Source organism: Nonomuraea sp. NPDC050643 (genome assembly GCF_040654715.1).
Classification (GTDB): Bacteria; Actinomycetota; Actinomycetes; order Streptosporangiales; family Streptosporangiaceae; genus Nonomuraea.
Map to the genome: position 1 here is coordinate 169,666 of NZ_JBFAIM010000007.1, position 56,798 is coordinate 226,463.

Genomic DNA, 56,798 nt, shown 5'->3' on the forward strand with positions numbered 1-56,798 from the left:
GGATGCCCGCAGCCGCCGCACCACTCGGTCTTGCCCGTGGTGATCGTGCGGTGGTTGCCCATGGCGTTGCGGGTGTTGCCGAAGCCGATGACCGGCGAGTGGCCGGCGGCGGCGAGGGTGGCCGTGACCGTGAAGGCCCGGATGTCGTTGGAGTGGGGTTTGTCCAGCCGCTGCGCGAACAGGGCGGCCAGCGGGCTGAGCGCGAACGCCAGCGCCGCCGCCACGACCGCGCCGCAGAGCGCCACCCGGGTGCGCCCGCCCACCCGCACGATCAGGTAGAGCACGCCCAGGCCGAGCCCGATCCACAGGCCCCGGTTGAGCGAGTAGACGATGGGGATGGCGGCCAGGGCGACCACCACGGCCACGAAGACCCGGTGCCGCGTCGCGCCGTACACCCACCAGCCGACCACGAACCAGACCAGCAGCACCGACGCGTTGCTGCCCCAGGCGTTCGCCCACTCGTACGGCGCCTCGGGCCTGGGCATGGCGAAGCCGAGCACCTTCTGCGTCTGGGCGGCGGTGGGGTGGATGAGGTTCTGCACGAACGAGTTCCCGCTGATCCACTCGGGCAGCAGCAGCTCGACCGGCGAGGTGAAGGCGAAGTCGGGGAACAGGACGCCCAGCAGCCCGCCCGCGACCGTGGTGACGAACAGCACGCCGAGCATCCGGACCAGGCGCAGTTGCGGCAGCTCGCGCTCGGTCAGGTTGCCCAGGTAGAGGACCATGACGAGGATGGCGGTGTAGAGGGCCAGGCGCATGACGTAGCCGATCACCCGGCCGGGGCCGAACCCGCCGTACGTGCCGGGCGGCGATTCCGCCAGCATCAGCGCGCTCACCAGATAGCCGGCCAGCAGCAGCAGCCAGAGCCCGAACCCGCGGGGCACCTTGATCGGCCGGCGCCGCCACAGCAGCACGGCCATGGGCACGGCCAGCACGATCACCGACAGCCCGCCGAAGCCCAGCGCCCACCAGACCGGATAGCCGACCAGCAGCGCCCCGATGGGCCACGCGGGCCCCCTCACGTCGGCGTGCCCGGCCGCCGCGGCTGGTGGAGCGCCTGCATGGGCGTGGTCTCGGCGGACACGCTCACCTCCAGCTCGCCGGTCGCGACGAGCTTGCCGAGCGAGGTGTGGGGGGCGCGCGGCTCCAGCAGGGGCACGAACGAGGGCACCGCGTCGGTCGCCGTCACCACGCCCACGATCGGCACGTCGTGCCGGCCGAGCTGCTGGACGGCGGCCACGACCTGGATGGAGGTGACCCGGCCCAGCCCCACGAGCAGCAGGGCGGCGTCGGCCCTGGCCAGGTCGCGTACGTCGGAGCCGTCGAGCACGATCAGCGGCGCGCTGACGGCGAGCGGTTCGGCCAGCGTGGAGGCGTAGAGGTCGGCGGGCAGCGCCTTGACCAGCAGGCGCTTGCCCGGGCAGGCCGCGACCACGGCGCAGGCCAGGTCGTGCAGCACGCCGTGCTCGCGCGTGCCGGACAGGTCGCTGAGCACGGGCAGCCCGGTCAGCCGCTCGACGTCGGCGGCCGTGCGGAGCCGGGTGTCGAACCGGTCGCGGGCGTAGGCGGCGGCCGAGCCCGCCAGCAGCCCGGCCATCAGCCCGGTGCCGAGGTAGAGCCGCAGGCTGGGGGAGCTGGGCCCATCGGGGGGCGCGGCCTGGCTGATGACCGAGCCGGGGGTCACCGCGACGGTGCGGAGGGCGTCGTACTTGAGCGCGAGACTGGCCGCCTGCCGGTTGAGCACGCTCTGCCGCTGGGTCGCGATCGCGTGCTCGGGTGTGCCTCTGCGCAGGCGGTCGAGCTCCTTGATCACCACATCGATCCCGGCGTTGACCTGCTTGAGCTTGCTGAGCACGGCCTGCTGCTGCTCGGCCATCGCGGTCAGCGCGCTCTCACGGCGGTTGGCGAGGTAGGCCTCCGCGTAGGCCCGCGACCGGATGGCCGCGGCGTCGGGGTCGGCGGTCGTCACGGAGATCCACAGCACCGACGAGTTGGGCGGCACGGAGACCTCGGCCGGCTCCAGCGCCTCGCCCCCGAGGGCCCTGGCCGCCCGCGCCGCGACCACGGCCGACTGCGCGACCTGGGCTTCGGTGTCGAGGTTGAGCGGCTCACGCTGGCGGCTGGTCACCTGGTTGCCCGGCTCCTGCGGACCGGCCGGCATGACCAGCACCTGCGTGGTCGCCGTGTAGGAGGGCGGGGTGAGCCGCATCAGCGCGAGCCCCGCGGTGCCGCCGAACACGAGGCAGCCCACCAGGAGCAGCCACCGCCTGCGTAGCAGCGAGAGGTGCTCGTCCAGGTCGGTGCCGGAGCTCATGGGGGAGGATCTCCTGGAGTGTGTGCGTCCCGTGTCAGGTCGACGACGCTGCGTCACTGGTCGAGGTGTGCGCCCACTATAGGACGGACGGTCACCACCCAGGTTGAATACCCAAGATTTTCTCCGCAAAGGCCACGAAGAAAAAACTCTATAAAGCGAAATATCGGAAAATTCCGACGGTATCTTCACCGCCACGAACTGGGGAGACTCCCACACTGGCTGAAGTTCCAGGAATGACATGGCAAGGTTCAGGGGTGACAGGCGGGGGTCGTTCGACGAGGGGGTTGAAAGGCTTTGCAGCGACGGGGCATTTCTCATAAAACAACGCACACCGCATTCACCGGAGCCATCCTTGCCCTGGTCGCGGTGCTGTCCGCCTGCTCCGGCGCGGAGGGCTCCCCCCGGCCACCGGCCGCCGCGGGCCCGCCGGTGAAGGAGATGGCGGCCTCACCCGCCTGTACGGCCACCGCCAGGCTCATCCCGTCCTGCGGCGCCTGGTGGGGCATGGCGCCCGAGGTCTTCACCGGCGCCCCGGTGGAGCAGGCGCTGCACGGCGCGGAGTCCCGCATGGGCGCCGCCGCCGACGTGCTGCACGTCTACCACCGGGGCAGCGAGCTGTTCCCCACCGACGCGGAGGTCCGGCTGGCCCGCGACCCGGCCAGGCCGCGGCTGCTCATGATCAATTGGAAGCCGTCGTTCGACCACACGTGGGAGGAGATCGCCGACGGGGCCCTCGACAAGAGGATCGACCGCCTGGCCGGCTACCTCAGGCGCACCTTCCCCGAGCGGTTCTTCCTCACCCTGCACCACGAGCCCGAGAACGACGTGGACGCCGACTCGGGGTCGGGCATGCGGGCCACGGACTACGCGGCCATGTTCCGGCACGTGGTGCTGCGGCTGCGGGCCGAGGGGGTGAAGAACGCGGTCATGGTGATGACGTACATGGGGGCGCCGAACTGGGCGGCCATGCCGTGGTTCGAGGATCTCTACCCGGGTGACGACGTGGTGGACTGGGTGGCCATGGACCCGTACGCGGACGACCGGGTGCACGACTTCGACGGGCTGGTGAACAAGGTCCGCAAGGAATATCCCGACTGGCCGGGGTTCTACCGGTGGATGCAGGCGCGCTTCCCCGGCAAACCGGTCATGGTGGCCGAGTGGGGGGTGTTCGAGAGACCGCGCGACCGGGCGTTCAAACGGAAGTTCTTCGAGTCGGTGCTGAGACAGATCAAGCGGTATCCGCAGATCAAGGCCCTGCTCTACTTCGACTCGCCGCAGGCGCCGCGCGGTGACACCAGCTTCGACTCCGACTCCGGGTCCGGCAGGGCGTTCAGCGCGCTGGCTCGAGATCCGTATTTTCGCGCGACTCCCGTGCCGCGGCCCTGACCTTGATCCTCCAGCCGGCCACGGTGACGACGACGGCCGCCGCGAGCGCCCAGAGGGTGAGCGTGTTGCTCGCGTCGAGGAGCTTGAGCGCGGAGGCGAGCAGGACGATGGCCAGCATGGCCCTGATCAGGCCGCCGGGGGCCCGCGAGGAGATCCTGGCGCCCAGGTAGACGCCCGGGATCGAGCCGATGAGCAGCGACAGCGTGAGGTCCATCTGGAAGTCGCCGAACATCAGGTGGCCGAGCGCGGCGGAGGCGACCAGCGGCACGGCCTGGACGAGGTCCGTGCCGACGAGCTGGTTGGCCTTGAGCGCCGGATAGAGGGCCAGCAGGGCCACGATGATCAGCGAGCCCGACCCCACCGACGAGACGCCGACGATCAAGCCACCTACCATACCGACCAGTAGGGTCGGAATAGGGCGCACGACGATCTCATGGGTGCTCGACGACCCGCCCCGCCCGCCGAGCCAGCTCTTGAACGCCATGCCGGCGACGGCCAGCAGCAGCGCGACCCCGAGGGCGTATTTCACCGCGTCGGTCACCGCGAACGCCCGCGCCAGGAACACCCCGCAGAACGCGGTCGGCACCGAGCCCGCGCACAGCCAGCCGACCAGACGCAGGTTGACGGTGCCGCGGCGCAGGTGCACGACGCTGCCGACCGGCTTCATCACGGCCGAGGCCACCAGATCGCTGGAGACCGCGGCCAGCGGCGGCACGTTGAAGAACAGCATCATCATCGGCGTCATGAGGGCCCCGCCGCCCATGCCGGTCAGCCCGACCACGATGGCGACGAGGAAGGAACCGCCGACCAGCCCCGCGTCGATCAACGGACCCATCCGGCGCTCTTCAGGGTGTCGAGCACCCGGGAGACGGCCGCCTCGATCGAGAGGTGCGTGGTGTCGATCACCAGGTCGGCGTCGTCGGGCTCCTCGTAGGGGTCGGAGATGCCGGTGAACTCGGGAATGAGGCCGGCGCGGGCCTTGGCGTACAGGCCCTTGCGGTCGCGACGCTCGCACTCTTCCAGCGGCGTGGCGACGTGCACGAGCAGGAAGTCGGCCCCGACGGACTCGACCATCTCGCGCACCTCCTCGCGGGTGGCCGCGTAGGGGGCGATGGGCGCGCAGATGGCCAGGCCGCCGTGGCGGGCGGACTCGGCGGCGACGAAGCCGATGCGGCGGATGTTGAGGTCGCGGTCGGCCTTGGAGAAGGTCAGGCCCTTGGAGAGCAGGTGGCGTACGACGTCGCCGTCGAGGTAGGTCACCGTGCGGGTGCCCACCTCCAGCAGGGCGTCGCGCAGGCCGCGGGCGATCGTGGACTTGCCCGAGCCGGACAGGCCGGTGAAGAAGACCACCAGGCCGCGCCGGTGCGGCGGGCCGGGGATGCGCACGGGCTCGGGGCCGGCCAGGTGCTCGGTGGCGCCGTAGGCGGTGGCCACGTGCTCGCGCAGCTCCAGGTCGATCTCGGGCTCGTCGCGCGGGGCCAGGGGCACCGGGACGACCAGCGTTCCCTCGGGGAGCTTCTCCTTGGCGCGCAGCGCGGCGCGGACCACGGCGGGGCCGGCTTCGCCGTAGGCGAGGGGGAGCAGCAGGATCACCGCGTCGAGCTCCTTGGCGGTGGCGACGATCTCGGAGAGGTCGTCGAGGGGGCCGCGCATGGTGACGGCGAGCGCCGCGCGCCCGTCGAGCTCGGCCTCCACCTGGGCCGGGGTGCGCCGCAGCCGCGCGAACGGCCCGTGCTCCGGCGTGCCGAGCCCCTTGACCGGCCCCGCGGTCAGGCCGTCGGGCTCGTGGGCGGTCACGGTGAGGGTGGCCAGCGGCAGGCCCTCCGGGTCGAGCAGCGTGACCTCGTCGCCCGGGGAGACGTCGGCGGGCAGGCGCAGGGTGACGGGAGCCGGCCACGGAGCGCCGTCGGCGAGCGTGCCGCGCTCGTGCACCGCGTGCAGGTCGTCGTGCCCGAGGAACCCGGTCAGCGGCTGGAACGCGCCGGAGAGCAGCAGCTCGAGATCGGCCAGTTCGTGCTGCTCAGGGGTCCACTCCACGTTTCCTACATCCCAACTATTCCGATTGAATTGGTAGGAAAGGATTTTAGCGACTGGAATCAGTGTGCCGCTACAGGAGCCGGGCGAAGTGGTGCTGGGGCTTCCTGATGACCATCGTGATCTCATCGTGAGAGGCGGGGTAGCGGCCGTGGGTCAGCTTCGACATCATCGCGATCGCGGCGGAGCCGATCGCGCGCTCGCGGGCCGGGCCGCTGAGGTTGCGCTCGTCGTCGGTGATCATGAGGCCGCGGCTGAGGCAGAACGCGTGCAGGCCGTCGCTCGAGGCCAGCGGCTCGTACACGGTGGGCAGGGGTCCTGGCGTGCCGGGGGCGACGAGGACGCGCCAGAGCAGGCGGCGCAGCCACGACGGCGTGATCCGGTCGAGCAGGCCGTAGGCCGACCTGCGGTCGCGCATGCGCAGCAGCACCAGGCCGCCGGGGCGCAGCGACTGCAGCAGCCGGTCGAAGATCAGCTCGGCGTGCTTGACGCGCTCGAGCAGGAACGAGAGCTGGATGACGTCGAAGGCCCTGGGCGGCAGTGGCACCGACCGCAGGTCGCCGAGCGACCAGGTGGCCAGGTCGGGCCGCTCCGCCAGCACGCGCCTGATGGCGGGATGGTCTTCGTCGGCCCCGGTGGCCCGGATCTCGATGTGTTCGAGGCCCAGGGGCTCGTCGTGCGCACACCCCGCGACCAGCACGTCAAGCCTCCTGATCGGCTGCCCCGCGCAGTGCTCGCGGATCCGTTGACCGAAGAGGTCGCCTCTCTGGGCGACCGACCGCACCTCAGACATGTGACCTACAGTAATCAATCAATCGGTCTTAGTAATGCATTTCCCTGCTAGCGTCCTGGGCCGTGAGCGATCAGGTCAGCGATCAGGTCTACGTGGGGAACGCCGGGGCCGACGCGGCACTCGACCGGGGCTGGCTGCTCGGCCACTTCAAACCTCCCGGCGACCCGAGACACAGCGAGGACGTCGAGATCAAGTGGGGCGTGCACCCGCCGGGCGACGAGCGGGCGGAGTGGGTCAGAGGCGAGGGGCGCACGGCCCTGCTCGTCCTGATCGGCGGCCGGTTCCGGGTCGAGCTGCCCGGCCGGAGCGTGCTGCTGGCCGAGCCCGGCGACTACGTGGTGTGGGGAAAAGGAGTGGACCATTCGTGGCGGGCGGAGGAGCATTCGACCGTCCTGACCGTGCGCTGGCCCTCCGTACCTGGTTACAGAGTCGGGTGAGTTCTGGCGGCGAGTAGGCTTGGAAAAGACCCCCGCGACCTGACACGGCCGGGGGTAATCGTGTTGCCGTCGTGGGGCTGTGGGCGTTTCTGATGAGTCTTTCCGGACTACTTGACCTTGTTCGCGCCGACCCGAAGTTGACCGCCGCTCTCGAAGAGGGCGGCGATGTCGCGCTGGTCGCGCCGTCCGCGCTGCGCCCGTTCGGCGTTGCGGCGCTGACCGCGCACGACCAGCGGACCGTGCTCGCCATCACCGCCACCGGCCGGGAGGCGGAAGACCTGGCCGCCGCGTTGACCAGTTTGATCGAGCCCGGCTCGGTGGCCGTGTTCCCGGCGTGGGAGACGCTGCCCCACGAGCGGCTCTCGCCACGCAGCGACACCGTGGGGCAGCGGCTGGCGGTGCTGCGCAGGCTGGCGCACCCCGTGAAGGACGACCTGGCCGCCGGGCCGCTCAGCGTGGTCGTGGCGCCGATCAGGGCACTACTGCAGCCGATCATGAAGGGGCTCGGCGACCTGGAGCCCATCAGGCTGCGGGCCGGTGACGACGCCGACCTCGACGAGGTCGTCGGCAATTTGGTCACCAACGGTTACCACCGTGTGGACATGGTGGAGAAGCGCGGCGAGGTGGCCGTGCGCGGCGGACTGCTCGACGTGTTCCCCCCGACGGAGGAGCATCCGCTGCGGCTGGAGTTCTGGGGCGACACGGTCGAGGAGATCCGCTGGTTCAAGGTGGCCGACCAGCGCTCGCTCGAGGCGGCCGAGGACGGCCTGTTCGCGCCGCCGTGCCGCGAGCTGCTGCTGACGCCCGAGGTCCGGGCCCGGGCGCGCGAACTGGCCGAGGAGCACCCGGCGCTGGCCGAGGTGCTCGACCAGCTCGCCGAGGGCACGCCGGTCGAGGGCATGGAGGCGTTCTCGCCCGTGCTGGCCGGGGAGATGGACCTGCTGCTCGACCACCTGCCGATCAGGTCCGGGGTGTTCGTGTGCGACCCCGAGCGGATCAGGGGACGGGCCGAGGAGCTCGTACGCACCTCGCAGGAGTTCCTCGAAGCCTCGTGGATCAACGCGGCGGCCGGCGGCGAGGCGCCCATCGACCTGGGCGCGGCGGCGTTCCGCTCGCTGGAGGAGATCCGCGGGCACGCCGACGCGCTGGGCCAGCCCTGGTGGACGATGGCGCCGTTCGGCGGCGGGGTGGAGCTGGACGCGCAGGACTCCGAGGCCTACCGGGGCGACACCGCCAAGGCGCTGGCCGACATCAAGGGCTGGCTGGCCGACGACAAGGCGGTCGTGCTGCTCAGCGAGGGCCACGGGCCCGCCGAGCGCATGGTGGAGCTGCTCAAGGGCGTCGACGTGCCCGCCCGGCTGAAGCAATATCTGGACAAGGCGCCCGAGGCGAGGGTCGTCCACGTCTCGACCGGCCTGATCGAGCACGGCTTCATCACCCCCAACCTCGCGGTGCTCACCCACCTCGACCTGGTCGGGCAGAAGGCCTCCACTAAAGACATGCGGCGGCTGCCGTCGCGCCGCCGCAACATGGTGGACCCGCTCCAGCTCAAGGTCGGCGACCACGTGGTGCACGAGCAGCACGGCGTGGGCCGCTACATCGAGATGGTCCAGCGCACGGTGCAGGGCGCCACCCGCGAATACCTGGTCATCGAATACGCCAAGGGCGACCGCCTCTACGTGCCCACCGACCAGCTCGACGAGGTCACCCGCTACGTCGGCGGCGAGGCGCCCACGCTCAACCGCATGGGCGGCGCCGACTGGGCCAAGGCCAAGTCCCGGGCGAAGAAGGCGGTCAAGGAGATCGCCGGCGAGCTGATCAGGCTCTACTCCGCGCGCATGGCCTCGCCCGGGCACCCGTTCGGGGCCGACACGCCCTGGCAGCGGGAGATGGAGGACGCCTTCCCCTACGCCGAGACCGGCGACCAGCTCGAGGCCATCGACGAGGTCAAGCGCGACATGGAGCGCGGCATCCCGATGGACCGGCTGATCTGCGGCGACGTCGGCTACGGCAAGACCGAGATCGCGGTGCGGGCGGCGTTCAAGGCGGTGCAGGACGGCAAGCAGGTCGCGGTGCTGGTGCCGACGACGCTGCTGGTGCAGCAGCACATGTCGACGTTCACCGAGCGGTTCTCCAGCTTCCCCGTCTCGCTCAAGCCGGTCTCCCGCTTCCAGAGCGACGGCGAGGTCAAGGGCACGCTCGAAGGGCTGCGCTCGGGCGCGGTCGACGTGGTGATCGGCACGCACCGGCTGCTCAGCCCCGAGGTCAGGTTCAAGGACCTGGGCCTGATCATCATCGACGAGGAGCAGCGGTTCGGCGTCGAGCACAAAGAGGCCATGAAGCACCTGCGCACCCAGGTCGACGTGCTGGCCATGTCGGCCACGCCGATCCCGCGCACGCTGGAGATGGGGCTGACGGGCATCCGGGAGATGTCCACGATCCTCACGCCGCCGGAGGAGCGGCATCCGATCCTGACGTTCGTGGGGCCGTACGAGGAGAAGCAGATCGGGGCCGCGATCCGGCGCGAGCTGATGCGCGACGGCCAGGTCTTCTTCGTGCACAACCGGGTGGCCTCGATCAACCGGGTCGCCGCGCGGCTGCGCGAGCTGGTGCCCGAGGCGCGCGTCGCGGTGGCGCACGGGCAGATGAACGAGCACCAGCTCGAGAAGATCATGGTGGGCTTCTGGGAGCGGGAATACGACCTGCTCGTCTCCACCACGATCGTCGAGTCCGGGCTCGACGTGCCCAACGCCAACACGCTCATCGTGGACCGGGCCGACAACTACGGCCTGTCCCAGCTCCACCAGTTGCGCGGGCGGGTCGGGCGAGGCAGGGAGCGGGGCTACGCGTACTTCCTCTACCCGCCGGAGAAGCCGCTGACCGAGACCGCGCACGAGCGGCTGGCCACGATCTCGCAGCACACCGAGATGGGCGCGGGCATGTACGTCGCGATGAAGGACCTGGAGATCCGCGGCGCGGGCAACGTGCTCGGGGCCGAGCAGTCCGGGTTCATCGCGGGCGTCGGCTTCGACCTGTACGTCCGGCTCATGGCCGAGGCCGTGCAGGAGCAGAAGGCCAAGCTGTCGGGCGCCGAGGTGCAGGAGGAGCAGCCCGACGTCAAGGTCGAGCTGCCGATCAACGCCCACATCCCGCACGACTACGTGACCTCGGAGCGGCTGCGGCTGGAGGCGTACAAGCGGATCGCGGCCATCACCGCGCCCATCCACATCGACGAGGTGCGCGAGGAGCTGACCGACCGCTACGGCAAGCCTCCGGCGGAGGTGGACAACCTTTTCGCGGTGGCCAGGTTCCGGATCAGGGCGCGGGCGGCCGGGCTCACCGACGTCACGCTCCAGGGCCAGAACATCAAGTTCGGGCCCGCCAGGCTGAGGGAGTCGCAGCAGGTGCGGCTCGACCGGCTGTACAAGAAGGCGATATACAAGCAGGCAGCCGAGACGCTGCTGGTGCCGATACCCAAGACCAAGCCGCTGGGAGGGCAGCCGTTGCGCGACCTCGAGTTGCTCAAATGGTGTGGTGACTTGGTCGAGGCGATGTTCCTCGAGCCCACACGGGTAAGCTGACGGCGGTTTTCGGGTCGGAAAGGGACGTACGTGAAGTCGATACGAGTGGCTGCGGCCGCCGCGGTGGTGGCCGTCGCACTGACCGCCTGCTCTTCCCCCATGCAGGCCGGGGCCGCGGCCGTGGTCGGGAAAGAGCGCATCTCGACGAGCAAGCTCAACGCGGACACGCAGGCCTATGTGGCCGCGCTGAAGAGGGCGAAGCTGGACGAGTCCGCGCTCGGCGTGCCCGCCAGCCAGGTCGTGCTGCAGCGCCTGGTCAACGTGAGCGTCTCCGGGCAGCTCATCGACCGCTACAAGGTGCCGGTGAGCGAGACGGAGATCGACGCCGCGCTCAAGGATCCGGGCCAGTTCGAGTCGCCCGAGATCAACCTGCTGGCCAACGGCGTCGCGCCGGCCGACGCCCGCGACTACGGCCGGGTGATGGTGGGCCTGTCGAAGCTGCAGCAGCAGTTCGGCGGCGAGGCCGGGCAGCAGCGGCTGACCCAGGAGTTCGCCTCGATCAGGCCGGTCTTCAACCCGCGTTACGGGCAGCTCAACCCGCAGCGCACGCAGGAGAACCCGGCTCTGTTCATCGACACCGGCCGGTTCGGCAAGGCCACCACCCAGCAGGCGCCGCAGCAGCCCCAGCAACAGCAGCAGGGCTGACGGTGCCGCTGATCGTCGTCACCACCTCGCCCCGGGTCGCGCCGGGCCTGCTGAGCCACCAGGCCTGGCAGGCGCTGCGCTCCGGGCCGGTGCTGACCGCCTCCGCCGGGCATCCGCACCTGCCCTACCTGGCCGAGGCCGGCATCGAGGTCGAGGTCGTCGAGCCCGATCCCGGGGCGCTGGCCCGGCGGGCGGTCACCGAGACCGTCGTGTGGCTGTCGGCGCAGGACGGCGCGGACTTCATGCGGGCCGTGGGGCACGCGGCGGTCGCGCTCGACGAGCCGCCGCTGATCGAGGTGGTCCCCGGGTCCTACGACCTGCCGGGCGCCCGGGTGCTGGATCTGGTGGCGGTCATGGACCGGCTCCGCACCGAGTGCCCGTGGGATCGCAAGCAGACGCACGAGACGCTGGTGCCGTACCTGCTGGAAGAGGCATACGAGGTGCTCGAGACCATCGAGCAGGGCGACTACCCGGCGCTGCGTGAGGAGCTGGGCGACCTGCTGCTGCAGGTGGCCTTCCACGCGCGGGTGGCCGAGGACTTCGACATGGACGACGTGGCCGCCGGGATCGTCGAGAAGCTCGTACGCCGCCACCCCCACGTGTTCGGCTCGGTGCGGGCCGAGAGCGCCGACGAGGTCAACGACAACTGGGAGGCCATCAAGGCGGCCGAGCGGGCGTCCAAGGGCAGTGAGTCGGCGCTCGACGGGGTGCCTCTGGGGCAGCCGGCCCTGTCGCTGGCGGCGCAGTTGCTGCGCCGGGCCGAGCGGGCCGGTGCGCCGGAGTCGCTGTCGGCCGCGGTGGGCCAAGGGGTGGCCCGGGAGCTGTTCGACCTGGTCCGGCGGGCGGCCGAGGCCGGCCTGGACGCCGAGGGCGAGCTGCGGGCGGCTGCGCGGACGTACCGTGACCGGGTACGGGCTTGGGAGTCGTCCGGCTGAGTTTGGCGCGTTAAGTCGGGAAATGTCAGGATCCTCTGGGGGCTTAGAGACCAGGGGGACTGGTGGTAGAGCTGAGACGGCTGCATTCGGGGGAGCCGCGCGACGTGGCGGGCTACCGCCTGCTCGGCGGGCTCGGAGACGGCGGGCAGGGCTCGGTGTTCCTGGGGCGGGACGCCTCGGGCGGGCACGTGGCCGTCAAGCTGCTGCACGCCCGGCTGCTGGACGACGAGCGGGCGCGGCGCAGATTCCTCCAGGAGAGCGCGACGGCGGCCAAGGTGGCCGGGTTCTGCACGGCCAAGGTGCTCGACAGCGGGCTGGTCGAGGGGCGCCCGTACATCGTCAGCGAGTTCATCGACGGGCCCTCGCTGCACGACCAGGTCCTGTCGTCGGGGCCGTTGTCGGGCGGTGAGCTGGAACGGCTGGCCGTGGGCACGATCACGGCGCTGACCGCCATCCACGGGGCCGGCATCGTGCACCGGGACTTCAAGCCCAGCAACATCCTGATGGGGCCGGACGGGCCGCGCGTCATCGACTTCGGCATCGCCAAGGCCATGGACGCCTCGACGACGGCCGGCAGCGTGGTGGGGACGCCCGGGTACATGGCTCCGGAGCAGATCTCGGGGGAGAGCGCGACCGCGGCCACGGACGTCTTCAGCTGGGCCTCCACGATGGGTTTCGCGGCGACGGGCGAGCCGATCTTCGGCCGCGACTCGATCCCCGCCGTCATGCACCGCATCCTGCACGCCGAGCCGGACCTCACGCGGCTCCCCGGCCCGCTTCGCACGGTGCTGGCGTCCTGCCTGACGAAGGACCCCGCGAACCGGCCCTCGGCCGACGACGTCCTCATGCGCCTCCTCGGCCGCCCGGGCGACGACGCAGGCCCCGCCTCCGTCGCCGTTGCCCGCAGCCACGGCGACGACTCGACATCGGTCCTTGACCCGATCCACGATGCCGACCCCGCTTCGGCCCTTGACGGGCAGGAGCGGAGACGGCGGCTGACCATGATCGGGGTGGGGGCGCTGGTCGCCACCGGGATGATCGCCGGGATCATGTGGCGCGGGTCCGGGCTGACCGGCTCGGGGTCGGGCCCGGCCACGGGCGCGGCCGCGAGCGCCGACGGGTCGTTCGGCGCGGTGCTCGGGCCCGCGTTCGGGCCGCAGGCGGGCGCCCACGTCTCCGCGATGGCCGTCGGCCACGACAGGGGCTCGCCCAGGGTCGCCTACGCGGACGCGACCAAGAGGTCGATCACCGTCTGGGACCCGCGTACGGGCAGGCTCCTCGACACCCTGCCCGACCCCGGCGGCGCGCCGGTGCGCTGGATGGGGCTGGCCACGCTGGGCGGCAGGCAGACCGTGCTCTGGACGGGCGGCGACGGCCTGCTGCGCCGCTGGCGGGTCGGCGACCCCAAGGAGGGCGCGTGGCTGCTGGTGTGCCGCGACGACGCCCGCATGGCGCTGGGCAGGTGGCGCGACCAGCCCGCCGCCGTGATCGCCTGCCCCGACGGCCAGGTGAAGACGTACGATCTGGTCTCGAAGGAGATCGTCGGCAAGCCGCAGCAGGTCCGCGGCCCGATCACCGCGCTGGCCTGGGACGAACGCTCCGGCCGGCCGCTGATCGGCACCGGCGCCGGCCTGCTGACGGGCTCTCCGGAGGCGATCGGCGAGGGGAAGGTCCGCTCGGTGTCCGCCCTGGGCGACGGCCTGGCCGCCATCACGGTCGGCGCCTCCACCGGCGTGTACGACCTGACCACCCACGAACGCGTCCGCGGCTTCACCACGGGCACGGCGGCCGTGGGCGTCACCGCGGCCGGCGGGCAGCGGATGATCGCGACCGGCGCCGACGGAGTCACCGTCTGGAACGCCGACCGCGGCGACCGCTTAGGCCGCCTGATGGACGCGGGCGTCAAGGTGTCCGCCCTGGCCATGGGCGACGGCCTGCTGGCGGCGGGGATCGGCGGCAAACTCCGCGTGTGGAGCCTGGTGTCCAGGCGCTGACCCGTACGAGGGGGCGTGGGCGCGCAGTCCTGAGGCGTGGGCGTACCGATAGGCTCTGATGGCATATTGCCTTTCCGATTTAGGAGCGCATCCCGTGGCAACCATCGAGGTCGTATACGCTCGCGAGATCCTCGACTCCCGGGGCAACCCCACGGTCGAGGTCGAGGTGGTGCTCGACGACGGCAGCACCGGTCGTGCCGCCGTGCCGAGCGGGGCGTCCACCGGCCAGTTCGAGGCGGTCGAACTGCGTGACGGCGGCAAGCGTTACGGCGGCAAGGGCGTGGAGCGGGCCGTCCTCGCCGTGACCGACGAGATCTTCGAGGAGATCAACGGGGTCGAGGCCGAGGACCAGCGCATCATCGACCAGATCATGATCGACCTGGATGGCACGCCCAACAAGGCCAAGCTCGGCGCCAACGCCATCCTGGGCGTCTCGCTGGCCGTCGCCAAGGCCGCCGCCGACAGCGCCGACCTGCCCCTCTTCCGCTACGTGGGCGGCCCCAACGCGCACGTGCTGCCCGTCCCGATGATGAACATCCTCAACGGCGGCGCCCACGCCGACACCAACGTGGACATCCAGGAGTTCATGATCGCGCCGATCGGGGCGGAGACGTTCCGCGAGGCCGTGCGGATGGGCACCGAGGTCTACCACGCGCTCAAGAGCGTGCTCAAGGAGAAGGGCTACGCGACGGGCCTGGGCGACGAGGGCGGCTTCGCGCCCAACCTGCCCTCCAACCGCGACGCGCTCGACCTCATCCTGGTCGCCATCGAGCGGGCCGGCTACGTGCCGGGCGAGGACATCGCGCTGGCGCTCGACGTGGCCGCCTCCGAGTTCCACAAGGACGGCGTCTACACGATCGACGGCAAGGGCGTGCCGGCGCGCGAGCTCATCGCGTTCTACGAGGACCTGGTCGCCAACTACCCGCTCGTCTCCATCGAGGACCCGCTCGACGAGGAGGACTGGGAGGGCTGGAAGGCCATCACCGAGGCGCTCGGCGACAAGGTGCAGCTCGTCGGCGACGACCTGTTCGTGACCAACCCCGAGCGGCTCGAGCGCGGCATCAAGGCGGGCACCGCCAACGCCCTGCTGGTCAAGGTCAACCAGATCGGCACGCTGTCGGAGACCCTCGACGCCGTGGACCTGGCCCACCGCAGCGGCTACCGCTGCATGATGAGCCACCGCTCCGGCGAGACCGAGGACACGACGATCGCCGACCTGGCCGTGGCCGTCAACTGCGGTCAGATCAAGACCGGGGCGCCCGCGCGTTCCGACCGGGTCGCGAAGTACAACCAGCTACTGCGCATCGAGGAACTCCTCGATGACGCCGCCCGCTACGCGGGTCGCGCGGCTTTCCCGCGTTTCCAGCGCTAGTTTGCGAGTACGGCTCGCGACACCCCGAACCGGTCGCGAGCCGTACTCGAGGGGGTGTGCAGCAATTGGCGAAGAGGCCGCAGCTCACCGGGCGGGCCGCCATCCTGGCCGTCGTGGTCTGCGCGATCGCGATGAGCCTGGCCTACCCTGTGCGCGAATACATCAGCTTCCGCCGCAGCATCTCCGAGCTGCGGGCGGAGAAGGCCAGGGTCGAGGCGGAGAAGCAGGCGTTGCTGGCCCGTGACCGGCAGAGCAACGACCCCAACTGGATCAAGAAGACGGCCAAGGAACGACTGCATTTCTGCGGGCCCGGCGAGAAGTGCTACGTGGTGATGCAGCCGGAAAAGGGCAAGGAACAGACGGCCGTGAAGCAGCCGGCGGCGATCCCGCCGTGGTACCAGACGCTCTGGGAGTCGGTGCAGGCGGCCGACAAGGGCACCGGGCAGCCGGCGGTCACCGGGAAGGAAAGTGTTGGACGGTAAGGACGTCGAGGTCGTGGAGAAGCAGCTCGGGCGGCCGCCCAGAGGGTTGCGCGAGGTGGCGCACCGCTGCCCGTGCGGCAACCCCGACGTGGTGGAGACCGCGCCGCGGCTGCCGGACGGCTCGCCCTTTCCGACGCTCTACTACCTGACCTGTCCCAAGGCGGCCTCGGCCATCGGCACGCTGGAGGGCTCCGGCCTGATGCGGGAGATGCAGGCCAGGCTGGCCACCGAGCCCGACCTGGCGGCCTCCTACCGCGCGGCCCACGACGACTACGTCGCCCGGCGCGACAAGGCCGCCGACGAGGAGGGCATGGAGCCGCTCCCGCGTGACATGCAGAGCACGGGGGGCATGCCGCTGCGGGTCAAATGCCTGCACGCGCTCGTGGCGCACGAGCTGGCGGCGCCCGGTGCCAACCCGTTCGGCCGGGAGGCGCTCGATGCCCTCCCCGATTGGTGGAGTGACGGACCATGCGTGTAGCCGCCGTCGATTGCGGCACCAACTCCGTACGCCTGCTCGTCGCCGACGTCGGTGACGAGCGACTGCGCGAGGTCGAGCGGCGGATGGAGATCGTCCGCCTCGGCCAGGGCGTGGACGAGACCGGCCGGCTGGCGCCCGACGCGCTGGAACGCACGTTCAAGGCGATGCGGGCCTACCGCGAGCTGATCGACCGGCACGGCGCCACCGCGACCCGCGTGGTGGCCACGAGCGCGACCAGAGACGCGGCCAACCGGCAGGAGTTCGTCGACGGCGTACGCGAGATCTTCGGGGTCGAGCCCGAGGTCATCTCGGGGGCCGAGGAGGCCGAGCTGTCGTTCACGGGCGCGACCAAGGGCCTGCTGTGCCTGTCGCCCGAGACCGAGGTGCCGCAGGGCCCGCTGCCCCCCTACCTGGTGGTGGACATCGGCGGTGGTTCCACGGAGTTCGTGGTCGGCTCCGAGCACGCGGAGGCGGCGCTGTCGGTGGACATCGGCTGCGTGCGCCTGACCGAGCGGCACCTGCGCGGCGCCGGCGACCCGCCGTCCGCGCCGGCCCTGGAGGCCGTGGTGGCCGACATCGAGGCGGCGCTCGACCGGGTCGAGGCCGAGGTGCCCGTACGCCGGGCCCACACGCTGGTCGGCCTGGCCGGCTCGGTGACGACGGTCGCGGGCATCGCACTCGACCTGCCCGCCTACGATCCGGAGCGGATCCATCACTCCCGGCTGTCGGCGGAGCAGGTGCACCAGGTGACGCGGCGGCTGCTCGCGATGACCCATGGTGAACGCGCCAACGTTCCCGTGATGCATCCTGGGAGGGTTGACGTGATTGGCGTGGGTGCGCTAATTCTTGACCGCATCGTCCGTCGTTTCGCATTTTCGCAGGTCGTTGTCAGCGAGCACGACATCCTCGACGGTATTGCCTGGTCCCTGGACGCCGCTTAGCTGAAGAAATCAGGACATTTCCGATCTGCAGGTCGTGTTGAGCGTGCAAACAGTATTGTGATTAGGTAAAGGGGCATTACGGGGGCTTTGCCATATCGCTGTGCGCAAAAGGCGCCGGCTTGGCGACCGTTCCCGAGCGCGTCTCTTCCCTCACGGAATGGAGCACTCTCACATGATGTCTGTTGGGTTAGCACGTAAGGCCGCCGCGTTCGGCGCGTCGGCCGCGGTGCTGTCCGCCCTGGCCGCGGGTCTGGTAGCCGGCCCCGCGCAGGCGGCGACCTCGGCCGCCGCCGGCAAGGCCACGTCGGGGCCCAAGGCCTCGGTCTCCGCGCCGAAGGCCTCCCCGGGCGACTTCGATGGGTCGTGCCCGGCCAAGGTCAACTTCTCGGCCAAGATCAAGGTGCCCGTCAAGGGCAAGACGGAGCTGGCCTACCGCTGGCTTCACGGTGACGGGTCCAAGAGCAAGGTCAACGTGATCAAGCTCAAGGGCAAGGGCACCAAGTCGGTGACGGTCAAGCAGTCCATCACCTTCAAGGAAGACGTCAAGGGTTGGGAGGCCGTTCAGGTCCTCGGCCCGGTGAAGGTCACCTCGAAGAAGGGCTACTTCTCCGTCAACTGCGAGAAGCCGCAGCAGGACAACGTCCGCACGCACCTGGACGTGTCGGTCTCGGCGAGCGCCTGGGCCAGCCCGAGCAGGTACGTCGGCCCGTGCACCCCTGGCGACAAGATCGACTTTGTCGGCCTCATCAAGACCGACCGCCCGTCGTGGGTGCGTTACCGCTGGGTCCTCAACGGTGACGTCGTCGACTACGGCAAGGTCAGGGTGCGCGACGCCCGCAAGGTCGGTTTCGGCATCTCCCCGCGTCACAGCCAGCGCGGCTGGGCGCAGCTGCAGGTCCTCAGTCCTGACGGCGCCTACTCCAACAGGGCCTACTACAAGGTCTCCTGCCGGGACGAGGCTCCCGACACCCGGGTGAGCGCTTCCACCTCGGTGTCGACCACCAGCGACTGCAAGGTCACCGCGAGCGGCGCCGTCCACTCGACCGGCCCCGGCCGTGTTCGCTGGACCTGGTCCGTGAACGGCAAGACCGTGTCCACCGGCGACACCTACTTCGGCTACAACGGTGGCTCGAAGAGTGTCGAGTCGATCTCCAGCGTGCTGACGGGTGACGCCACCAAGGGTGGCACCGTGACGCTGTCGGTCAGCGGTCCGGACGACAGCGCCTCGGTCAGCAAGGCGTACTCCGCCTGCCAGGCGACGACTCCGGCTCCTGGCACCACCGAGCAGCCTCCGGCCTCGCAGCCCACGCCCTCCCGTCCGGCCGCCTGAAACGGCCTAGGGTGAGCGGTTGAACCGGGTGGCACCTTCGGGTGCCGCCCGGTTCTTCTTGTTGGCACTACTGCGCTTTGCACAGTAGTGTGCTTTGCGTGGATAGCAGCCAGCTCCTCAAGGGCGTGCTCGACCTGGCCGTGCTCGCCGTGCTCAACGAACGCGACGGCTATGGCTACGACGTCGTTCGCAGGCTCAGGGAAGCGGGGCTGGAAGAGGTGGGCGACGCCTCCGTCTACGGCACGTTGCGCCGCCTGTTCAAGGCCGGCGCGCTGACCTCGTACGTGGTGGCCTCCGACGAGGGGCCGCACCGCAAGTACTACGGGCTCAACGACGTCGGCAGAGGAATGTACGCCACTTCCGCCAAGACCTGGGCCGCCTTCTCGGCCACCATGGCTTCCCTGCTCAAGGAGGGACAAGCATGACCCCCGATCAGTACGCGCATGCCGTACGGGAGGCGCTGGCCGACCATCCCGACAGGGACGAGCTGCTCGAGGACCTCGACGACCACCTGGCGGAGATCGCGGCGGACGCCGACGTGCCGCTCGAGATCCGGCTCGGCCCCCCGGAGATCTACGCCGAGGAGCTGGCCGCCGCCTACGGAGAGCGCCCCCGGAGCCGCCCCAGGCGCCGTGTGGACCCGCGCGCGTGGGCGCGGACCGCGCATGCCGGGCTGATGGGCCAGGGCCCCTACCGGAGCCTCGTGGCCTTCCTGCCGGAGCTGCGGCCCGGCTGGTGGGTGCTGCGCGGCTACCTGCTCGCCATGTTCCTGCTGTCGGCGACGGGGCCGGAGAGAGTGGTCCCGACGGACCTCGCCGACGTGGTGGCCGTCGCCGTGGGCATCGGGGTCTCGGTGTGGTTCGGCCGCCTCCGCGGCGGCCGGGTGTTCGCGCTGACGGCCCTGGCCGCCAACGTGGTGGCCACGCTGGTGCTGCTCGCGGGGATGGCCGCGGCCGCGCCCGAGCTCGACCGGTCCGACGCGGTCTACATGGCGCAGCCGGAGCCCGTGTGGGTGGACAACACCTCGGCCGGCGGCGTCTACAACATCAAGCCGTACGCCAAGGACGGCACCCCGCTGACCGACGTCTACCTCTACGACCAGGACGGCAATCCGCTCACCACGAACCCCGAACACCACGGCTACCGGGTCGACAGGTCGTGCGGCGAGCCGATCCTCAACCGCTACCCGCTGCCGCTGGTCGACGAGCAGGCCGCCATGGCGGCGGAGGAGTCGGCTTCGGGCACGGCCTCGGCCTGTCCCACGGAGAGGCCCGTCGTCCCCACCCCGGCGCCGGAGCCCGACGCCACCCGCAGTGCCCGTCCTGCGCCCACCCGCTGATCGGGCACCATCGGTGTCATGAGCTTCGTACCTCCTGGCACCGGCTGGCCCGGCGACCCGGCGACCGCTGACACCCCGGTCGCCACGGACCCCGCGGACGTGCGCCGCCTCGCCGCCACCAGCAGCACCCTCGCGGAGCTCACGGCCAGGCAGTCCGTCTGCCGCGCCTGCCCGCGCCTGGTGGCATGGCGCGAGGAGGTCGCCGTGACGAAGCGGCGCGCGTTCGCGGACGAGACGTACTGGGGCCGTCCCGTCCCCGGCTGGGGCGCCGAGCGGCCGCGGATCCTGCTGGTGGGCCTGGCTCCGGCCGCCCACGGGGGCAACAGGACCGGCCGCATCTTCACCGGCGACCGCAGCGGCGACTGGCTGTTCGCGTCGCTGCACCGCACGGGTCTGGCCGCACAGGAGACCAGCACGCACGCGGGGGACGGGCAGGAACTGCTCGGCGTGCGGGTGGTGGCGTCGGTGCGGTGCGCGCCGCCCGCGAACAAGCCGGAGCCCTCGGAGAAGGCCGCGTGCCTCCCGTGGATGGAGCGGGAGATCGAGCTGGTCGCGCCCAGCGTGCGGGTGGTCGTGGCGCTCGGCGGCTACGCCTGGCAGGCCATGTGGCCCGCCCTCAAGGATGCCGGCTACGAGTTGCCGCGCGCCCGCCCGCCGTTCGGCCACGGCGCCGAGGCCGAGATCCGGTACGCGGGCGCCCCCGTGACGCTCGTCGGCTGCTACCACCCCAGCCAGCAGAACACGTTCACCGGCCGCGTCACCGCCCAAATGCTGGACGACATCTTCTCCAGGGCCAGGTCACTGGCGGTGTGACGCGTCGCACCACCCCTGGATTGGCCTCATCGGGAGCCCATGACATAGGCTTGTGAATGCTTTCACAAGCACTCCACGAGGGATGGGGCCTCAGGATGAACAAGCACATCTTGATCGTCGGCGGCGGATACGTCGGCCTGTACACAGCGCTCCGGCTGCAGCGCACACTCCACCGGCAGCTCCGGTCCGGCGAAGCACGCATCACGATCATCGACCCCCAGTCCTACATGACCTACCAGCCCTTCTTGCCGGAGGCCGCCGCGGGTAACCTCTCGCCGCGGCACGTGGTGGCGCCGCTGCGCCGGATCCTGCCGAAGGTGCGCATCCTCAACGGCACGGTGACCAAGGTCGACCACGCGGCGCGCCTCGTGACCTTCCAGCCGGCCGAGGGCGACCCGCGCCAGGTGGCCTACGACGTCATCGTGATGGCCGCCGGGTCGATCTCCCGCACGCTGCCCATTCCCGGGCTCACCGACATCGGCATCGGGTTCAAGACCGTGGGCGAGGCCATCGCGCTGCGCAACCGCGTGCTGCACCTGCTCGACGTGGCCGAGTCGACCGACGACCCGGAGGTGCGGCGCAGGGCGCTGACGTTCGTCGTGGTCGGGGCCGGCTTCGCGGGCGTGGAGGCGCTGGCCGAGCTCGAGGACATGGCGAAGGACTCGACGCGCTACTACCGCAACATCGAGCCGTCGGACATCCGCTGGGTGCTCGTGGAGGCCACGAACCGGGTGCTGCCCGAGGTCGGCCCCGAGATGGGCAAGTGGACCCTGGAGCAGTTGCGCGAGCGCGGCATCGACGTCAAGCTCGACACCCGCCTGGAGTCCTGCGAGGGCGGCCACGTGGTGCTGTCGGACGGCTCGGAGTTCGACGCCGAGACGCTCGTGTGGACCGCCGGCGTCAAGCCCAGCCCCGTGGTCAACGACAGCGACCTGCCGCTCGACGAGCGCGGCCGGATCAAGGCCACCGCCCTGCTCACCGTGGCGGGCACGCAGGACGCCTTCACGGCGGGCGACGCCTCCGGGGTGCCCGACGTGACCAACCCCGGGCAGTACTGCGCCCCGAACGCCCAGCACGCCGTACGTCAGGCCAAGGTACTGGCCGACAACATCGTCCGTCACCTGCGCGGACAGGAACTGGTCGAATACCGCCACAAGTATGTCGGATCGGTGGCCGGACTGGGTCTGCATCAGGGTGTCGCCAATGTCTATGGCGTCAAGCTTCGCGGATTCCCTGCGTGGTTCATGCACCGCACTTACCATCTGTCGCGGGTGCCGACGCTGAACCGCAAGGTCCGTGTCGTCGTCGATTGGACCCTGGCCCTGTTCTTCAAGCGAGAGACGATCTCTCTGGGTGAGATGGAGCACCCTCGCGAAGGCTTCAGGGCCGCGGTGGCGACGACTCGCCGCTAGCCCAGGTACGGCAGCGCCCCGGCGATCACCGCCGGGGCGTTTTCGGCACCCCTGGTCGCAAGCGGAAGGGGTACCACGGGTGGGGCTCTCAGCGGTGACCGTGCTCGGCGTCGACCGGCCCGGCGTGATCGCCGCAGTCACCGGTTCGCTCGCCGACTGCGGAGCGAACATCCAGGACTCGACCATGACGTTGCTCGGCGGCCACGTGGCGATGATGCTGCTCGTGTCCGGCGAGCTCGACTCCGCCGAGCTGATGAAGCGCCTGGGCGCGCCCGACCTGGTGGTGACCGCCTCGGCCATTGAGGCCCGCCGCCACTTCTGCGACGAGGGGGACGGCCTCGGCTACGTGCTGACCGTCCACGGCCCCGACCGCCCCGGCATCATCTCGGCCATCAGCGCCGTGCTCGCCGCGGACGGGGGCAACATCACCGGCATGAGCACGAGGCTCACCGGCCGCCTGTACGTCCTCATCGCCGACGTCGAGCTGCCGAAGGAGGTGGACGTGGCGGCGCTCATGCGCAGGCTGGCGGCCGTCGGCGCCGGCCTCGACTCCGACATCACCTTCCGCCCCGTAGAACCGGACCTGTTGTGACCGGCCCCGCAGGCCCCGCGAGAGGGCCCGCCGGCGGCCCGGCGCAGGGCTCGACGAGCGGTCCGGGGAATGGCCCGACGAGCGGTTCGGGGAGTGGCTCCGGGAGCGGCCCGTCGAGTGGGCTCGCGGGCGGGACGGCGCGTGAGGTGATCGGTGCCCCGCACCCTCTCCTGTCCACCGTGGCCGAGCCGGTGGATCCCACCGACCCCGACGTCGTGGCCGCGGCGGCGGATCTGCTGGCGACCCTGCGCGGGGAGACCTCCACGACGGGCCTGGCGGCCCCTCAGATCGGGCTGAGCTGGCGGCTGATCGCCTTTGACGCCGGGGCCCACCCCAGAAGTCGATCGTGGGCCGGAGAGCTCGTGGTGGCCAATCCACGGCTCGCCACGGCCTCCCACTGGGATCACGGGCGCGAGGGGTGCGCGTCCATCCAGGGGCTCACGGCCGACGTGCTCCGTGCGACGCGTATCACCGTACATGGGCATTTGCCAGGCAGCGGCGAGACCGTCACCATCGAAGCGGACGCGTTCGAAGCTCGTTGCATTCAGCACCAACTGGACCATCTGGACGGTCTACTCTTCTTGGACAGAGTGCCGGGAGCGCTATCACTTCACCGCAGACTTCACAGTTGTGACGCCTGATGCGAAGTTGTGCTCCTCGGAAGCATGGTCCGTTTCGTATGATTGCGGCGCCCCCGTAGCCCAATGGCAGAGGCAAACCCCTTAAAAGGGTTGACGTGCGGGTTCGAATCCCGCCGGGGGCACTGCCATCTTCGCCGCCTTTAGGTCTCTGACCTGGAGGTTTACCGCAGTCATCGGACGGGCCCTGCTGTCGATATCGAGTTGTTACGCCAGCGGCCCCTTCGGAGGCCGATCACTGCTGGTGGAGGGCCGGTCACGTACGGGTTTCAAGCAGCAGGGTAAACTTCCGGAGCGGAGCGCTCCTTGTTGGCCGAGTCCGAAAGTTTCATGCTCCTGGCGATATTGACAAGCCGTCGCGTTTCTGCACTCAGTTTCTTTCCGTGAATGGTTGACTACGCTTTACAACCGGCCTTTTCCGCTTCCGGAAAACTTCCGGGCCCGCCGTCGGCCCCCTCCGGCCGGCCGGCCGGCCCCCAGGGCAAGATTTTTCCGCCTCCGTTGACCATGGGAACTCTGGAGCGGGCATGTTCGTTGTGAACCCCGCCGAGTCCCGAATGACATCGATCTGAGCGTCAGTTGACCAAGGTGCCGCCGGGCCCCATAGGCTCGGCGTCACAGGAGGCAGCGATGGAGAGCAAGAACCCCGTATTCAGCAGGTCGCGGAAGCAGGCCGCGTCGGGCTGGGCCGGCCCGGCCCCGTCCCCCGACCAGCTGCAGAACATGTACGACGCCCCGTCGTACGCCCCGCCGTCCAGGCCGGCTTACCGCACCATGACGCTCGACGACGTGGTGGTCCGAGGGTTCATGACCCTCGGCGCGCTCGTCGTGGCGGCGGCCGCGGCCTGGATACTCAACGTTCCGCCCATGGTGGCCATCGGCGCCGCGATCGTGGCACTGATCCTGGGGCTGATCGCCTCGTTCACCATGAGCACCAACCCGGCCCTCATCCTGGGCTACGCGGTGTTCGAGGGCATCTTCCTCGGGAAGATCAGCTCCGTCTTCGAGGGCATGATCAGCGGCATCGTGCTGCAGGCGGTGCTAGGCACGGCATTCGCGTTCGGCGCGGTGCTGACCGTCTACTCGTTGCGCATCATCCGCGTCACGCCCAAACTCGTGAAGTTCGGCATCGCCGCCGCGATCGCGGCCCTCGGGCTGCTGCTCGTCAACATGCTCGTCGGGATCTTCAACGACGGTGGCCTCGGTCTGCGCACCGACAGCCCCATCGGCTGGGCGTTCAGCATCGTCATGATCCTGATCGGCTGCTTCTTCCTCCTGCTCGACTTCGACTCGATCGAGGAGGGCGTCAAGCAGGGCGCACCGGAGAAGTTCGCCTGGCAGTGCGCGTTCGGCCTGACGCTGAGCCTCGTGTGGATCTACCTCGAGGTGCTCCGCTTCATCAGCTACTTCAGCAACAGCGACTGATCGTTCAGCACCGCTTCACCCTAGAGGGCCTCGCCGATCCGGCGGGGCCCTCTCGCTGTGCGACCGAAAATCTACCCGCCGTCACAAAATGATGCCTGGCTCAGGGGTTGCCATTCTCACGTCCGTGTTGCAGTGTCAAGCAAAGGACCTTAATCCGCGGAGGTGCCCATGTCCTTGAACCACTCACCGGAGACGCAGACGAAGCTCATCGCAAGGGTCCCGACCATAACGGGACGCGAACTCCCAGAGTGGTTCCAAGCCATCGACAACGGCCCGGCTTTCCTGAGGTGCGACGAGCGGGCCAACTGGCTTGCCGACGAGCACGGGCTGACCCACGGCTACGCCGCCGCGATCGTGCACGAACACGAGCGGCACCGCCGTAACCGCATGGGCTTCATTTAAGCCCAACCCGCCCCACGCGCCCGTGCACCCATGCGCGGGCGCGTCATCATGGGGGCATGGATCTCGACAAGGCACTCGCCTTCCTCCGCGACAATCACCACGCAGTCCTGATGACCCGGCATCGCGATGGGCGCCCGCAGATGTCACCGATCACCGCAGGAGTGCAGGACGGCCGTGTGGTCATCAGCACCAGGGAGACCGCGGTCAAGGTGCGCAACGTCCGCCGCGACCCGCACGTGTCGCTGTGCGTCTTCACGGACCGCTTCTACGGCGACTGGATCCAGGTCGACGGCACGGCCGACATCGTCTCGCTGCCGGAGGCCATGGAGCCGCTGGTCACCTACTACCGGGACATCTCGGGTGAGCATCCCGACTGGGCGGACTACCGCGCGGCCATGGAGCGGGAGCAGCGGGTGATCATGCGGATCACGCCGACGCACGCGGGCCCCGACCGCCACGGGTAGGCAGCCGGGGAAGACGGCCTGGGCGGGCGGCCAGGGAAGACGGCCTGGGCGGGGCGGCTCGGGGGAGACGGCCCGGGGGAGACGGCTCGGGCGGGCGGCAGGGGAGGCCGCGGAAGCCGGGCAACGGGGGCTCGCGTAACGGCGGGTCGCGTCGTCCGGTCAGCGGCCGTTTCCCTGGACCGCCCCGGCCACGTGCGGCGGGTGGCGGGCCGTGGCCCGCCGTAAGAGATGTCCCCCGCCGCGACGCAAGAGCTACGAGAGGCGCTCCACGACCATCGCCATACCCTGGCCGCCGCCCACGCACATCGTCTCGAGCCCGATGCTCTTGTCGTGGTGCTGCAGGCTGTTGATCAGCGTGGACGTGATCCGCGCCCCCGTCATCCCGAACGGGTGCCCGACCGCGATCGCCCCGCCGTTGACGTTGAGCCGGTCGAGGTCGATCCCCAGCTCCCGGTACGACGGGATCACCTGGGCCGCGAACGCCTCGTTGATCTCCACCAGGTCGATGTCCTCGATCGCCATCCCCGCCCTGGACAGCGCCTGCCGCGAGGCCGCCACCGGCCCGAGGCCCATGATCTCGGGCGACAGCCCCGACACCCCGGTGGACACGATCCTGGCCAGCGGCGTGATGCCGAGCTCGGCCGCCTTGACGTCGCTCATCACGACCACCGCCGCGGCCCCGTCGTTGAGCGGGCAGCAGTTGCCGGCCGTGACGGTCCCGTCGGGCCGGAAGACGGGGGCCAGCCCGGCGACCTTCTCGTACGTCGTCCCGGCGCGCGGCCCGTCGTCCTTGGCGACCACCGTCCCGTCGGGCAGCGTCACGGGCGTGATGTCCTTCTGCCAGAACCCGTCGGCCAGCGCCTTCTCCGCCAGGTTCTGCGAGCGCACGCCGAACTCGTCCTGCTCCTGGCGGGAGACGCCCTTGAGCTGGGCCAGGTTCTCGGCGGTCTGGCCCATGGCGATGTAGACGTCGGGGAGCTCGCCGTCCTCGCGCGGGTCGTGCCAGACGCGCCCGCCCTCCTCGTACGTCTTGGTGCGCGCCCGCGCGTCGAGGAAGAGCGGGTTGTGCGTGTCGGGCAGGGAGTCGGAGTTGCCCTTGGTGAAGCGGGACACGGTCTCCACCCCCGCCGACACGAACACGTCGCCCTCGCCCGCCTTGATGGCGTGGAAGGCCATCCTGGTGGTCTGCAGCGACGAGGAGCAGTAGCGGGTCACCGTGGTGCCGGGCACGTTGTCCAGCCCGAGCCGCACGGCCACCACCCGGGCCATGTTGAAGCCCTGCTCACCGCCGGGCAGCCCGCACCCGAGCATGAGGTCCTCGATGGAGGCCGGGTCGAGCTGGGGCACCTTGGCCAGCGCCGCCTGGATCATCTGCACGGTCAGGTCGTCGGGACGGATCTCCTTGAGCGACCCCTTGAAGGCTCGTCCGATCGGGGAACGCGCGGTTGCGACGATGACTGCCTCGGGCATGGCCCCTCCTTTGTCGGCGCTAATAGTAGAACTATATTCCAGTTCTCCGCGCAAGCCCCGCCCGGCCCCTCATCCGTACATGCCCGGCGCCGTCGCCGTGTGGTCGTTCACCGCGTGCACGGCCCCCTTCTCGTCGCGCCACAGCCGCCACCCCTCCTGGCTGCCCGTGAACCAGGGCGGCGGCGCCATGCCCGGGGAGGCCCGCTTGCCGGTGCCGAGGTCGTATTCGCACAGCGCGGCCGTGGAGTAGAAGCCCGGAGCCTGCCCGCGCAGCGGCAGGGGCTTGGGGTCGGTGACGCAGAAGGACCAGCCGCGCTCCTCCTCCACCGGCACCGGCCTGCCCGAGACGATGTCGAAGGCCGTGCCCTTGGCGTTGTGCTTGAGGAAGCCCAGCTTGTCCATGCGGTCGGGGAAGGCCAGCCACCAGCCCGACCCGGGGACGTCGGCGGCGGTGACCTGGCCGAGCACGCGCCCGGTCGCCGAGTCGAGCCGGGCGAAGCCGCCGTAGGAGCCCTGGCGGTCGACCGGGCGTACGACGGGGGCGAAGCCGGGGCTGCCGCTCGGATAGACGCGTACGACCGAGGGCCGCATCCAGTTGATCGTCCCGTCGGCGATCTTGACGGAGAACAGCCCGAAGGTGGAGACCTTCTTCGTCTGCGGGTTGGTGTAGGGGGCGACGTAGCCGACCATGTCGTCGCCGCTCGCGCCGAACGCCCACCCGCCCGACATGTCGATCCCGGGGCCGAGCGCCTGCTCGATGGGCTGCTGCCACTGGAGCTTGCCGGTCTTGAGCTCGTACGACTCGATCATGGGGTTGGCGGCCAGCCTGAGCAGCAGGACCCGGCCCTGGTCGGACCACTCGACCTCGGAGATCCCCGGCAGCTTCCACAGTTGCCTGCCGGTCGCCGGGTCGAGCACCACCATGCGCGCCTTGGCCAGCGCGGTGTGCTCCGACAGGCAGATGTACGGCCCGCAGCGCTGCGGGCCGAACGTCGAGTGCACCGGCCTGGTCCACTTCTGCACCCCGGAGTGCGCGTCGCGGGCGATCAGGGTGGCGTTCCAGCGGGCCTTCTTGCCCGGGTCGAGCGCGACGATCACGCCCTGGTCCTTGCCGGTCTCCACGACCGCGGGGGCCGAGACGCCCATGCCGGGCAGGCGGCCCGCGATCGTGGCGGGGTAGGCCCACAGGCGCTTGCCGTCGTTCAGGGAGACGGCGACGGTCTCGAGCGATCCGTCGGGCTTCATGGAGGTGGTGGCGACGACCCCGCCGGCCACCGCCATCCGGCTGACGGCGTTGACCTGGGTGTTGTGCCAGGTCAGGAACTTCGAGGTGGCCGCGTCGCTGCCGGAGCAGGCGGTGGCGGCCAGGGCCCCGGCGAGGGCGAGGGAGGTTTTCCAGAGGGGTCGGAGCACGGGCAGAACACTCCAAAGAGGACGAGGAGTGACGGCTCCGGCTCGGAGGGTAACCGGCTCGGGGCGCGATCTCGCCGAGCCGTCAGGCGTCGTTGAGCGTCTCGCCGAGTCGCCGGCGGAACAACGTCGCCCACTTGCCGTGCAGGCCCGTCGCCCGCCCGTCGACCCGGGTCGCGGCGACCTCGGTGCCGGGCTCCTCCGCGGCCGTAGCCGCCGCAAGGTAGATCGGTTGCAGTGCCTCGCCGCGCGCGGGGCGCGGCTCAGGCCACAGCCCCAACGCAGCGCACACTGACGGTAGCACCGCGTAAGCGGCCTGCGCGTAACCTCGGTCAGATGGATGGAAACGATCCGGTCCGAACATTTCTGACGGATTTGTGGCGAACTCGGGCCCCAGGACGTCGGCGAACGCCACCGTACGGCCGCCCGCGTCCACCACGGCCACCGTCTGCGCCGCCGCGAGCTGACGGCTCCAGCGCCGGGTCACCCAGCGCAGCGGCTGCGCGATCGGCCGGACCGTGCCGAGATCGGGGCAGGTGCCGACGACCACCTCCATCCCCGCGTCGCGCAGCCGCCGCACGGCCTTGGTCAGATGCCGTACGGCCGCCGCCGGCGGCGTCTGGGTGATGATGTCGTTGGCCCCCACGAAGATCACCGCCATGTGGGCCTTCATGGCGAGGGCGAGGTCCACCTGCTCGCCCAGCTCGGCCGAGGGGGTGCCCGACTTGGCGGCGACGAGCAGGTCCACCGGCCGCTCGGCGACCGCGGCCAGGCCGTGGGCGAGCAGCACGCCGGGGGTGTGGGCCGGGTCGGTCATGCCGAGGCCGACGGCCGTGGAGTCGCCGAGCATGGCCAGCTTGAGCGGCTCGCCGGGGAAGTCGCCGTACACGCCGTCGGAGGGCGGGCCGTCCAGGCCGTGCGGGCGGCCGATGACCCTGCGGGCGAGGAGTCCCTCCGCGATCAGCAACCCGTACGCCGTGGCGCCGAGCGCCGTCAGCCCGCCGCCTCCGAGAGCCGCCGCGGTCGCGATCTTCCGCGCCGCGCGCGCCATGCCAGCTGCCCAGACCACGTGGGTGCCCTCCCCGGTCGAACTCGGCGGTAGCGTTTGCTTGAAAACTAGCCGAGGCCCTGCCACCCCCACCGGACCTCGGCCATTGGCAAGCTGATCAAGCTTCGGCAAAGAAGGTGAACACCTCGGTGCGCGTTTACGATTCCTTGGTCGATCTGATGGGGAACACCCCACTGGTCCGGCTGCACAAGGTCACCGCGGGAGTGCCCGCCCAGGTGCTCGCCAAGGTCGAATATTTCAACCCGGGGGGCTCGGTCAAGGACCGCATCGCGGTGCGCATGATCGAGGCCGCCGAGAAGTCGGGCGAGCTGCGGCCCGGCGGCGTGATCGTGGAGCCGACGTCCGGCAACACGGGTGTGGGCCTGGCCATCGTGGCCCAGCGGAAGGGCTATCGGTGCCTGTTCGTGGTGCCCGACAAGGTGGCCCAGGACAAGATCGCGGTGCTGCGCGCGTACGGGGCCGAGGTCGTCGTCTGCCCGACCGCCGTCTCGCCCGACCATCCCGACTCCTACTACTCGGTCTCCGACCGGCTGGCCCGCGAGGTGCCGAACGCCTGGAAGCCGGACCAGTACTCCAACGTCAACAACCCGGATTCGCACTACCACTCGACGGGTCCCGAGATCTGGGAGCAGACCGAGGGCCAGGTGACGCACTTCGTGGCGGGCATCGGCACCGGCGGCACGATCAGCGGCACGGGGCGTTACCTGAAGGAGGTCTCCGGCGGGCGGGTCAAGATCATCGGGGCCGACCCCGAGGGCTCGGTCTACTCCGGCGGGTCCGGGCGGCCCTACCTGGTGGAGGGGGTCGGCGAGGACATCTGGCCGGCCACGTACGACACCGAGATCTGCGACGAGATCATCGCGGTGTCCGACAAGGAGTCCTTCAACATGACCCGCCGCCTCGCCCGCGAGGAGGGGCTGCTGGTCGGCGGGTCCTGCGGCATGGCCGTGGTGGCGGCGCTGCGGGTGGCGGCCCAGGGCTCGCCCGGCGACGTGGTGGTCGTGCTGCTGCCCGACGGCGGCCGCGGCTACCTGTCGAAGATCTTCAACGACGACTGGATGGCCGACTACGGCTTCCTGATCACGTCGTCCGACGAGGGGCTGGTCCGCGACGTGCTGGCGCGCAAGCAGCCGGGGATGCCGGAGTTCGTGCACGCGCACCCCCACGAGTCGGTCGGCACCGCCATCGCGATCATGCGTGAATACTCGGTGTCGCAGCTTCCGGTGATGAAGGAGGAGCCGCCGGTCATGGCGGCCGAAGTGGTCGGCTCCATCGTGGAGCGCGATCTTCTCGAAGCCCTCTATCACGGCCGGCTCTCCTCCGACGACCCGATCGCTGATCACATGTCCGCTCCGCTACCCATGATCGGCAGTGGTGAACCTGTGGCTCGTGCGGTGGAAGCGCTGGAGAAGGCGGATGCGGCTGTTGTGCTGGAAGACGGCAAGCCCTCCGGCCTGCTCACCCGGCAGGACCTGCTCGCCTTCCTCGCCAATCACTAGGGTTTGCTGATCGATTCGATCACGGTGCCGAGGCCCTCGTCGCCGCGGCCTTCGGCGTCGGCGCGCTCGAAGAGCCGGTGCAACGCCTTCGGCACCGTGGTCTCCAGCCCGGCCTGCTCCAGCGCCTCCACGGCGTGGCCGAGGCCGACGGCCTGCATGTGCAGGGAGTTCTCCCCGCCCGGGTGCACCCCGGCGGTGATCTCCTCGGCCAGGATCTTGGCGTACCCCATGGGCCCGTCGCCGCCGAGCTGGCTGAACAGGTCCCGGGCGAACGGCAGGAACTCCGCCGGCGTCGCCCCGGCCGTGCGCAGCAGCGCGGTGGCGTGCATGAAGCTGGTCAGGCTGGACCAGAAGATCAGCAACTGGGCCTGGTAGTACATCATCGCCAGGCCCGGATCGGTCCCCACGTAGGTGACCGCGCTCAGCGCCTCGAGGGTCGCGGCGTGCCGGCCGAGCACGTCCTCCGGCCCGCTGTAGAACGTGTACGCCCCCGGCTGCCCGATCCCGGGCGGCGGCACCATGATGCCCGCGGTGATCAGCGTGCCCCCGCGCCCCGTCACCCAGCCGGCCGCCGCGCGCAGCTCCTCCGGGGTGCCGGAGGAGAGGTTGACCACCACCTTCCCGTCCAGCCGGGCGTCGCCGAGGCTGTCGTACATCGCCTGGTAGCCGATCTGGCTGACCACCAGCAGGTCGCCGTCGGCCGCCGTCGCCGCCCGCGCGGCCCCCTGGGCCACCAGCGGGTCGGCCTTGCCCGCCGTACGGTTCCACACCGCCACCTCGTGACCGGCGGCCAGGAACGTCTCGGCCATCTTCGAGCCCATCGGGCCCAGTCCCACTACTGTCACTCGACTCATGCCCCCACCATCGGACCGGCCGCTACGGAAATCCTTCGGACCCGCTACGGGTTGGTCATGGTGTGGTGCGTTTCGGGGTGCTCGGGCCGTTGCAGGTCTGGGCGGACGACGGCTCGCCCGTACCGGTGGCCGAGGCCAAGGTGCGGGCGCTCCTGGCCGACCTGCTCGCGCACGGGGGCGGCCCCGTCTCGGCGGACCGGCTGATCGACGACCTGTGGCGGGTGCCCACCCGGAACCCGCTGGGCACCCTCCAGGCCCGCGTCTCCCAGCTCCGCCGCTCGCTCGGCGACCCCGGCGCGGTCGTGCTCGGGCCGGCCGGCTACCGGCTGGCCGAGCACGACTCCGACGCCGCCCGCTTCGTGGCTCTGGTCCAGCGGCGTTCGCGGGACCTTTCCGCGCGGGCCGCCGAGCTCGACGAGGCCCTCGCGCTGTGGCGCGGCCCCGCCTACGCCGACTTCGCCGATGCCGGCTTCGCCCGCGCCGAGATCGCGCGCCTGGAGGAGACGCGCCTGGCGGCCCTCGAAGAGCAGGCCGAGACACGTCTCGAACTGGGCGAACCCGTGGACCTCGGCGACCTGGTCGCCCTGCATCCGCTGCGGGAGCGGCTGGTGGTGGCGCACATGAAGGCGCTCTACCGGGGTGGGCGCCAGGGGGAGGCGCTGGCGGCGTACGCGGGGTTGCGGGCGCGGCTGGGGGAGGAGCTGGGGCTGGACCCGTCGCCGGAGTCGGCCGCGCTGCACCAGGCGATCCTGCGCCAGGACGCGGACCTGGCGCCCGCGACCCGGACCGGACTGCCCGCGCCCCCGACCAACCTGCCCGCGCCGCTGACCGACCTGATCGGGCGGGACGCGGAGCTGGCCGAGGTGCGGGGGCTGCTGGAGAGCTCTCGCCTGGTGACGCTCACGGGGCCGGGCGGCGTCGGCAAGACGCGGCTGGCGCTGTCGGCGGCCCGCGCCTCGAGTCCTCCCGACGGGGTGTGGCTGGTCGAGCTGGCGGGCGCGGCCGACGCGGCGGAGGCGGTCGCGGCCGTGCTCGGGGTGCGCGACGACGGCGCCGCCCCGCTGGTGCCCAGACTGGCCGCCGCGCTGGCGGCCAAGCGCGTGCTGCTGGTGCTCGACAACTGCGAGCACCTGGTGGGCGGGGTGGCCGGGCTGGTGTCCGCGCTGCTGCGGGCCGCACCCGGGCTGCGCGTGCTGGCCACCAGCCAGGAGCCGCTGAGCGTGACCGGCGAGTGCGTACGGGTGGTGCCGCCGCTGCCCGAGGCCGAGGCCGTACGGCTGTTCACGGACCGGGCGAACGTCGAGGCGAGCGAGACTGTGGCCACCATCTGCCGGCGGCTCGACGGCATCCCGCTGGCTCTGGAGCTGGCCGCCACGCGGGTGCGGGCCCTCGGGGTGCGGGAGCTGGCGAACCGGCTGGACGACCGCTTCAGGCTGCTCAGCGCCGGGATGCGCGACGCACCCGCCAGGCAGCGCACCCTGCGGGCGATGATCGACTGGAGCTGGGAGCTGCTGACCGGGCCCGAGCGGGTGGTGCTGCGGCGGCTGGCCGTGCACGCCGGCGGGTGCACGCTGGAGGCGGCCGAGGAGGTGTGCGCCGAGCCCGGCGTGGACGTGGTCGACGCGCTGGCCAGGCTGGTGGACCGGTCGCTGGTGGTGCGCGTCCGGGGGGCGCGGTATCGGCTGCTGGAGTCGGTGACGGCGTACTGCGTGGAGCGGTTGCGGGAGGCGGGGGAGCACGACCTGATCAGGGAGCGGCACGCCCGCCACTACACCGCCCTGGCCGAACGGGCCGACCTCAGAGGGCCGGGGCAGCGGGAGTGGCTGGCCCGGCTCGACGCGGAGAGCGCCAACCTGCGGCTCGCCCTCTCGGGGCCGGAGCCGTTGCGCCTGGTCAACGCCCTGGCCTGGTACTGGATCCTGCGGGGCCGCCTGCGTGAGGCGCGCCGCGCCCTGACCACGGCCCTCGACGCCCCTACAGGGGACGCCGCGCGGGCCTCGGTCTGGCTGGCGGGGGTCGAGCTGCTGATCGGGAAGCCGATGCCGGACGTGCGGCGGGGCGCCCTGGACGCCGCGGGGACGGCGCTGGCCGACTGGCTCCTGAGCCACGTGCGCTGGGCGTACGGCGACCTGCGGGCGCACGAGGCGGCGGCGAACCGGGCGCTGCGGGCCTTCGAGGCGCTGGACGATCGATGGGGGGTGGCGGCGGCCCTGTGCCTGCGGGGCAAGCTCGTCGGCGGCCGGGGCGACCTGGACGGGATGGAGCGCGACGGGGAGCGGGGGCTGGCGCTGTTCAGGGAGCTGGGGGACGGGTGGGGGCAGATCGAGGCCATGGACGTGCTCGACCGGGCGGCCGAGATCCGCGGCGACTATCCCAAGGCCACCCGCCTGCGTGAGGAGGGGCTGCGGCTGGCGGAGGAGCTCGGGTTCGAGGTGTCGTTCAAGCTGGCGGGGCTGGGCCGGATCCACCTGCTGGCGGGCGACTACGCGCGGGCCGACGACTACCACGAGCGGGCCAGGCGGCTGGCGGCCGAGCAGTCGTACATGCCCGCCGAGGAGAACGCGCTGCTCGGCCTGGCCATGAGCGCCCGGCGGCAGGGGCGCTACGTGGAGGCGGAGGAATATCTGGTGCCCGTGCTGGAGTGGCTGCGGCAGGTGAAGGGGACGCCCGGCATCGCCTTCATCATGGCCGAGCTGGGCTTCGCCGCCGAGCAGCGCGGCAACGCCGTCGACGCCCTGGCCAGGCATCGCGAGGGCTACACGGCCGCCCAGGCGAGCGGCGACCCCCGGGCGGTGGCGCTGGCGCTGGAAGGGCTGGCCGGGGCGCTGTCCCTGGCCCAGGGGGCCGAGGGGCGGGTGGCGGAGGCGGCGAGGCTGGCCGGGGCCGCGACGGCCCTGCGGCGGGACGTGGGAGCGCCGTTGCCCGCCGGCGAACGGCTGGACATGGACCGGATCACCCGGCGGCTCCGCGACACCCTGGGGGAGGAGGCGTACGGGCGGGCGTTCGAGTCAGGCCAGCGGGAATTCGGCGACCACCTCCCAGGCGCCCTCCGGGGACGGGCCCGCGTACAGCCGGCCGCCCAGCGCCTCCACCCGCTCGGCCATCCCGACCAGGCCGAACCCGCCGCCAAGACGGGACACCCGCGGATCTGACGAGGACCCGAAGTTCCGCACCCGCAGCAGCACCGCCCTCTCGTAACGCCGCAGGTCGGCCTCCACCCAGGCGGTACGGGGGGCGTGCTTGCGCACGTTCGTCAGCGCCTCCTGGAGCACCCGGTGCAGGGTGGTCATGACCTCCGGGGCCAGCGTGCGGTCGTCGAGGCCCTGGCCGATCTCGAAGGCCACCTTCGGGCCGTCGGAGGAGAACCGGTCGGTCAGCATGCGCAGGTCGGCCAGCGTGACGCCGGGCCTGCGGTCGGCGTCGTCCTCCGTGCGCAGCACGGTCACCATGCGCCGCATCGACGTCAGCGCCTCCGACCCGGCCGCGGCGATCGCGTCGAGGGCGGGCGCCACGGCGTCGGGCCGGGTCTCCGCTACCGTGCGCGCGGCCTGGGCCTGGACCACGATGCCCGTGATGTGGTGGGCGACCAGGTCGTGCAGCTCCCTGGCCAGTTCGAGGCGCTCCGCCCGCCGTACCGAGTGGACCGCCTCCGTGCGGCGTTCCTGCTGGAAGCGGAGGTAGCCGCCGACGCCGGCCGCCATCGACCAGCCCGCGAACAGCAGGAACGAGAACGCCAGCCCCGAGTTGACGTAGTCGCGCCCGCTCGCCTCCGCCATCAGGACGACCAGCGCCGCGCACGCGAGCGCCGCCGCCAGCCGCACCGGCTGCACGTGCCGCAGCACGCCGATGAGCAGGACCAGCAGCGCCCCCGTCTCCGCCGAGCCGGGCGCGCCCTCCAGCCCGGTGATCCCGATCAGCATCGAGACGGCGAACGACAGGGCCAGCATGACGCTGAAGCCCTCCAGCCGGTAGCGGCGCCGCAGCACGACCGCCGCGATGCCGCAGGCGCCGCAGAACGGCACGAGCCACTGCAGCCCTCCGACCGAGGCCGCGACCGCGAGATCGACGAGCTGCATCATGCCCAGCCAGCCGAGCATCGCGATCTCACTCAGCCGGCGGATCCAGTACACGACGCGCTTGCTATCCCCCACGGCTTCGAGCCTAGGCCGGAAGTCGGACAAGTCGTATCAACCGTTCGGCCGAGTGCGCCTTCAGCAGACCAGCCCTTCAGTGGAGGTGCCGGGCAGGGTGCATCGCCGATGCTGGGATATGTCGGAAGGGGACAGGAAATGGTGGCCATCGGGTTCGCGCTGCTGGGTGTGGGACTGGTCGTCGCGGTGCTGCTCGCCGTGGCCGACCCCGTGCTGCTCTCCCGGATCAACGGGGAGCACACGGAGGGCGGCAGGGGCCGGTTCATCAAGGCGGACGTCGTACACCTCCCGCCCAGGTCAGGCGGGGAACATCGGGAGCCCAAGGCGGCCTGACCAGCCGGCCCGCGCGGGCATGGTGCGCGGGCCCCACGGGCGGCCGTTGGGGAACGGCGGTCCGTACGCGGCCCGCGATCCGTTGGGGAACGGATCGCGGGCCGTCTTCCGTTAACGTGGCCTGTATGAGCAACGGTTTTGAGACCCTGGCCATCCACGCAGGTCAGGAGCCCGACCCGCTGACCGGCGCGGTCGTGCCACCGATCTACGCCACGTCCACGTACAAGCAGGACGGCGTGGGCGGGCTGCGGTCCGGATATGAGTACAGCCGCTCGGCCAACCCCACGAGGACCGCGCTCGAGAGCGCGCTGGCCGCCGTGGAGGGCGGGGCGCGCGGGCTCGCGTTCGCCTCGGGGCTGGCCGCCGAGGACGCCATCCTGCGTACGGTGTGCCGGCCGCAGGATCACGTGATCATCCCCAACGACGCGTACGGCGGCACCTACCGGCTCTTCGCCAAGGTGCACGAGCGCTGGGGCCTGCACTACGACCCCGTCCCGCTGCACAACCTCGACGCCGTGGCGGCGGCGATGACCCAGAAGACCAGGGTGGTCTGGGTCGAGACGCCCACCAACCCGCTGCTCGGCATCGCCGACATCGCCGCGCTGGCGCAGCTCGCCCACGACAACGAGGCGCTGCTGGTCGTGGACAACACGTTCGCCTCCCCCTACCTGCAGCAGCCCCTCTCCCTAGGGGCCGACATCGTCGTGCACTCGACGACCAAATACGTGGGCGGGCACTCCGACGTCGTCGGCGGGGCGCTGATCGCCGCCGATCGCGGGCTCGGCGAGGAGCTGACCTACAACCAGAACGCCATGGGGGCCGTGGCCGGGCCGTTCGACGCCTGGCTGACACTGCGCGGGCTCAAGACGCTCGGCGTACGCATGGACCGCCACTGCGACAACGCCGAGCGCGTCGTCGACCTGCTGCTGGCGCACCCGAAGGTGACCCAGGTGCTCTACCCGGGCCTGGACGAGCACCCCGGGCACGAGGTGGCGGCCAAGCAGATGAAGCGGTTCGGGGGCATGGTGTCGTTCCGCATGGCCGGGGGTGAGGAGGAGGCCGTGGCGATGTGCGACAGGGCCGAGCTGTTCACGCTGGGCGAGTCCCTGGGCGGGGTCGAGTCGCTCATCGAGCATCCGGGCAGGATGACGCACGCCTCGGCGGCCGGGTCGCCGCTGGAGGTGCCCGCCGACCTGGTGCGGTTGTCGGTCGGCATCGAGACCATCGACGACCTGCTCGCCGACCTGACGCGGGCCCTGGGCTGACCAGGTCGCCCCGGTCGGCGGTTAGGGCGTCGGCACCACCATCAGGAAGAGGATCACCAGCCAGATGATGGACAGCAGCCCGCTGATCGCGGCGATCCGGCCGTTCTGAACCTTCGCGTCGTCGTCCACGCTCTCACTGGAGAGCGCCCGGACGGCGGTGCGCAGGTCGCGGTCGATGATGACGAGCAGCACGACGGCGACGATGAACAGGGTCATCGACGCCGTCATGTACCACTTGCCGAGCAGCCCGTTGCCCATCACCACGCCGAGCGCCACCCCGAACACGAGAACGCCCAGGCTGCCCAGGCTGTAGATCCTCGTGGTGCGCTGGATGAACTGCAGCGCGGGCACGTTCTTGTTGCGGATGACGCGCGGCGCGGCCATCGTCGCGGCGGTGACCGGGCCGATCGTGAAGATCGCGAATCCGATGTGCAGCCAGAGAAGCAGGGACATGCCGCAGAGACTAGTCCCCGGCGATCTCAGTGGCTGACTCGACACTCTCTTTGCTCTCCGTGGAGCAACGCAGGCACAGCTCCGTGGCCGCTACCGCAACGACCATCAGCGCGATGAGGAGAACCGTGGCTATCATGGTCGCCCCTCCTTCCCCGTGTCGGACGTAAATATCGTCCGTAATGACTAGACGCATGTGCAACGGAATAAGTTCGTCGCGGGTATGGTTGTGCATCGCCGCTTTTTCCTTACCGTTTGGGCACAAGGAGGTGCCGTACGTGGCCATCAGGCACGTCGAGCCGTACACCGACGAGTGGTTGCAGCAGCCGATCGGCTACGTGCAGCATGTTCTCGCCGAGCTCGGATCCGAGGTCACGGACTGGTGGGAAGGCCCCTGCGACCCGCGTGACGCCACGCTGAGGCTCGCCGACGGCAGCGCGCTGGTGTGGGACGAGGAGAGCGGCTGGCGCCTGGGCGCCTTCGTCTCCGGCGGCCCGGGCAACCACACGGAGCTGGCCGGGGTCCGCTACCTCGGCCACGGCCTCCTGCCCCTGCCGAAACGGGTCCCGACGGCCTTGAGCGACGCGAAGGCCGGCGTCGGCGCCAGCTCGGCCTGGCGCCCCTGCTACCGCTCCCACCGCAACTGCCGCGACGGCTTCGACCTCGCCCTCGATTACTACCCGCGCTTCGTGGGCGCCTGAATCCTGATATTTCCGGCCCAACCGCAAGGGCCTTCGCCGGTCACGCGCTTCGCGCGGAATCGGCTCCGGGCTCCTCTTACGGGGGCCCAGCTCCCCCGAGCCCCCTTGCCGGGGGTCTCCCGACCCCCGGACCCCCGTGAGTGGGCCCGGTTCCGCCTGGGTGGCGGGGTTGCCCATCTGGCTTGCTCTTGGCCTGGCTGATGTGGGGAACCGGCGGACGGACACCGGTTTCGGCGGGACAGGTCGCTTGCGCAGGGGGCCGACTGCGAGGGCTTCACCGGCCGAAGATCGAGGCGGCGGCCAAGGTCATACGAGGTTGGGAGCCCTTCCTCGTGCCGGGGCTGCTGCAGACCGCCGACTACATTCGTGCGGTCCTGCGCGGGATCCCCGGGGCGACAGACACGGAAGTCGATGAGTATCTGCAGGTCAGGCTGCAGCGGCAAGCCATCTTCGACCGGCCGTCACCTCCCATCTTCACGGCGGTGATCGACGAGGGCGTATTGCACCGCCCGATCGGCGGGCGCGAGGTCATGCGGCAACAACTCGACCGGTTGCTCCTGCTGATGGAGCATCCGAAGATCACTGTTCAGGTGGTGCCGCTCGACGCCGGCATCGCGACCGGCCTCCTGGGCGGGTTCGCCATCGCGACGCTTGCCGATGCGCACGTCTGGGCGTATTTGGAGTCCGCCAGCAGCGGCCAGGTAACCGATCGCGTTGAGGAGATCGGGGCGATTAGCCTGAGATACGACACCATCCGTGCATGGGCTCATCCCGTGCACGTCTCCCGGGACGTGATACGCGAGATGCAAGCGAGGTATGACCGATGATGGTTGAGCAGCCTGACGAACTGGCGGACGCCGCCTGGCGTAGAGCCACGAAAACGGGCGCGAACGGTGGAAACTGTTTGGAGGTTGCTCCCCTGTCCGGCGGGCGTGTCGGCATCCGTGACTCCGAGGCGCCGGACCAGCCCCCATTTGTCGTTCGCCCTGAGGTGTGGGACGCCTTCATCGACGGCGCCAAGAAGGGCGAATTCGACTTCTGAGCGAGTCCTGGCAGAGCGGATCAGCCGCACCGAGGCGCTGTGACCGGCACCAGGCTGGTGTTTGGGACAGGTCGTCCCAGTGCGTGGACGTGGGATGCGTGGCCTCTGACGGTGTCGTCGATGGTGAGCCCGCGCTAGCTCCTCGTGGGGGTGAGCACGATTCTGCCGAACACCTCGCCGGCCTCCATCTTCTGGTGGGCCAGCACGGCCTGCTCCAGGGGCAGCACCTCGTGCACCACCACGTCCAGCTCGCCGTGGCTCGCGGCGGTGAGCAGGTCGGCGGTCACGGTGCGCCGGTCGGACTCGGGCACGGTGTTCGCGCTGAAGGTGGCGAACGACATCGACTTCTGGAACGCCGTGAACATCTCCATCGCGAAGTCCGCCGGCGGGTGGCCGGCGACGGCGCCGACGGCGACCATGCGGCCGTTCGGGTTGAGCCTGGTGAAGAACGAAGGCAGGTCCGCGCCGGCGACGATGTCGATGATGACGTCGTAGCCCGTGGGAGCGTCCGCATCTCCCTCACCGGTGCGGTCCAGTACGTGGGTCGCGCCGAGTTTGCGCAGACGGTCACCCCGTTCGGCCGAGGACGTCGTGACCGCCACCGCGCCGGCGCCCCCACGAGTCGCGAGCTGGACCGTCATGATCCCGATGCCGCCGGCCGCGCCGCGTACCAGCACTGACTCGCCCGGTGCGAAACGGGCGTGGCGGAGGCCGAAGTGGGCCACCATTCCGGAGCTCCCGAGCGTCACCGCTTCGACGGCCGACATGTTCGCCGGGAGGGGGAGGAGCCCCGCGGCCGGAGCGATCGCCTGCTCGGCATAGCCGCCGCCCAAGCCGACGAACGCCCACACGCGCCGCCCGGCCCATGACACGTCGACGCCTTCGCCGACCGCGGTCACGGTGCCCGCTATCTCGCCGCCGAGGATGTGACCCTCCTTGAAGCCGTAGGCGGCGACGGCACCGCTGCGGACCACGGCGTCGACGCCGCCGACGCCGATCGCCTCGATCGCGATCAGCACCTGCCCCGCAGCGGGGCTCGGGTCGGGGACCTCGATGACCGCGAGGCCCTCGGGCCTTCCGAACGCCTGGATGGCAACCGCCTTCAACGTCGTCTCCTTGTCCCGGGATCGATCGGGGCCGGTTCTGGCACCGCTCCTGGACATTAACGGACGCCCCCGTCCGTTCAGCCGAAGTGAGAGCGGCGACCGGCCGTTTGCCTCACACCTGGGCCGACGTGGGAGCGGGGCCGGTCATGCCAGCCGGTCCCGCCGCCCGCCAGGCCATCGACGGCTCAGCGCGGGCTTGGGGGGTCAGCGGGGCCAGGGCCGGCCGCTGTGCCGTTCGACGTCGGTGTTGAACTGCCGAAGGTCGGCGATGAAGCGTTCCAGGCGCTCGGACGGCCAGTCGGCCAGCACCTTGGCGATGCCCGTGGCGAGCCTGTCGCGCTCGGCGGTCAGCCGTTCGGCGCCCTTCCGCGTGATGCGGAACTTGCGGGCGATCGCGCCCTGGGGGTCGAGGGTGCGCTCGACCAGGCCGTCCTTGAGCAGGACGGCGGTCTGGCGGTTGAAGGTGGAGGCGGCCAGCCCGAACGCGTCCACGAAGTCGGCGATCGACATCGGGCCCTGCACTTCGAGCCGGGTGAGCAGCACGTACGCACTGCGTTCGAGGCGGTCGTCGCCCAGTGCGGGCTGTGGCGTGGTCAGCTCGCGTTGCCGCGTGAGGATCAGCAGTTCGCGCTCGACCTGTGCGCCCGCCTGCTCGGCATCCATTCGGCCGCCTCCGATCGTGCATGTGCTCTCACCTGCACGATACGTCAATGTGCATGATGCTCCGGATAGGCATAGTGCAACTTTTGTGCATCATGCATGCCATGTGTAGGGTGCATGCCATGACGGCTTCCGCGTCCCGACGACGTTCAGGAGCGATCGTGGCCACGCTGGCCGGGGCCGGGATCGTGGCGTCGGTGATGGGGACCCTGCTGGTGCCGCTCATCGGCGAACTCCCGCGGCTCCTGCACACCTCCTCCGCGAACGCGTCCTGGGTCGGGATCAGCACCATGCGCGACGTCGTACCGCCCGAACGCATGGGTGCGTCGGTGGCGTTGATGAGCTCGTCCCTGGGCATCGGCGGCGCCCTCGGCCTGCCGGTGGCGGCGGCCATCGCCGAGAACGCCGACTGGCACGTGCTGTTCTGGGCCTCGGCCGGCATCGCCGCCCTCGTCGGGATCGCGGTCGCGGTGTTCCTTCCGCACGTCCCGCCCGCGACGCGCGGACGTTTCGACGTCCCGGGCGCGATCGGGCTGGCCGCCGGGCTGGTCTGCCTGTTGCTCGCCGTCTCCAAGGGCGGTGACTGGGGGTGGGGCAGCGCGCCCACGCTCGGCCTGTTCGCCGCCGCCCTCGTGATCCTGCCGGCCTGGGGCTGGTACGAGCTGCGCACCCGCGACCCGCTGGTGGACCTGCGTACCACCGCCCGCCGCCAGGTCCTGCTCACCAATCTGGCCTCGGTGGTGGTCGGCTTCTCCATGTACGCCCAGGCGCTGGCCGCGCCCCAGCTCCTCCAGTTGCCCGAGGCGCTCGGCTATGGGCTGGGCCAGTCGATGCTGGCCGCCGGCCTGTGGATGGCGCCGGCAGGGCTGGTGATGATGGCCGTCTCGCCGATCGGCGCCCGGGTGTCGGGCCGTCGGGGGCCGCGTACGTCCCTGCTGATCGGCACCCTGATCATCGCGGCCGGCTACGCCCTGGCGCCGGCGCTGATGGGCACGGCGGCCGGCATCCTCGTCTTCGGCTGCGTGATCAGCGTCGGGGTGGCCTTCGCGTACGGGGCCATGCCCGCCCTCATCATGGGCGCCGTCCCGCGCTCGGAGACCGCCTCCGCCAACGGTTTCAACTCGCTCATGCGCTCGATCGGCATCACGGTCTCCAGCGCCGTCATCGGCGTCGTCCTCGCCCACATGACCCAGAACGCCGACGGGCACCCCATACCGACCGAGGCCGGCTTCCAGGTCGTCTTCGTCCTCGGCGGTGTGGTGGCGTTGGCGGCGGCCGGGGTGACGCTCGCCATCCCGCGCCGTACGACGTCGATCCCGCCCCTGACCGCCACGAAAGCCGCCACGAAAGCCGTGGTGGAGACCGAGCCCACCAGAAGCGCCTCGTGACCGCACGTCCTCATCGTCAGCCCCGTACCGAGGGAGATCTCGCATGAGTCAGAACGAGGAAGTCCTGTCCTATCCGCTGCCGTACGACACCGCGCTGTCGGCACCCGCCGAATGGGAGCGGCTGCGCGCCAAGTGCCCGGTGGCCACCATCGAGCTGCCCAGCGGCGACCACGCCAAGCTCCTGACCCGCCACGAGCACGTCAAGGGCCTGCTGGCCGACCCCCGCTTCGCCCGGCCCAAGGCCGGCGACAACGCCGCCCGGGTCGCGCCCGAAGGCACGGGCGGCGCCGCCGCCAACGGCGACATGGCACAGACCATCCCGGACAGGGGCGAGGGGCACCAGCAGTGGCGGCGCCTCGTCGGCAAGTATTTCACCGCCAAGCGCATGGCGGCCCTGCGTCCCGGCATGACCGAGATCGCCGAACGGCTCATCGCCGACATGGTGAGCGGCGGCGCCCCCGCCGACCTCAAGGCCGACCTCGGCTTCCCGCTGCCGGTGTACGTGATCTGCGACATGCTCGGCGTGCCCGCCGAGGACCGGCACCGCTTCTCCCACTGGTCGGACATGTTCCTCAGCACCTCCCGGTATTCCCAGGAGGAGACCGGCAAGGGCCTGGCCGAATTCATGCAGTACATGTCCGGCCACGTCACCGCCAAGCGCGCCACCCCGACCGACGACCTGATCGGCATGCTCATCAGGGAGAGCGAGGAGGAGGGTCAGGGGCTGACCGACGCCCAGCTCCTCAGCACCGCGATGGGCCTGCTGGTCGCCGGGCACGAGACCACCGCCAACATGATCGGCAAGATGGTGGCCATGCTTCTGGTGGACCGCACGCGCTGGGAACGCCTGCTGGCCGACCCCTCGCTCGTGCGTACCGCCGTGGAGGAGTCGCTGCGCTTCGACACCAACCTCGGCTTCGGCCTGCGCCGCTATCTCACCGAGGACGTCGACATCGACGGACAGACGCTGCCCGCCGGCACCACCGTCGTCTGCGGCATGCCCGCCGCCAACCGCGACGAGAGCGTCTTCGCCGGGGCCGACGACATGGACCTCGGCCGCAGCCCCAACCCCCACCTCACCTTCGGCGCGGGCCCGCACTCCTGCCTCGGCCAGGCCCTGGCCCGCACCGAGCTGCAGGTCGTGCTGGAAACGCTGCTCCGCAAACTGCCCACCCTGGAACTGGCGGTGCCGGAGCGGGACCTGCGCCGCGTCGAGGGGCTTCTCGTGGGCGGTCTCAGCGAGGTGCCCGTCCGCTGGTGACGACTCCGCCGCCGTCCGCCCCGGCACGGCCACCCAAGTGGACGGCGGCGCCTGACCTCTGATGCCGACCCTCGCGGGTCATCGGAGCACCAGCAGGATGTGCTCGTCCTCGCCGTGCTGGATCGTGCCGGACCGCTGGAACCCGTGCTTCTCCAGCAGCCGCACCGACGCGGTGTTGGCGTGGAAGGGGTCGGCGTGGAGCGGGCGGTTGCGCTCCACGCCGAGGAACAGCTTCAGCGCCCGCGTGCCGACGCCCCGGCCCCAGAACTCGCGCCCGAGCCAGTAGCCGATGAAGCGCCGGTCGTCTTCCCACCAGGCCACCAGGTTGCCCGCCAGGACGTCGTCCACCATGATCGCCTGCACGAAGACGGTCGGGTCGCCGAGGATCTTCGTCTTCCAGTGGGTGAGGAACCTCTCCCGCTCCCGGGGAGCGAACCTCGACCGGCGCACCGCCTCCGGATCGTGCTCCTGCTCCAGGAACACCTCCAGATCGGCCTCCACCACGTCTCTCAGCCGCACAGCCGTACTCATGGTGTGGGAGTCTGCCATCTCGCACCGACAGTTCCAGGGAGGGCGGATGGGGGTCGTGGAGAGGTCTGGACCTGGGACCAGGCGGTGCCGTTGAGGTGTCCGTCAGCGGGCGCGGCGGAGGCGGAGGAAGTCGCTGACCACGTATTCGCCCAGCCGGTCGGCGCTGGGGGAGAAGACGCGGCCCCCGTTCCTGCGGGCCACCTCGTCCACGAACTCCTTCAGCCGGTCGTCGGCCGCCAGCATGAAGATGTTGATCGTGGCCCGCCGCCGGGTCATCTTGTCCACCTCGGCCAGCGTCAGCTCCAGCGTCTCGTGCGACGGCGGCCACTCGAAGGCCGACCTGCCGTTGCGCATGAGGTGCGCCGTCGGCTCGCCGTCCGTGACCACCAACACCACCGGCTCGAAGTCGGGGTGGCGGTCCAGGTGGCGGCCGGCGATCAGGAGGGCGTGGTGCAGGTTGGTGCCCTGGACCATGTCCCAGTCGAGGCCCGCCAGCTCGTCGGCCTGCAGCACTCTGGCGTAGTTGGAGAAGCCGATGATCTGTACGGCGTCCTGCGGGAACTTCGAGGCCACCAGCGCCTGCAGGGCCAGCGCCGTCTGCTTGGCGGCGGCCCAGGTGCCGCGCAGGGCCATCGAGTACGACAGGTCCACGAGCAGGCAGACGGCAGCGGCGCTGCGCCGCTCGGTCTCGGCCACCTCGAAGTCGTCCACCGACAGGCGTACGCCGGCCCGTCCTGCGGCCCTCGGCCCCGTGGCGCGGGCCGGGCGGTCGAGGGTGACGCCGCCGCTGCGGACGCCGTTGACCAGGGTGCGGACCACGTCGATCGGCTGCTCGTCGCCGAAGCGCCACGGCCGTGACGAGCCCGTGAGCTCGCCGGCCGAGCCCGCGTCGTGCTGGTCGTGGTCTCCGCGCCGCCCCGCGTCCAGCGAGGCGAACACCCGCCGCAGCGCGGTCTCGCCCAGGCGGCGTACGGCCTTGGGGGTGAGCTCCAGCTTGCCGCGGCGGCGCAGGAGGTAGCCCTGCTCCTCCAGCTCTCGCTCGATGCGCTTGAGCGCCTCCAGGTCGTCGACCGCCGAGCGGCCCAGCGCACGGCGTACGGCGGCCTCGTCGATGTCGTCGAGCCGCGCGCCCGGGTAGTCCTGGCGCAGGGCGGTCTCGAGCTGGGTGAGGTCGGCCAGCTCCTCCAGGGCCGTCACGGCGTCGCCCATGCCCAGGGGCTCGTCGCCGGTGAGGCGTTCAGGGGCGTTCCAGGCCAGGTCGGGGCGGCGGGCGTAGAGGGCCTCGCCGAGGCGGCGCATCTGGTCCGACAGGCCCGCCTGGTCGAGGGTCTGGTTGATGAGGTTGCCCAGCTCCTCGCGCTGGCGCGGGGTCATCGAGGCCAGCATGCGCTGCGTGGCGGCGGCGCGGCGGGCCAGGATGTCGACGAGCTCTTCAAGGTTGCGGGGCTTCTCGGGGAAGAGGTCGCCGTATTTCGCCATGAAGGCGTCGAAGTCGTCCTGCGTGTGCTCGCCTCGGGAGTCCTTGTCGAGCATGTCGTTCAAGTCCGACATCATCTGCCGGATGCGTTCCATCGCCTCGGGGTCCGGGTTCGCGAGCGCGTCGCGCAGCCCCCGGAACTGGCTGTCCAGGACCTCACGGCGCAGCAGGTCGCGCAGCTCCTCGAACGTCTGCCGCGCCGCCGAGGAGCGCCACTCGTACGTGCTCAGCTCCTGAATGGCGCTGGCCGTGTCCTCGGGCAGCGCGTCGAGCTCGGCCTCCCGCAGCCGCGCGTCGTCCGACGGGTCGGGGAACAGCTCGGCCCGCTCCTGGCCGATGGCCTTGTCGAGCAGCGCCCGCGCCTTCTCCAGGGTGCCGTCGAGCCGCCCGCGCTCCCGCAGGTCACGGCGGCGCCTGCGGACCTCTCTGAGCATGTCGTCCAGCCCGCGCCGGTCCTGTGCGCCGGGCAGGCCGCGCTTGAGCAGGTCGCGCAGGGCGTGGACGGGCGTCGAGCCCGACAGGATCGCGTCGCCCATCTCGTCGAGCGCCGCCCGCACGTCATAGGGCGGAGCCAGGGGGTCGGGGCCGTCGTGGTACTCGCCATAGCGAAAGGCCATCACGAAACCACGCTAACCCGAGAAACGCGGCCATGTGCTCCGGAAAGCCACTCAGGCGTCCCCGAAGACCTCCCAGACCTGGTCCAGGGAGTCGACGCCGGGGGTGTACTCGATCTTCACCAGCACAGGGTGGGCGGTCGTCTTGAGGGCCTTGGTGAGGTGCTGCCAGGTGCACGGCTTCTTGCCCAGGCCGTTCCTGTCGGCGTTGACGGGCCGACCGGCCAGCCAGCCGTCCCCGCAGCGGGCGGTGGTGCGGTTGAAGCCCGTCGTGTACGCGTACCCGAGCTTGATCTTCCTGCCCCCGCTCGCGAACACCACGGTCGTGTCGTTGACCCGCTTGATCGTCCCCCGGGCGGCACGCGTCTCCGGCCTGCCGGAGACCAGGAACTCGTTGACCTTGACGGCCTTGCCGCCCCGGTATTCGGCGCGCAGCGGCACGGGCCCCCTGCCCAGCTCGTCGGACAGGTCGGCGGGCGCGCACGTCGTCCGGCCCAGGCCCTTGGCGTCGAGGGCCACCTGGCCCTCGGTCTCCTTCAGGTCGCACTCCACCGTGATCCGCCCGACCGTCGCCCCGGTGTAGTCGAGGCGCAGCTCCTTGGCCTTGGGGAGCGAGGTGAGCCGGTAACCCTTGAAGCCGTTGGCGTTCTTCACGAACGTGGCCGACTTCGGCACGATGCGCAGGTTGCCCTTGCCGTCGGCCCAGGCGTACCCGTAGACGACGGTGGCGGCGGAGGCGGGCAGGGCGGCGGCGGGCGCGGCGAGAGCGCTCACGGCGAGAGCGGCGACGGTGGCACAGGCGAGCAGGCGCATGGGTGGTCTCCCCCGACGGTGTGATGACTTATCACGTATGACGCGGGAGACCTCCCGGATGTTCAGGTCCGGTAAACCGTCACTCCGTCAACATCCTCCTTGGACAGGCGCCGCATCAGGTAAAGCCCCTCGAGCGCGAACTCCAGGGCCGCCGCCGCGTGGCCGGGCGACTCCTCGCCCGCGCCCATGCCGAGCCGCGACATGACCTTCGCCAGCCCGGTCACGGGGCCGATGCGGTGCAGCAGCTCCCCGGCCGGGACCAGCTCGCCGGACTCCACCTGGTTGCCCTCGGCGAACTTGTCGGTCACCGGCGACAGGTCCATGCCGCCCAGCCGGCTCCTGAACGTCTCGGCGGTCGCCCGGCGCAGCAGGTGGGCCAGGATCTCGGTCTCCCTGCCCTCCTCGCTGACCTCGAACTCCACCTTGCCGCGCAGGCTGTGGACCACGCTGGCCAGGTCGACCACCCGCGCGACGGCCTGGGCCTCGCCCGCGATCGCCGCCCGGCGCACCGCCGAGGCGGCCGCGGTCTCGGCGGCGGCGATCGAGAAGCGGGCCGACACGCCGGAGCGCGCGTCGACGGCGGTCGACTCGCGGACCAACCGGGTGAATCTGGCGATGATCTCGACCAGGTGCTCGGGGACGTCGGCCCCGATGTCCGGCACGGACTCCTGGCGGATGAGCGTCAGCTCGTCTTCGACGGTCATCGGGTAGTGGGTGCGGATCTCGGCGCCGAACCGGTCTTTGAGCGGCGTGATGATCCGGCCCCTGTTGGTGTAGTCCTCGGGGTTGGCGCTGGCGATGAGCAGGATGTCGAGCGGCAGCCGCAGGTTGTAGCCGCGGACCTGGATGTCGCGCTCCTCCAGCACGTTGAGCAGCGACACCTGGATCCGCTCGGCCAGGTCGGGCAGCTCGTTGACGGAGAAGACGCCCCGGTTGGTGCGCGGGACCAGGCCGTAGTGGACCGTCTCCGGGTCGCCGAGCGTGCGCCCTTCCGCGATCTTGATCGGGTCGACGTCGCCGATCAGGTCTCCCACGGAGGTGTCGGGCGTGGCGAGTTTCTCGCCGTAACGCTCGTCCCGGTGCTTCCAGGCGACCGGCAGCTCGTCACCCAGCTCCCGCGCCAGCGACTGGCAGCGCGTGCACGCCGGCGCGTAGGGGTGGTCGTTGATCTCACATCCCTCCACCACCGGCGTCCACTCGTCGAGCAGACCGGTCACCGTGCGGATGAGCCGGGTCTTGCCCTGGCCGCGCTCGCCCAGGAGAACCAGGTCGTGCCCGGCGAGCAGGGCCCGCTCGAGATGTGGCAGGACGGAGTCGTCGAAGCCCACGATGCCGGGGAAGCGGGGCTCGCCCGCTCTCAGCCTGGCCAGCAGGTTTTCCCGGACTTCGGCCTTGACGGTGCGATGAACGTGGCCGCTCTCTCGCAACTCGCGGAGAATACGTGGCTGATGCACGGGATCGAGACTACGTCCCCTGCGAGGAATGTGGCAGAGAGTTTCGCACCTGGCGGAGATTCCGGATCTTGACTATTGCGTGACGGTTCGTGTGCGTGCTTGTCCCTTTAGTGGGGAGAATCGGGCCTAGGGAACTTGGACATGTCGAGGGAGGCGAGACTCGTGGCCTTGATGACCAGCCGCTTCGCCGACGGCCTCGCCGTGGGTTCCGACCTGGTGGAGGCCGCGGAGAACGCCGTCGGTCAGGCACTGTCGAGGCTCAGCGGCCAAGCCGACTTGGTCTGCTTCTTCATCTGCGGCGACGATCCCGATGACGTCGCCCGGGCCGGCCAGGCCGCGATGAAGCTCGCACCCGAGGCGCACGTGATCGGATGCAGCGCCACGGGAGTCATCGGTGACGGGCAGGGGGTGGAGCTGACGCCCGCCGTGAGCGCGTGGGCGGCGACCATGGAGGGGGCGCGGCTGACGACGTTCGCGCTGGAGACCCTGGCCGCGGAGGACAAGTTCGTGGTGGTCGGGCTGCCCGAGCGCGGCGGGGACGACCATGTGGCGATCCTGCTCTCCGATCCGTACAGTTTTCCGACCGACGCCTTCGTCGAGCGCTCGATCGACGTGCTGGGCGACCTGCCGCTGATCGGCGGGCTGGCCAACGGCCTGCAGGGGCGGGGGTCCGTACGACTGTTCGCCGACGGCGAGATCTACACCGAGGGCGCGATCGGCGTGCTGATCAGCGGCCCGGTCAAGGTCAGCACCGTGGTCAGCCAGGGCTGCCGCCCGATCGGGCCCAGCATGGTGGTCACCGCGTCGGAGGACAACCTGCTGCTGGAGCTGGCCGGGCAACCGGCGCTGGCCCGGCTGGAGGACATCGTCAGCGAGCTGGACGAGGACGACCGCGAGCTGGTCGCCTCGGGGCTGCAGATCGGCCTGGCCATGGACGAGTACGCCGAACGCCACGAACGCGGCGACTTCCTCATCAGGGGGGTCATCGGCATCGACCCGGAGCGCGAGGCCGTGGCCATCGGCGACATCGTGGAGATCGGCAGAACCGTACGCTTCCAGGTACGCGACGCCGCCACGGCCGACGAAGACCTCTACGACCTGCTCGACGCCCACCGAGAAGAGCTGGGCAGGGTGGACGGAGCGCTGCTGTTCTCCTGCAACGGGCGGGGCTCGGCCATGTTCGGCACCGCGGACCACGACCCGGTCGCCCTGCGCGACACGCTGGGGCCCATCGGCGTGGCGGGCTTCTTCGCGGCCGGCGAGGTGGGCCCGGTCGCGGGGCACAACCACGTCCACGGGTTCACGGCGTCCGTCCTGGTGTTCTCCAGCGCCGCGAGCGGCTCATGAGCCGGTCAGGACCGGCACGCCGGTCGTGATCCTCGCGATCGACGTCGGCGGCACCAAGATGGCCGCCGGCCTGGTCGCCCGCGACGGCACGCTGGCGTGCTCGCGGCGCGTCGCCACCCCGCAGGACGCGGACGCCGAGACGCTGTGGAAGACGCTCACCGGCCTCGTGGCGCCCCTGGCGCGGGGGCTGGACGGGGTCGGGGTGGGCTGCGGCGGGCCCATGGCCTGGCCGGAGGGCGAGGTCTCGCCCCTGAACATCCCGGGCTGGCGCGGCTTCCCCCTGCGCGCCCGGCTCACGGCGCGCTTCCCCGGTTTACCGGTACGCCTCCACAACGACGCCGTCTGCCTGGCCGTGGCCGAGCACTGGCGGGGCGCCGGGCAGGGCAGCGACGACATGCTGGGCATGGTGGTGTCCACAGGGGTGGGCGGCGGGCTGATCCTGAACGGTCGCCTGGCCAACGGCGGGACCGGCAACGCGGGACACATCGGGCACGTGGTGGTCGAGCCGGAGGGCGGCCCACGGTGCGGCTGCGGCGGCCACGGCTGCCTGGAGGCCGTCGCCCGAGGCCCCGGTCTGACCGCCTGGGCCCTCCGCAACGGCTGGGAACCGGGGACCGCCAAGCCCGGGGACGGAACGTATCCCGAGGAGCGGCAGGTCATGGCGCGGGTGCTGGCGGCGGACGCGCGGGCCGGGGATCCGGTGGCGGTGCTGGCGATGCGCCGGGCCGGGCGCGCGATCGGCGTCGCCGTCGCCTCCGCCACCCACCTGTGCGACCTCGACCTGGTCACGGTGGGCGGCGGGCTGTCGCAGGCCGGTGAGCCGCTGTTCGGCCCGCTGGAGGAGGCTCTGCGCGAGCACGCCCGGATGGGGTTCGCCCGGCGCGTCAAGGTCCTGCCCGCCGCCCTGGGCCAGGAGGCGGGCCTGATCGGCGCCGCCGCACTGCTGCTGGCGGGCGACACCTACTGGGGGACCTCTGGGGCGTGACACGAGGCCCGGCGCCCCCCGCTGCTCGGGAAGGGGCCACCGGGCCTCTGATGGCCGGACCTCTGCCGCCCGGACCTCTGACGGCCGGACGCTGGGGCCGCCGGGTCACCGGGTCCCAGTGACCCGGCCGGGGTGGCCGGTGGTTCAGGCCGCCGGCCCGGGGAGGTGTGTCATCCGGTCTCGGTGTTCAGGCTCGGCCCCTCCTCCCTGGTCTCGCGCTGGACGCCGGGCTCGTCGTCCTTGCGCTCCGAGCCCCCGGACCCGGGCGGCGGGACCGGCATCGAGACGGCCTCGCAGGGCGCGACCGTGCCCTTGACGATCTGCAGCGCGGTCGCGAACGGCGGCCGGTCGTCCCCGTCCTCGCTCTTCGAGACGGTCAGCACCAGCGTCGACCCGGCCGGCACCTGCCCCTTCTCGATCGTGAACCCGATCCCGTCGCCCTCCTTGCGGATGCTCGCCATGAACGGGCCGCCGGGATCGCCGGCCTCGCCGCGCGGCTGCTTGCAGGTCTGGCCCTGCGGCAGGTAGTCCACCACCGACGTGACGCCGGCGGCGGCCAGGTCGGCCTCCAGCCCGTCGGGGTCGGTGAACGAGCTGATCGTCACGCTGACCCCGCCGTCGGAGCCCTTGGTCACCGCGTACGCCGGGCCGCCGCCGACCCCGGTCAGCATGATCACCGCCGTGGTGGCCGCCGCGACCCCCGCCACCGCGGCGGACAGTCCCACGTAACGCCGTCGTCGAGCGGGTGCAACCGTCGTCGTCATCCTGTCCTCCGCCGTCCTCATCGTGATCTCTTCTTTGAGTGCACTGAGAAGGCGATCTTCGAAGTTACTCATATCCGTCCTTCCAGGTACACAGCCGATGGCGAAGCGACGTTCTCGAGGGCACGTCTGGCCCGGTGCAGTCTGACCCGTGCGGTCACGTGCCGGATGCCCAGGGCCCTGGCGGCTTCGGTGACGGTGAGCTGGTCGATCGCGACGAGCTCCAGCACCGCGCGCTCGCCCTCGGGAAGCCCGGCCATGGCCTCCAGAGCGCTGCGCATCCGGCGCTCGGCGTCGATCCGCTCCTCCATCCTCGCGAGATCGTCGTCGTCCATCAGCCGGCGACCGGCGACGCGGCCGTTGGCCCGCGCCTCCCTGGCCGCCTTGCGATGCTGGGCGGACACGACGTTGCGCGCGATGCCGTACAGCCACGCGATCTCGGTACCCCGGCCGGGCACGTAGGTGTGCGCCGAGTCAAGGACCGCCAGGAAGATGTCCGCCGTCAGGTCGGCGGCGAGGTGAGGATCGCTCACCCGCCGGACCACGAAACGCAGGACGGCATCGACGTGGCGGCGATAGAAGGCCTCGAAGGCCGCGGGGTCGTCGTTGAGGCGCACTGGCCTCGCTCCCTTCGTCGTTCGCCCTTACACCTGTTCTTGGACCGGGCGACGGGAAGCGTTTCCGACGAGGTCAGGCGGGCCGGCGGGGCTGGAAGAGCCAGGCGTCGAAGAGCGCGTCGAGCTGTTTGCCGGACAGGCGTTCGGCGAGGTCGACGAAGCTCTCCGTCGTCACGTGACCGTAGCGGTGCTGCGCGGTCCAGGTCTTCAGCAGGCTGAAGAACGTGGCGTCGCCGATGGCCTGGCGCAGGGCGTGCAGCGTCATGCCGCCGCGCGTGTAGACCGACTGGTTGAACAGATCGTTGGGCTTGGCCCGCCCCGGGGGATATTTCCAGATCGCGTCGTCGGCGGGACGCTGGCGGTATTCGTTGAAGAACGCCTCGGCGGTCTTCGAGCCCTTGTGCTCGGACCACAGCCACTCGGCGTAGGTGGCGAAGCCCTCGTTGAGCCAGAGGTCCTTCCACCGCTTGATGCTCAGGCTGTTGCCGAACCACTGGTGCGCCAGCTCGTGCGCGATGATCGACTCGTCGGGGTCGAAGCCGCCGTAGAGCGGCTTGGTCTGGTTTTCCAGCGCGTAGCCGGCGGAGTAGTCGTCGACCATACCGCCGGTCGAGGAGAACGGGTAGGGGCCGAAGACCTGGGACCAGTAGTCGGTGATCTCACCGGAGGTGGTGTAGAGCCCGTCGAGCGAGCTCTTGAACTTCGGGTCGGCGGCGGCGAAGTTGGGGATGCCGGCGGGCGTGCTGCCGCTGCGCGTCTCGAACTTGCCCATCGTGGCCGTCGCCAGGTAGGTCGCCATCGGGTGCCGCTCACGCCACCGGTAGGTGGTCTTGCCCCCCACCGTGGTGGGCTGCCCGGTCTGCTCGCCGTTGGCCAGCGCGACCACCCCGGCCGGGACGGTGATCGCGAAGTCGAACGTGGCCTTGTCGGCGGGATGGTCGTTGCCGGGGAACCAGGTCTTGGAACCGTTGGGCTCGGAGGCCACGAACGCGCCGTCGGCCGTGGCGATGAAGCCGTAGGTGCCCAGGTTCGCGCTGTCCTTGGCCGGCTTGGGCACGCCGGAGTAGGCGACCCTGACGGTGAACGTGGAACCCGTGCGGATCTTCGACGCGGGCCGGACGGTCAGCTCGTCGCCCTGCCGGGTGAACGTCGCGGGGGAGCCGCCGACCGTGACCTGGCGTACGCCCAGCCCGGCCAGGTCGAGGTTGAAGCTCGACAGGTCCTGCGTGGCGCCGGCCTTGATGGTGGTCACGCCCTCGAGCCGCTTGGTCGTCGGCGTGTAGTCGATCACGAGGTCGTAGTGGGAGACGTCGTAGCCGCCGTTTCCGTCCTGGGGGAAGTCGGGGTCGCCGATGCCGGGAGCACCCGCCTGGGCGGTGGACGTCTCGTTCGACAGCCTGCTCGACGAGCCGGTGGGAGGTGGTTCGTCGGCCGGCGCGCACGCGAGCGCGCTGACGAACGCGGCGAGCATGACCAACCCGCGTCTTCTGACACGCATGGCGACGATCCCCCTTCGAACGGTGACCAAGATATTACGCTGGGTCAGGCGACCACGACGACCGTCCTGGCGGCCTTGTCGTGCAGCGCCTGTTTACGGGGGTCGAAGAGGATCCAGCCCAGATCCACCAGCAGGCCGACACAGCAGAGCCAGGCGAGCACGGTCGCCACGGCCTGCCGGACGGCCGCCTGTCCCACGCCTATCCTCGCGCCGTGCTCCGTCACCACGCGGATGCCGAACATCTTCTTGCCCAGCGTCTGACCATTCCAGAAGGCATGCAGAAGCCAGAAGTACAGGAAGGCCACGAGCCCGGCCAGAAAGGTGTGCTCCACCGGGTAGCGGTCCCAGGCGCCCCTGTTGTCGTCCCAGGCGTAGCCCCAGCTCGTCCAGCTGAAGGGGGCCGAGACGATGTTGACGATCAGCCAGTCGAGGACGCCGGCGAACAACCGCCGCCAGCGTCCCGCCAGCCCTGGTGGTGGCGATCCCATGAATTCTGGATGACCACCATTAAGTCGGGACAAACTAAAGGTTGCCCCTGCGTTCCTGCTCCCGCTCGATCGCCTCGAACAGCGCCTTGAAGTTGCCCTTGCCGAAGCCGAGCGAGCCGTGCCGCTCGATGAGCTCGAAGAAGACCGTGGGCCGGTCCTGCACCGGCTGGGTGAAGATCTGCAGCAGGTAGCCGTCCTCGTCGCGGTCCACGAGGATCTTGCGCTTCTTCAGCTCCTCGATCGGGGCCCGCACCCGCCCGATGCGCGCCCGCAGCTCCGGGTCGTCGTAGTAGGAGTCGGGCGTCTCCAGGAATCGCACGCCGGCCGCCCGCATGTGGTCGACCGTGGTCAGGATGTCGTTGGTGGCCAGTGCGATGTGCTGCACGCCGGGGCCGCCGTAGAACTCGAGGTACTCGTCGATCTGCGACTTCTTGCGGCTGACGGCCGGCTCGTTGAGCGGGAACTTGACCTTGCGCGTGCCGTCGGCCACGACCTTGGACATGAGCGCCGAGTATTCGGTGGCGATGTCGTCGCCCACGAACTCGGCCATGTTCGTGAAGCCCATGACCTTGCGGTAGAACTCCACCCACTCGTCCATCTTGCCCAGCTCGACGTTGCCGACGCAGTGGTCGACCGCCTGGAACAACCGGCCGTTCTTCGTCGCGGGCGGCGCCACCAGCGGCTCCGCGGGCGCGTAGCCCGGCAGGTAGGGGCCGCCGTAGTTGGACCTGTCGACCAGGGTGTGCCGCGTCTCGCCGTACGTGGCGAGGGCCGCGAGCACCACCTTCCCGTGCTCGTCCTCCATCGTGTACGGCTCCACCAGCCCCTCGGCCCCATGGGCGACCGCGTAGGCGTACCCCGCCTCCACGTCTGGCACCTGGATGGCCAGGTCGATCACCCCGTCACCGTGCGCGGCGACGTGCCGCGCCAGGTCCGTGCCGGGCCGGATCGAGGACCGGAGCTCGAACGTGGCGCCGCCCGAGGCCAGCACGTACGCGACCACGTCCCGGCTGCCGTTCTCCGGCCCGCGGTAGGCCACGAGCCGCATGCCGAACGCGGTCGAGTAGTAGTGGGCGGCCTGCCTGGCGTTGCCCACGGCGAACACCACGGCGTCCATGCCATTGACCGGAAAGACATCATTCATACCGTCAACTGTGGTTTTACCTGGACGAGTTGCGCAAGAGTTACCTCGATGAGTGCACAATCTGCCTAGCTGTCCAGGGAAATGTCCGGTAGATCTGTACAGCATGACAATCGATGATCTGGACGCCCGGCTGATCTCCCTCCTGACCGGCGAGCCCCGGCTGGGCGTGCTCGAATGCTCGCGCCGGCTCGGGGTGGCCCGCGGCACGGTCCAGGCCCGGCTCGACCGGCTCGTGGACAGAGGGGTGATCACGGGCTTCGGGCCCGACGTGTCGCCGGCGGCGCTCGGCTACGGGGTCACCGCGTTCGTCAGCATGGAGATCCGGCAGGTCGCCGGGCACGATCCGGTGGCCGACCGGCTGGCCCGCATCCCCGAGGTGCTGGAGGTGCACACGATCACCGGTGACAGCGATCTGCTCTGCCGGGTGGTCGCGCGGACCAATGCCGATTTGCAGCGGGTTATCGACGAGATCGTAGACGTTCAGGGTGTACTGCGGACTAATTCGATCATCGCCCTCGACACCCCGGTTCCCTACCGAGTGCTGCCCTTGGTCGCCGATGTTCCCCGGCGTGGCGGACGCTAGTCGTACTATCACTTTGGGAC

At 70.7% G+C, this 56,798-nt stretch carries 53 protein-coding genes, 1 tRNA gene and 1 pseudogene (1 of these 55 running past the window's edge); 33 read left to right on the plus strand and 22 right to left on the minus strand.

The genetic code is table 11. The features are described 5' to 3' along the window. Positions 1-1,022 carry the 5' portion of a hypothetical protein gene (locus tag AB0I15_RS11565; RefSeq protein ID WP_358093281.1) on the minus strand. It extends 274 nt beyond the left edge of the window, so the window shows 1,022 of its 1,296 coding nt (coding positions 1-1,022); its start codon is at positions 1,020-1,022; the stop codon falls past the left edge of the window. Then, complete coding sequence (locus tag AB0I15_RS11570) at positions 1,019-2,314, minus strand: Wzz/FepE/Etk N-terminal domain-containing protein (RefSeq protein ID WP_358093283.1); 1,296 nt, start codon at positions 2,312-2,314, stop codon at positions 1,019-1,021. Before AB0I15_RS11570 ends, AB0I15_RS11565 begins: the two co-directional genes overlap by 4 nt. A 366-nt stretch (positions 2,315-2,680) precedes the next feature. Here AB0I15_RS11570 and AB0I15_RS11575 point away from each other — a divergent pair, with 366 nt between their 5' ends. Beyond that, positions 2,681-3,700: a hypothetical protein gene (locus AB0I15_RS11575; protein ID WP_358093286.1), complete on the plus strand. Its 1,020-nt coding sequence runs from the start codon at positions 2,681-2,683 to the stop codon at positions 3,698-3,700. Here the strand turns inward: AB0I15_RS11575 and AB0I15_RS11580 are convergent. The 3 genes from AB0I15_RS11580 to AB0I15_RS11590 form a co-directional block, all read right to left on the minus strand. After that, positions 3,645-4,535: a sulfite exporter TauE/SafE family protein gene (locus AB0I15_RS11580; RefSeq protein ID WP_358093289.1), complete on the minus strand. Its 891-nt coding sequence runs from the start codon at positions 4,533-4,535 to the stop codon at positions 3,645-3,647. The genes AB0I15_RS11575 and AB0I15_RS11580 overlap by 56 nt on opposite strands. Then, a complete protein-coding gene (cysC, locus tag AB0I15_RS11585) occupies positions 4,523-5,737 on the minus strand; it encodes an adenylyl-sulfate kinase (RefSeq protein ID WP_358093291.1) in 1,215 nt (404 codons plus the stop codon). Before cysC ends, AB0I15_RS11580 begins: the two co-directional genes overlap by 13 nt. Before the next feature lie 70 nt (positions 5,738-5,807). Continuing rightward, positions 5,808-6,527, minus strand: coding sequence for a class I SAM-dependent methyltransferase (locus AB0I15_RS11590; RefSeq protein ID WP_358093293.1), 720 nt, complete (start codon positions 6,525-6,527; stop codon positions 5,808-5,810). 62 nt (positions 6,528-6,589) lie between these two features. On the opposite strand from AB0I15_RS11590, the gene AB0I15_RS11595 reads away from it, so the two are divergent. From AB0I15_RS11595 to AB0I15_RS11690, 20 genes are all read left to right on the plus strand, one after another. Next, positions 6,590-6,964 (plus strand): signal peptidase I, encoded by a 375-nt coding sequence (locus AB0I15_RS11595; protein ID WP_358093296.1) that lies wholly within the window; start codon positions 6,590-6,592, stop codon positions 6,962-6,964. A 92-nt stretch (positions 6,965-7,056) separates the two neighbouring features. Next, entirely contained in the window at positions 7,057-10,545 is a 3,489-nt protein-coding gene (gene mfd / locus AB0I15_RS11600; RefSeq protein ID WP_358093299.1) for a transcription-repair coupling factor, read from the plus strand. A gap of 30 nt (positions 10,546-10,575) precedes the next feature. Further along, a complete protein-coding gene (locus AB0I15_RS11605; RefSeq protein ID WP_358093302.1) occupies positions 10,576-11,190 on the plus strand; it encodes a hypothetical protein in 615 nt (204 codons plus the stop codon). A gap of 2 nt (positions 11,191-11,192) precedes the next feature. Further along, a complete protein-coding gene (locus AB0I15_RS11610) occupies positions 11,193-12,125 on the plus strand; it encodes a MazG family protein (RefSeq protein WP_358093305.1) in 933 nt (310 codons plus the stop codon). Positions 12,126-12,187: 62 nt separating this feature from the next. After that, positions 12,188-14,119 carry a serine/threonine-protein kinase gene (locus AB0I15_RS11615; RefSeq protein ID WP_358093308.1) on the plus strand — a complete coding sequence of 644 codons (1,932 nt, stop codon included), beginning with the start codon at positions 12,188-12,190 and terminating at the stop codon, positions 14,117-14,119. 94 nt (positions 14,120-14,213) lie between these two features. Then, complete coding sequence (eno, locus tag AB0I15_RS11620; RefSeq protein ID WP_358093311.1) at positions 14,214-15,491, plus strand: phosphopyruvate hydratase; 1,278 nt, start codon at positions 14,214-14,216, stop codon at positions 15,489-15,491. Positions 15,492-15,556: 65 nt separating this feature from the next. Beyond that, on the plus strand, positions 15,557-15,973 hold the full coding sequence (locus tag AB0I15_RS11625; RefSeq protein WP_358093314.1) for a septum formation initiator family protein: 417 nt from the start codon (positions 15,557-15,559) through the stop codon (positions 15,971-15,973). Then, positions 15,963-16,451, plus strand: coding sequence for a DUF501 domain-containing protein (locus tag AB0I15_RS11630; RefSeq protein ID WP_358093317.1), 489 nt, complete (start codon positions 15,963-15,965; stop codon positions 16,449-16,451). Before AB0I15_RS11625 ends, AB0I15_RS11630 begins: the two co-directional genes overlap by 11 nt. Then, positions 16,442-17,392: a Ppx/GppA phosphatase family protein gene (locus AB0I15_RS11635; protein ID WP_358093320.1), complete on the plus strand. Its 951-nt coding sequence runs from the start codon at positions 16,442-16,444 to the stop codon at positions 17,390-17,392. The genes AB0I15_RS11630 and AB0I15_RS11635 overlap by 10 nt, the downstream gene beginning before the upstream one ends. Before the next feature lie 172 nt (positions 17,393-17,564). Then, a complete protein-coding gene (locus tag AB0I15_RS11640; protein WP_358093322.1) occupies positions 17,565-18,722 on the plus strand; it encodes a hypothetical protein in 1,158 nt (385 codons plus the stop codon). A 98-nt stretch (positions 18,723-18,820) separates the two neighbouring features. After that, positions 18,821-19,147 (plus strand): PadR family transcriptional regulator, encoded by a 327-nt coding sequence (locus AB0I15_RS11645; RefSeq protein WP_358093325.1) that lies wholly within the window; start codon positions 18,821-18,823, stop codon positions 19,145-19,147. After that, complete coding sequence (locus AB0I15_RS11650; protein ID WP_358093328.1) at positions 19,144-20,061, plus strand: hypothetical protein; 918 nt, start codon at positions 19,144-19,146, stop codon at positions 20,059-20,061. The genes AB0I15_RS11645 and AB0I15_RS11650 overlap by 4 nt, the downstream gene beginning before the upstream one ends. Positions 20,062-20,079: 18 nt before the next feature. Then, entirely contained in the window at positions 20,080-20,874 is a 795-nt protein-coding gene (locus AB0I15_RS11655) for a uracil-DNA glycosylase (protein WP_358093331.1), read from the plus strand. Positions 20,875-20,969: 95 nt separating this feature from the next. Then, positions 20,970-22,286, plus strand: coding sequence for an NAD(P)/FAD-dependent oxidoreductase (locus AB0I15_RS11660; RefSeq protein ID WP_358093334.1), 1,317 nt, complete (start codon positions 20,970-20,972; stop codon positions 22,284-22,286). Positions 22,287-22,365: 79 nt separating this feature from the next. After that, entirely contained in the window at positions 22,366-22,878 is a 513-nt protein-coding gene (locus AB0I15_RS11665; RefSeq protein WP_358093337.1) for an ACT domain-containing protein, read from the plus strand. A gap of 146 nt (positions 22,879-23,024) precedes the next feature. Beyond that, positions 23,025-23,519 carry a peptide deformylase gene (locus tag AB0I15_RS11670; protein WP_358093340.1) on the plus strand — a complete coding sequence of 165 codons (495 nt, stop codon included), beginning with the start codon at positions 23,025-23,027 and terminating at the stop codon, positions 23,517-23,519. A gap of 49 nt (positions 23,520-23,568) precedes the next feature. Then, positions 23,569-23,641: transfer RNA gene (locus AB0I15_RS11675), tRNA-Leu, on the plus strand. Between the two features lie 505 nt (positions 23,642-24,146). Further along, positions 24,147-24,941: a Bax inhibitor-1/YccA family protein gene (locus tag AB0I15_RS11680; protein ID WP_358093343.1), complete on the plus strand. Its 795-nt coding sequence runs from the start codon at positions 24,147-24,149 to the stop codon at positions 24,939-24,941. Positions 24,942-25,109: 168 nt separating this feature from the next. Beyond that, positions 25,110-25,343 (plus strand): DUF4287 domain-containing protein, encoded by a 234-nt coding sequence (locus AB0I15_RS11685; protein WP_043628756.1) that lies wholly within the window; start codon positions 25,110-25,112, stop codon positions 25,341-25,343. A 56-nt stretch (positions 25,344-25,399) separates the two neighbouring features. After that, on the plus strand, positions 25,400-25,807 hold the full coding sequence (locus AB0I15_RS11690) for a PPOX class F420-dependent oxidoreductase (protein ID WP_358093346.1): 408 nt from the start codon (positions 25,400-25,402) through the stop codon (positions 25,805-25,807). A 252-nt stretch (positions 25,808-26,059) separates the two neighbouring features. Here the strand turns inward: AB0I15_RS11690 and AB0I15_RS11695 are convergent, their stop codons facing one another. From AB0I15_RS11695 to AB0I15_RS11705, 3 genes are all read right to left on the minus strand, one after another. Then, the gene (locus AB0I15_RS11695) at positions 26,060-27,277 is read right to left on the minus strand and encodes an acetyl-CoA C-acetyltransferase (protein WP_358093349.1); all 1,218 of its coding nucleotides are present in this window, start codon (positions 27,275-27,277) and stop codon (positions 26,060-26,062) included. Between the two features lie 69 nt (positions 27,278-27,346). Beyond that, entirely contained in the window at positions 27,347-28,690 is a 1,344-nt protein-coding gene (locus AB0I15_RS11700; protein WP_358093352.1) for a PQQ-binding-like beta-propeller repeat protein, read from the minus strand. A gap of 82 nt (positions 28,691-28,772) precedes the next feature. Beyond that, positions 28,773-29,756, minus strand: a complete 984-nt coding sequence (locus AB0I15_RS11705; protein WP_358093354.1) for an SGNH/GDSL hydrolase family protein — start codon at positions 29,754-29,756, stop codon at positions 28,773-28,775. Positions 29,757-29,884: 128 nt separating this feature from the next. On the opposite strand from AB0I15_RS11705, the gene AB0I15_RS11710 reads away from it, so the two are divergent. After that, positions 29,885-31,255 (plus strand): cystathionine beta-synthase, encoded by a 1,371-nt coding sequence (locus tag AB0I15_RS11710; RefSeq protein ID WP_358093357.1) that lies wholly within the window; start codon positions 29,885-29,887, stop codon positions 31,253-31,255. Here the strand turns inward: AB0I15_RS11710 and AB0I15_RS11715 are convergent. Continuing rightward, positions 31,252-32,109: an NAD(P)-binding domain-containing protein gene (locus AB0I15_RS11715; protein ID WP_358093360.1), complete on the minus strand. Its 858-nt coding sequence runs from the start codon at positions 32,107-32,109 to the stop codon at positions 31,252-31,254. The two genes, AB0I15_RS11710 and AB0I15_RS11715, sit on opposite strands and share 4 nt — an antisense overlap. 65 nt (positions 32,110-32,174) lie before the next feature. On the opposite strand from AB0I15_RS11715, the gene AB0I15_RS11720 reads away from it, so the two are divergent. Continuing rightward, complete coding sequence (locus tag AB0I15_RS11720) at positions 32,175-35,261, plus strand: BTAD domain-containing putative transcriptional regulator (RefSeq protein WP_358093363.1); 3,087 nt, start codon at positions 32,175-32,177, stop codon at positions 35,259-35,261. Here the strand turns inward: AB0I15_RS11720 and AB0I15_RS11725 are convergent. Then, a pseudogene (locus AB0I15_RS11725) lies at positions 35,184-36,206 on the minus strand (histidine kinase); the annotation flags it as partial. The gene AB0I15_RS11720 and the pseudogene AB0I15_RS11725 sit on opposite strands and share 78 nt — an antisense overlap. Positions 36,207-36,398: 192 nt before the next feature. On the opposite strand from AB0I15_RS11725, the gene AB0I15_RS11730 reads away from it, so the two are divergent. Together AB0I15_RS11730 and AB0I15_RS11735 are read left to right on the plus strand one after the other, a co-directional pair. Next, entirely contained in the window at positions 36,399-36,593 is a 195-nt protein-coding gene (locus AB0I15_RS11730; RefSeq protein WP_358093366.1) for a hypothetical protein, read from the plus strand. A gap of 125 nt (positions 36,594-36,718) precedes the next feature. Continuing rightward, positions 36,719-37,858 (plus strand): cystathionine gamma-synthase, encoded by a 1,140-nt coding sequence (locus tag AB0I15_RS11735; RefSeq protein ID WP_358093369.1) that lies wholly within the window; start codon positions 36,719-36,721, stop codon positions 37,856-37,858. Between the two features lie 21 nt (positions 37,859-37,879). On the opposite strand, the gene AB0I15_RS11740 is transcribed toward AB0I15_RS11735, so the two are convergent. After that, positions 37,880-38,311 carry a hypothetical protein gene (locus tag AB0I15_RS11740; protein ID WP_358093372.1) on the minus strand — a complete coding sequence of 144 codons (432 nt, stop codon included), beginning with the start codon at positions 38,309-38,311 and terminating at the stop codon, positions 37,880-37,882. A gap of 275 nt (positions 38,312-38,586) precedes the next feature. Here AB0I15_RS11740 and AB0I15_RS11745 point away from each other — a divergent pair, with 275 nt between their 5' ends. The 3 genes from AB0I15_RS11745 to AB0I15_RS11755 all read left to right on the plus strand — a co-directional run bounded on the left by AB0I15_RS11745 (position 38,587) and on the right by AB0I15_RS11755 (position 40,051). Beyond that, positions 38,587-39,009, plus strand: coding sequence for a DUF6292 family protein (locus AB0I15_RS11745; RefSeq protein WP_358093375.1), 423 nt, complete (start codon positions 38,587-38,589; stop codon positions 39,007-39,009). Positions 39,010-39,209: 200 nt separating this feature from the next. Continuing rightward, positions 39,210-39,836 (plus strand): DUF5753 domain-containing protein, encoded by a 627-nt coding sequence (locus AB0I15_RS11750; protein WP_358093659.1) that lies wholly within the window; start codon positions 39,210-39,212, stop codon positions 39,834-39,836. Further along, positions 39,833-40,051: a DUF397 domain-containing protein gene (locus AB0I15_RS11755; RefSeq protein WP_358093378.1), complete on the plus strand. Its 219-nt coding sequence runs from the start codon at positions 39,833-39,835 to the stop codon at positions 40,049-40,051. Before AB0I15_RS11750 ends, AB0I15_RS11755 begins: the two co-directional genes overlap by 4 nt. 134 nt (positions 40,052-40,185) lie before the next feature. On the opposite strand, the gene AB0I15_RS11760 is transcribed toward AB0I15_RS11755, so the two are convergent. Both AB0I15_RS11760 and AB0I15_RS11765 read right to left on the minus strand, forming a co-directional pair. After that, the gene (locus AB0I15_RS11760) at positions 40,186-41,157 is read right to left on the minus strand and encodes a zinc-dependent alcohol dehydrogenase family protein (RefSeq protein ID WP_358093380.1); all 972 of its coding nucleotides are present in this window, start codon (positions 41,155-41,157) and stop codon (positions 40,186-40,188) included. A 204-nt stretch (positions 41,158-41,361) separates the two neighbouring features. Then, positions 41,362-41,820, minus strand: coding sequence for a MarR family transcriptional regulator (locus tag AB0I15_RS11765; RefSeq protein ID WP_358093383.1), 459 nt, complete (start codon positions 41,818-41,820; stop codon positions 41,362-41,364). Positions 41,821-41,978: 158 nt separating this feature from the next. On the opposite strand from AB0I15_RS11765, the gene AB0I15_RS11770 reads away from it, so the two are divergent. Further along, on the plus strand, positions 41,979-43,205 hold the full coding sequence (locus tag AB0I15_RS11770; RefSeq protein ID WP_358093385.1) for an MFS transporter: 1,227 nt from the start codon (positions 41,979-41,981) through the stop codon (positions 43,203-43,205). A 43-nt stretch (positions 43,206-43,248) separates the two neighbouring features. Next, on the plus strand, positions 43,249-44,466 hold the full coding sequence (locus AB0I15_RS11775; RefSeq protein ID WP_358093388.1) for a cytochrome P450: 1,218 nt from the start codon (positions 43,249-43,251) through the stop codon (positions 44,464-44,466). Positions 44,467-44,544: 78 nt separating this feature from the next. Here AB0I15_RS11775 and AB0I15_RS11780 read toward each other — a convergent pair whose 3' ends face one another. From AB0I15_RS11780 to AB0I15_RS11795, 4 genes are all read right to left on the minus strand, one after another. Beyond that, positions 44,545-44,997 (minus strand): GNAT family N-acetyltransferase, encoded by a 453-nt coding sequence (locus tag AB0I15_RS11780; RefSeq protein WP_358093391.1) that lies wholly within the window; start codon positions 44,995-44,997, stop codon positions 44,545-44,547. Between the two features lie 102 nt (positions 44,998-45,099). Further along, on the minus strand, positions 45,100-47,091 hold the full coding sequence (locus AB0I15_RS11785) for a hypothetical protein (RefSeq protein WP_358093394.1): 1,992 nt from the start codon (positions 47,089-47,091) through the stop codon (positions 45,100-45,102). Positions 47,092-47,142: 51 nt separating this feature from the next. Further along, a complete protein-coding gene (locus tag AB0I15_RS11790; protein ID WP_358093396.1) occupies positions 47,143-47,901 on the minus strand; it encodes a hypothetical protein in 759 nt (252 codons plus the stop codon). A 62-nt stretch (positions 47,902-47,963) separates the two neighbouring features. Then, entirely contained in the window at positions 47,964-49,355 is a 1,392-nt protein-coding gene (locus AB0I15_RS11795) for a sigma 54-interacting transcriptional regulator (RefSeq protein ID WP_358093399.1), read from the minus strand. A 141-nt stretch (positions 49,356-49,496) separates the two neighbouring features. On the opposite strand from AB0I15_RS11795, the gene AB0I15_RS11800 reads away from it, so the two are divergent. Then, positions 49,497-50,702, plus strand: a complete 1,206-nt coding sequence (locus AB0I15_RS11800; RefSeq protein WP_358093402.1) for an FIST N-terminal domain-containing protein — start codon at positions 49,497-49,499, stop codon at positions 50,700-50,702. Between the two features lie 25 nt (positions 50,703-50,727). Next, on the plus strand, positions 50,728-51,687 hold the full coding sequence (locus AB0I15_RS11805; RefSeq protein ID WP_358093404.1) for an ROK family protein: 960 nt from the start codon (positions 50,728-50,730) through the stop codon (positions 51,685-51,687). 170 nt (positions 51,688-51,857) lie between these two features. On the opposite strand, the gene AB0I15_RS11810 is transcribed toward AB0I15_RS11805, so the two are convergent. From AB0I15_RS11810 to hppD, 5 genes are all read right to left on the minus strand, one after another. Continuing rightward, entirely contained in the window at positions 51,858-52,451 is a 594-nt protein-coding gene (locus AB0I15_RS11810; protein WP_358093407.1) for a hypothetical protein, read from the minus strand. Positions 52,452-52,519: 68 nt separating this feature from the next. Next, a complete protein-coding gene (locus tag AB0I15_RS11815; protein WP_358093410.1) occupies positions 52,520-53,065 on the minus strand; it encodes an RNA polymerase sigma factor in 546 nt (181 codons plus the stop codon). A gap of 73 nt (positions 53,066-53,138) precedes the next feature. Further along, entirely contained in the window at positions 53,139-54,563 is a 1,425-nt protein-coding gene (locus AB0I15_RS11820; RefSeq protein ID WP_358093412.1) for a M1 family metallopeptidase, read from the minus strand. Between the two features lie 44 nt (positions 54,564-54,607). Further along, positions 54,608-55,051: an RDD family protein gene (locus AB0I15_RS11825; protein WP_358093415.1), complete on the minus strand. Its 444-nt coding sequence runs from the start codon at positions 55,049-55,051 to the stop codon at positions 54,608-54,610. 34 nt (positions 55,052-55,085) lie between these two features. Continuing rightward, complete coding sequence (hppD, locus tag AB0I15_RS11830) at positions 55,086-56,195, minus strand: 4-hydroxyphenylpyruvate dioxygenase (protein WP_358093418.1); 1,110 nt, start codon at positions 56,193-56,195, stop codon at positions 55,086-55,088. Positions 56,196-56,298: 103 nt separating this feature from the next. Here hppD and AB0I15_RS11835 point away from each other — a divergent pair, with 103 nt between their 5' ends. Then, positions 56,299-56,778, plus strand: a complete 480-nt coding sequence (locus tag AB0I15_RS11835) for an Lrp/AsnC family transcriptional regulator (RefSeq protein ID WP_358093421.1) — start codon at positions 56,299-56,301, stop codon at positions 56,776-56,778. Positions 56,779-56,798 lie beyond the last annotated feature (20 nt).

Coding starts and splice junctions, on each gene's coding strand:
- mfd (WP_358093299.1), top strand. CDS start 7,057: ATGAGTCTTTCCGGACTACTTGACCTTGTTCGCGCCGACCCGAAGTTG.
- AB0I15_RS11825 (WP_358093415.1), bottom strand. CDS start 55,051: ATGGGATCGCCACCACCAGGGCTGGCGGGACGCTGGCGGCGGTTGTTC.
- AB0I15_RS11775 (WP_358093388.1), top strand. CDS start 43,249: ATGAGTCAGAACGAGGAAGTCCTGTCCTATCCGCTGCCGTACGACACC.
- AB0I15_RS11735 (WP_358093369.1), top strand. CDS start 36,719: ATGAGCAACGGTTTTGAGACCCTGGCCATCCACGCAGGTCAGGAGCCC.
- AB0I15_RS11685 (WP_043628756.1), top strand. CDS start 25,110: ATGTCCTTGAACCACTCACCGGAGACGCAGACGAAGCTCATCGCAAGG.
- AB0I15_RS11650 (WP_358093328.1), top strand. CDS start 19,144: ATGACCCCCGATCAGTACGCGCATGCCGTACGGGAGGCGCTGGCCGAC.
- hppD (WP_358093418.1), bottom strand. CDS start 56,195: ATGAATGATGTCTTTCCGGTCAATGGCATGGACGCCGTGGTGTTCGCC.
- AB0I15_RS11655 (WP_358093331.1), top strand. CDS start 20,080: ATGAGCTTCGTACCTCCTGGCACCGGCTGGCCCGGCGACCCGGCGACC.
- AB0I15_RS11680 (WP_358093343.1), top strand. CDS start 24,147: ATGGAGAGCAAGAACCCCGTATTCAGCAGGTCGCGGAAGCAGGCCGCG.
- AB0I15_RS11800 (WP_358093402.1), top strand. CDS start 49,497: ATGTCGAGGGAGGCGAGACTCGTGGCCTTGATGACCAGCCGCTTCGCC.
- AB0I15_RS11820 (WP_358093412.1), bottom strand. CDS start 54,563: ATGCGTGTCAGAAGACGCGGGTTGGTCATGCTCGCCGCGTTCGTCAGC.
- AB0I15_RS11810 (WP_358093407.1), bottom strand. CDS start 52,451: ATGACGACGACGGTTGCACCCGCTCGACGACGGCGTTACGTGGGACTG.
- AB0I15_RS11740 (WP_358093372.1), bottom strand. CDS start 38,311: ATGTCCCTGCTTCTCTGGCTGCACATCGGATTCGCGATCTTCACGATC.
- AB0I15_RS11690 (WP_358093346.1), top strand. CDS start 25,400: ATGGATCTCGACAAGGCACTCGCCTTCCTCCGCGACAATCACCACGCA.
- AB0I15_RS11835 (WP_358093421.1), top strand. CDS start 56,299: ATGACAATCGATGATCTGGACGCCCGGCTGATCTCCCTCCTGACCGGC.
- AB0I15_RS11580 (WP_358093289.1), bottom strand. CDS start 4,535: ATGGGTCCGTTGATCGACGCGGGGCTGGTCGGCGGTTCCTTCCTCGTC.
- AB0I15_RS11695 (WP_358093349.1), bottom strand. CDS start 27,277: ATGCCCGAGGCAGTCATCGTCGCAACCGCGCGTTCCCCGATCGGACGA.
- AB0I15_RS11570 (WP_358093283.1), bottom strand. CDS start 2,314: ATGAGCTCCGGCACCGACCTGGACGAGCACCTCTCGCTGCTACGCAGG.
- AB0I15_RS11750 (WP_358093659.1), top strand. CDS start 39,210: ATGTGGGGAACCGGCGGACGGACACCGGTTTCGGCGGGACAGGTCGCT.
- AB0I15_RS11635 (WP_358093320.1), top strand. CDS start 16,442: ATGCGTGTAGCCGCCGTCGATTGCGGCACCAACTCCGTACGCCTGCTC.
- AB0I15_RS11640 (WP_358093322.1), top strand. CDS start 17,565: ATGATGTCTGTTGGGTTAGCACGTAAGGCCGCCGCGTTCGGCGCGTCG.
- AB0I15_RS11730 (WP_358093366.1), top strand. CDS start 36,399: ATGGTGGCCATCGGGTTCGCGCTGCTGGGTGTGGGACTGGTCGTCGCG.
- AB0I15_RS11755 (WP_358093378.1), top strand. CDS start 39,833: ATGATGGTTGAGCAGCCTGACGAACTGGCGGACGCCGCCTGGCGTAGA.
- AB0I15_RS11785 (WP_358093394.1), bottom strand. CDS start 47,091: ATGGCCTTTCGCTATGGCGAGTACCACGACGGCCCCGACCCCCTGGCT.
- AB0I15_RS11790 (WP_358093396.1), bottom strand. CDS start 47,901: ATGCGCCTGCTCGCCTGTGCCACCGTCGCCGCTCTCGCCGTGAGCGCT.
- AB0I15_RS11660 (WP_358093334.1), top strand. CDS start 20,970: ATGAACAAGCACATCTTGATCGTCGGCGGCGGATACGTCGGCCTGTAC.
- AB0I15_RS11715 (WP_358093360.1), bottom strand. CDS start 32,109: ATGAGTCGAGTGACAGTAGTGGGACTGGGCCCGATGGGCTCGAAGATG.
- AB0I15_RS11590 (WP_358093293.1), bottom strand. CDS start 6,527: ATGTCTGAGGTGCGGTCGGTCGCCCAGAGAGGCGACCTCTTCGGTCAA.
- AB0I15_RS11780 (WP_358093391.1), bottom strand. CDS start 44,997: ATGAGTACGGCTGTGCGGCTGAGAGACGTGGTGGAGGCCGATCTGGAG.
- AB0I15_RS11765 (WP_358093383.1), bottom strand. CDS start 41,820: ATGGATGCCGAGCAGGCGGGCGCACAGGTCGAGCGCGAACTGCTGATC.